The sequence below is a fragment of the Butyrivibrio sp. AC2005 genome (genome assembly GCF_000424145.1).
GTDB lineage: Bacteria > Bacillota > Clostridia > Lachnospirales > Lachnospiraceae > Butyrivibrio.
Genome location: NZ_KE384138.1, coordinates 26,464 through 84,134 on the forward strand (window position 1 = coordinate 26,464; position 57,671 = coordinate 84,134).

Below are 57,671 nucleotides of genomic sequence, written 5' to 3' on the forward strand. Positions count from 1 at the left end.
AATTCTTTATTTCTTTCTCTTAAGTTGAATTCTTTATTTCTTTCTCTTTTTTGAATCCTTCCCTTGCTGTCCGGGATTTCGCTCCTCATCGATATGATCAATTATGTTTTCGATAAGAAGCATCTTCATGAAAACATCATATGCGAGCAGAGAGACAAAATTCAGCATCTGAAGTTCATTCTTATCCTCGCCCTTTGCATCGGGAAAGGATTCCTGCGCGACCTTAAACTTTCTCTGAATGTCCTTTTTTAGTGTAGCTACGATCTCTTCCTGCTCATCGTAAATTGTGGTATAGATATCCCTTAAATTTATATCTGCATCATCTTTGCCAAATCTCTTATACAGAGGGTCAAAGAGAGTCTGTATATCACTGAAGGACAAAATATTCTTATAATAATAGATAAAAATCAAAAGAATAATATGGTCCTTTGAGTATTTTTTCTTTATGGGAGGCGGCAAAAGATCATTCTTTGCATAGTTGTTGATCATGGTCTTTGTAAGGATTTTGTCAACTCCTGGGTGTCTTGCAGACTTCCTGAGGCTCTCTTCCATGAAGGTAAGGAGCTGGTCCATGTAGAGGTCAATGTTGGGTATTTCGCTGACTTCTACCTGCTTGGTTCTGTCAAGGCTTGCCATTATGCTGTTAAGTAAGTCGTCGTAGTCTAGTGTCATTTTAAACCCTCATCCGCCCTTTGGGCACCTTCATATAGCACTTTTAACTGCATCGGCCTGATGCATCATTTCTCTTGCGTTCTCGAGTGTGGAATCTGTAATCTGAGCTCCACCGAGCATTCGTGCAAGTTCTGATACTCTGTCGTCATCAGAAAGTCTGTGAATCCGGGTCACAGTTCTCTCCTGGCCGTTTTCATCCTGAGTTCCCTTTGCGATCTCATAGTGATTGTCTGCCATTGCTGCAATCTGGGGAAGGTGAGTTATGCAGATTATCTGATGTCCTCTTGCAAGAAGGCCAAGTTTTTCGGAAACCTTCCACGCTGTCTGTCCGCTGATACCGGCATCAATTTCATCGAAAATAAGTGTATCAATGTCATCCTTCTCAGCAACAACAGTCTTTATTGCAAGCATTATTCTTGAAAGCTCACCGCCGCTTGCAACCTGATCAAGAGGTCTTATCTTCTCACCGGGATTGGTTGATATCATAAATTCGACATCATCAAAACCGCCCGTGGATATTTTTTTTTCATCAGGTCTTACTTCAATTTCAAATCTGACATCAATAAAATTAAGATCCTCAAGTGCCTTCTTTAAAAGCACTGAAAGTGCATCGGCATTCTTTTTTCGAAGCTCTGATATACTTCTGCATACAGAGAGAATCTCCTCATGCAGCTTTTTTTCATCTGAAAGGAGTTTTTCCCTGTAAGCACCAAGGTCTTCAAGTTTGTTTAGCTCTCTTTCCTTTTCATCCCTGTATTCAAGTACTGCTTCAATACTACCGCCGTACTTATCCTTAAGATGATTGATGATGTTAAGTCTGTCCTCTGTAAGCTGAAAATCCTCCGGATCGAACTCAAGCTCATCTATATAAGATGAAATAGCATGTCTAAAATCCGATAACAAATTATCGATATCAGAAAGCTGCTCCAGAAGCTCCTCCGCCTTATCATCATAGCTGCTTACAGAAGAAAGCTCTCTGACTGCTCTACCTATAGCATCGGCTGCACTATCATTTGATTCACCTGCACCGGTAACTTCAGCAGCTATGCCTGCTGCCTCCGCAATTTTCCTGGAGTTGACCATTCTCTTATACTTTGTCTCCAGTTCTTCATCCTCTCCCGGTCGGGGATCAGCCTCATTTATCTCATCAAACTCAAAGCTTGCAAGATCCTTTTGTCTCTCTCTTTCACGCTCATCAAGGTTTGTTTCCTCAAGGCTTTTTAGTACTTCCTTCCATTTTCTGTAGGAATCGGCACATTTTTCTTTTAGTTTTTCAAGTTCCTCGCCGGAATAATTATCAAGAATCTCAAGATGTTTCTTTTTGTGTAAAAGCTCCTGATTATCATTCTGACCATGAATATTTATCAGAATGTTGGAAAGATCCCGCAATTGTCTTGCACTAACGGTTTCCCCGTTTGCTTTACAGACACTTCTGCCCTCCATAATCTTTCTCTGGAGAATAAGGGTTCCATCCTCATCAACCGGAATATCAAGCTCCTTCAGGCTTTTAAGCTGTGCTTCATTTGTTATGCCAAAGGTCAGCTCAATAAGTGCATATTCTGCACCTGTACGTATCATCCCACTATCTGCTTTTGCACCAAGTGCCAGATTAACACTTCCGATTATTACTGATTTTCCGGCGCCGGTCTCACCACTCATAATGTTTAGACCATTTCTGAATTCAACCTCCTGCTCATTTATGAGCGCCAGGTTTTTCACATGTAGACTGTATAACATTTTTACCTCTTTCCTTTCGTGCTTCTTCGGGCATACTAAGGAAAACGCTTATCCTGTAAAATCAAGCGGATAAGCATAAAAATAAATCCTTCAAGCTTACTTGAACAGGTTCATTTTTATGTTTATCCATTTGATAATAGCTACACCTCGGAAATAATCCTATTCCGAGCTTTCTTTTACTGAATGATATCATTCAGTTCATTTATAACCTTCTGAACATCTGTAGTTGTACGTATTGCTGCCATGATGGTGTCATCACCTGCAATGCATCCGACAACATCTTCAAATTCAAGCGCGTCAATTGCTGCCGCAACAGCCATTGCCATTCCGGATACCGTGCGTATAACAAGAATATTCTGCGCACTATCCATACTGATAAATCCTGCTCTAAGAACATCCGCATATTTATCATTCATAGATGCATTATCCTGAAGATAAACATATTTATGTCTTCCATCAGGTGTTGCTCTCTTTGTAAGGCGAAGCTCTCTTATATCTCTTGAAACAGTCGCCTGTGTCACCTTAAACCCTGCAGCATTTAACATATCAGCTATCTGCTCCTGAGTCTCGATAACATTATTCTGGATAATTTCTATAAGCTTGCTCTGTCTTTTTTTCTTCATACGAGTTTTTTCCTTAAAATATTTAAAAAGCTCTCACTGCTTAGTTTCAGTATTCTGGTCACAGGCTCAGCACGGGATATTTCTATCCGGTCACCGCTCTCCATGATTATCCGTTTCCCGCCATCAAAGGATGCTTCAAGTTTCTGAATACAGCCTCCTCTGCCCTCACCAATCTCTATTGTAACTTTATCCTTTTCAGATAATAAGATGGTTCTACTGTTAGCATTATGAGAGCATATTGGCGTAAGAAGTAATATCTGAGCCTTAGGATCAACTATGGGTCCGCCTGCAGACATATTGTAAGCCGTAGAGCCTGTGGGTGATGAAAGGATTATTCCATCCGCCTGATAGCTTGTAAGCGGCATATCATTTACATAAACGTTAAAACTGAAAACCTGAATAGACGAGCATCTTGCGATAACGATGTCATTAAGAGCGTAATTTGTAACGCCCTTTTCTTCTCCCTGACACAGAACCCCCTGAAGCATCATACGGTCTTCTATTTCATATTCATCATTCAGGAGTTTATCCATTGCGCTCTCGGCTTCAGATAACTCCACCTCGGTCATATAGCCGAGCGTTCCTAGATTAACTCCGATAAGCGGTATGTTTTTTTCAAGAACATTTCTCGATGCCTGAAGCATGGTTCCATCACCGCCAAGAACTATGCAGCATTCCGATTCTTCAGGTACCGTACACAAATACTCTCTATTGCCACTGGCATCAACCGCTCTTTCCATCTCAGCGACTTCACAGATTGCTCCATGTGCCTCAAGATATGAACGAATTCTGGCAGTTTCCTTCATCTCTGGATCTTTACTCTTGTTCGTGAATATGAAAAACCGTTTCATAGTTTTTACAACTCCCCGTGCGCTCTTTTCACCGTCTCCTCAATCAACTTCTGCATCTCCGAATCTGAAGACTTACCGTTACCTGCATCAGTTACATCAGCGAGCATATGAAGGCCTGTTCCCTCATTTATCTCACTAACCTCTGTGTTTCTGCTTTCATCCTTATGTATATAAAGCAGATACTCAATATTTCCTTCCGGTCCCCTTACCGGTGAAAAATCAAGATTCAAAACCTTAAAACCGATTATATCAGCAAAATCGATTACTTTTCTGATAACCTCTTCATGGGTTTCCGGTTCTCTTACGACACCTTTTTTTCCTACCTTTTCCCTGCCTGCTTCAAACTGAGGTTTAATGAGACATACCATCTCACCACCATCTTTAAGTAGCTTTCTTGCGGGAATCAGTATTTTGGTAAGTGATATAAAGGAAACATCAACCGAAGCAAAATCAAGATCATCATCGATATCTTCTCTTGTCAGATATCTGAAATTTGTCTTTTCCATGCAGACAACTCTCTCATCTGACCTCAGCTTCCATGCGAGCTGCCCATGTCCCACATCGACGGAGTAGACCTTTGATGCTCCGTTCTGAAGCATACAGTCTGTGAAGCCTCCGGTGGAAGCTCCTATGTCCATACACACGAAGCCATCAAGGGTAAGCTCAAAACTCTTCATTGCTTTTTCAAGCTTAAGTCCCCCTCTGCTGACATAAGGGAGTTGATCCCCCTTAACTTCAAGTGATGTAATTTTTGATTCATCAAAGGATGTCCCGGGCTTATCCTCTCTCTGTCCGTTTACAAAGACATCCCCTGCCATTATGACAGCCTTAGCCTTCTCACGTGAAGGAGCAAGTCCTCTGGAAACCAGAATAACATCCAGTCTTTCCTTAGCCATTTACTGTTAATTCCTCGTATTTTCTAATAACCTTTTTTGCAACAGACTCAGCGTCAACTCCAAGCTCTTTATAGAGCTGGTCGCAGGAGCCATGAGTTACAAATTCATCGGGAAGAGCTATACAAAGCTGCACCAGGTCAATCTCTTCATCGCAGATAAAGCGTCTTACCTGATCACCAAAACCGCCTGGAGCAACATTCTCCTCCATTGTCACTATGAGCTTGTGCTTCTTGGCAGCCTCTCTGATATAGTCCTCATCAATAGGCTTAACAAATCTTGCATTCGTAAGTGAGCAGTTATAGTCCTTAGCTATAAGTATCTCTCTGACCTTTTCTGCTGTTTTTACCATACTGCCTACAGCAAAGAGTACTATGTCTCTCTCCTTGTAGATAGGTTCTGCCTTCCCCATCTCCACAGGTGCCCTGAATTCGCTTAATCCGTCATAGGCATTTCCTCTTGGATAACGGATAGCAGTAGGTCCGTCAAACTGAATTGCAAACTTAAGCATATCTGACAATTCCCACTTATTCTTGGGCGCCATGATATGCATATTAGGCATGCTTGAAAGGTATGACAGATCAAATATTCCCTGATGTGTCTCACCGTCACTTCCAACAAGTCCTGCTCTGTCGATAGCAAAAGTGACAGGCAAATTCTGAAGACACACGTCCTCAAGAACCTGATCGTATGCTCTCTGTAAAAATGAGCTGTAGACCGCAAATATAGGATGATAACCACCAACCGCAAGTCCGGCTGCAAAGGTTACCGCATGCTCCTCTGCTATTCCAGCATCAAAGAATCTCTTAGGATACATATTTCTGAATCTCTTAAGGCCTGTTCCATCGGACATAGCCGCTGTGATAGCAACAGCCTTGGGCTCTCTTTCACCGATTTTACACATTACTGTGCTGAAAATATCCTGATAATTTGCTGTGGTTCTTGGATTCCTCGGAATTCCGTTTTCAATAAGAAAAGGCTCCGTTCCATGGAATCGCGCGGGGTGTCTCTCAGCAGGCTCAAAACCTTTACCCTTTTTGGTAACCACGTGTATCATAACAGCCTTACGAACCTTCTTAGCCTCGCGAATGGCTGCCCTCAGCGCTGAAATATTGTGACCATCAATAGGTCCAAGATAAGTAATACCAAGGTTTTCAAATACCATTCCGGGAACAAAAAGCTGTTTAAAGCTGTTCTTAGCTCGTCTGATTCCCTTTACCATCTTAGGGCTTGAATTCTTAAGTGAGTTGTAAATATCATCTCTTAAATTCAGGTATCCCTCATTGGTTCTTACAACATTAAGATATTTTGCCATTCCACCTACATTCTCAGAAATGGACATTTCATTGTCATTAAGAACCATAATAAAGTTCGTATCCAGCTTAGCTGCATTGTTAAGTGCTTCATATGCAAGGCCGCCGGTAAGCGAACCATCACCGATAACGGAAACAACGGTGTACTTTTCATCGGACAGCTGTCTCGCCCTCACCATTCCAAGTCCTGCTGACAGGCTGGTTGAGCTGTGTCCCGTATCAAAGCAGTCACAGTCAGACTCAGATCTCTTAGGGAAGCCGCTCATTCCACCGAATTTTCTTAAGTTATCAAAACCAGCCTTACGGCCCGTAAGGAGCTTATGAGTGTAGGACTGATGGCCAACATCCCATATGATTTTGTCCTTTGGCATATCAAGCTCAAGATGAAGCGCCATGGTAAGTTCCACCGCACCTAAGTTTGATGCAAGATGTCCGCCTGTAACACTTATTTTTTCAATCAGAAAATCCCTTATCTCCTGAGCTAATTCCGGGAGCTTCGCTGTAGGTATTTTCTTTATATCATTTGGCTTATTGATATTATCAATTAACATGTCCGTCCTCATAATGTCAGATTATCTGATATATTCTTTTCCCTCTAAAAACATTACTTATTTCTCGAAATCATCCATGTTACAAGAGGAATCAAAAATGCATCCGCACCTTCAAACTTTGAAAGAATCTCTATAGCTTCATCTGAAAGCTTCTTTACCTCTGCCTTTGAATCCTCAAGTCCGTGAAGTGTTACATAGGTAGTCTTTTCATTCTTCTCATCAGAGCCTATCGGTTTACCAAGCGCTGCCTCATCTCCTGTTATGTCAAGGACATCATCCTGAATCTGAAAAGCAACGCCGATTTTTCTTGCTGCCTGCTCTATATTGTCCAAGGTATCCTTATCAGCTCCGGCCAGGATTGCTCCAATCATCATACTGCTTTCAAGCATGGCAGCTGTCTTATTTTCATGTATAAAAATAAGTTCCTCTTCGGTAGCTTCTGCCTTGCCCTCTGCCTCTATATCAGCGCATTGTCCGCCTACCATACCGTATATTCCGGCTTTTCTTGTAAGTATCTCAAGTGCCTTGGCCCTTCTGTCGCTTATATCTCCATCAAAAGGTGTCAGTTCATCTTTGCAATAGAACACCTTAAGCGCAGTCTCATAGGCATAGTTCAAAAGTCCGTCTCCGGCAAGAGTTGCCATTCCGGGCCCATAAACAACATGTGTGGTCTTCCTGCCTCGTCTGTACTCATCGTTATCCATCGCAGGAAGATCATCATGCACCAGTGAATAGGTGTGAATCATCTCGATAGCAGCCACGAAAGGCTCAACAAGCTGCAAATTTTTGCCGCCGGCAAGTCTGTACATCTCCATCATGAGAACAGGCCTGATTCTCTTTCCTCCGGCCATGACACTGTAATTCATGGCTTCAATTACTTTCTTTTGATATCCCTCTTCCGCAGGGAGATATTTTTTTATGACAGCCTCTGCTTCTGCTGCCTTATCATCAAGCAAACTCACAAATTCAGGCATTATTCGAAATCCTCCGTCTGTCCGTCTGACATAACCTTCTGAACCTTCTTCTCTACCTTATCTATTGAATCATTGCAGTACTTTAAGAGATCCATTCCCTCTTTAAAAAGTTTAAATGAATCCTCCAATGATACGTCGCTTTTTTCGAGTGCTTTTATTTTCTCATCTACTTCGCCAAAGGCTTCTTCGATGGTTAATTCTTTTTCGTCGTTTTTCTTTGTCATGTGACCCTCATCCGGCGCTTCGCGCCACCTTCCCCCTAGAAGGGGGAAGGCTTAAAAATATATGTTTTCTTCGCGCTATATAATATTATTGCCTAACTCTATTTAATATTATTCCCTAACTCTATTTAATATTATTCCCTGACAATATATAGTAAATACTTTAACTATAATGTCTCGCAGCCGTACTTATGACTTCTGCATCAATTACGCCGTCCCTGACATTTATTTCAAGCCTGTCGCCGGCGTTTACTCCTTCTATGCTTCTTACGTTTTTACCATTTTCATCAGATATATATGAAAAGCCTGACTGAAGCTTATCAAGAGGGCTAAGCGCCTTAAGTCTTTCTATATCTACAGCCAGTAGGTGTCTTTTTTCTCTTAATATGTCAGTCATCAGCCGCTCAAGCTTCTCTGTGCTCTGGGCAGCCCGCATCCTCTGATCTCTGATCTTCGCTTCCGGTGACAAATGCTCAAGGAGCCGCTTATCGCTGGCAGCCTTATCCCGCAGTCGCTCTATCTTTTCATTCATGCGCCTTACAAGAATATCCCTGTAGGCATCAATATCCTGAAGTAAAAGATCTATCTCATATACAGCAAGCTCTGCTGCCGCCGATGGAGTAGGTGCCCGGAGGTCTGCAACAAAGTCCGCTATAGTCCAGTCTGTCTCATGTCCAACCGCAGATATGATCGGAATAGGGCAATTGAAAATAGCCTCTGCCACCTCTTCCTCATTAAAAGCCCATAAATCCTCTATGGAGCCTCCGCCTCGCCCGACGATGATCACGTCCACATTCATCCGGGTAAGCGTTTCTATTCCCCGTACAATACTGTCCTTGGCCTGATCCCCCTGAACAATTGCAGGATACAGATAAATCTGTACGTATGGGTTTCTTCTTGTTGAAATATTTATTATGTCGCGAACCGCAGCGCCTGTAGGTGCAGTTACAACCCCCAGACTTTTTATATGTCTTGGAATCTCCTGTTTGTATTCCTGTGAAAACATTCCGCGTTCAGCGAGTTCTTTTTTTAATTTCTCAAAACGCTCAAATAAAGCACCTGCTCCGTCCAGTTCAACCTTTGCTGCATAGAGTTGGTACTTACCATCGCGTTCATAAACATCAATCGATCCGGTGACCTGAACCTGCTGTCCTTCCTGCATCCTGAATTTCAATCCGGAAGCAGCCTGGCCGCGAAACATCACACAAGAAATCGCTCCGGACGCATCTTTAAGCGTAAAGTAGATGTGACCGGAGGAATGATATTTGCAGTTACTGATTTCTCCCTTCACCGTAAGGGATGAAAGAAGGAAATCCTGCCTGAACATATTTTTAATATAAGAATTTATCTGCTCAACTGTATATACGTTACGCAAATTTAGCCAGCACTCCGTTCACAAAGGAGGATGCGCCGTCCTGACCAAATTTCTTAGACAGTTCAACCGCCTCGTTAATTGCTACTCCTGTAGGAATAGACTCATCAAATTTAATCTCATAGACCGCAAGTCTGAGGATTGCAAGCTCTACCTTACCGATACGTCCGGTATCCCAACCGGTGGTAACTTCATTAATAAGCTTATCAATCTCCGGAAGCTTGTCAGCAATGCTTTCATAACGAGACTTAACAAAATTAACGTCAGACTCGCTCATCTCTATATCGTTTGTTTCTATAAAAAGGTCTTCCTGTTCTCTCATCTCCTCTTTTGTGTTGAATTCAACACGGAAAAGTAACTGAAAAACCTGTTCTCTTAATTCTGATCTTTTCATAATATCCTCTATGTGTATTTATTCAGGCATTGTGATTCCTGCGATACGAACATTGACGTCTGTAACATCAAGTCCTGTCATGCTCTCAATTGAACTCTTTACTCTGTCCTGTACAAGCTTGCTTGTAGCAGGGATATTGTAGCTGTAGTTCATAAGAATTGACATATCCACACGAACCTTACCTTCGTTTACAAAAATCTTGGAGCTCTTCAAAATATTCTTAGGGCTGGCCTTCTCTATATTCTCGCTTGTATAATTGCCTGCCATTGCACTCACACCGTCAACCTCAAGTGCAGCAAGTGCGGCAATCTTGGATACCACATCATCAGCAATCTTAACTGATGCAATTCCCTTAGATTTAATAAGTGTATTATTCTGTACTTCCTTTTCCATAATAATCACGTTCCTTTCATACTGAAATCCTTATAATTATACAGGATATGAAAACGGAGGGCAACTTTTTATGTATGCCCTCCGCCTTAATCTCATATTTCTATTATTCAGTTAAAATCTTTATATTACTTATTCTTCTTGTTCTCATCGATGTACTTGTCAAACTTGTCAAGCTGCTTTGCTGCGAAAGCCTTTCCACCGATACCGAAAGAGATTGCAAATGCTACTGCAAGAGCTGCAATGATGATGATGAATGCAGAGTTTACGATTGTAGTAGCAATACCAAGCTGGTTAAGAACCATGATGATTCCAACTACGAAGATAACTACCTTTGAAACCATAGCATAGCCATCCATGCCGTTCTTCTTAAGTGCCTTCTCTGCAAGGATTGCAGCAAAGTAAGTAAGTGTAAGAACGATAACAGCAGCAAGAACCTTAGGCATGTAGCCGATAATAGCAGAGCCGATATCTGTAAGAACCTTAAGGTCAACTACAGCAAAGCCCTGTGCGATAAAGATGATGTTGATAACAACCTGTACAACTGTACCTGTAACCTTTGAAAGTACAAACTTCTCTGTCTTACCCTCTGTAGCATCTGTGAGCTTCTTATCAACACCTGTTGAAGCAAGGAGCTGTGTTACGATCTGACCGGCAAATCTGCCGATAAGATATCCGACAAATACTACAAGGCATGCGATAACAATACGAGGAATGTACTCGATAACTACTGAAAGCATGTTTACAGCAGGTGCTGTTATAGCATCAATCTTAAGGACATTGAGTGCTACGATGAATACAGGAATCATGATAAGTACATATACGATGTAAGCAAGTGTATATGAAAGCTTAGCATTGTCCTTTACTTCCATACCTGCCTTTGCCTGAAGCTCATCAAGCTTGAGCTGTGCAAAAAGAGGTGCAAGAAGTGCACGAACTGTTGTTGCAATGATGTTGCCGACAAAGATAACAATTACTGCGGCAAGGATGCTGGGAACGTATCCCCAAACTGTGTTTAAGAGTCCCATTATAGGACCAGAAATGCTATCAATTCCGAGTGCCCCAAAAATCTGCGGAATGAAAAGCATAAATACCAGGAAGTAAACGAGCTTACTGATGTAAGTGATTGTTACTCCGGGTCTCGGACCATCAGCTCTTGACACGATAAAGCCAAGCTTTGTGTGTGTAAGAAGCTTAATGATAAGCGACTTAGCAATTGATGCGGCGATATAGGCTACAAGCAAAACCAGCAGCGCTACTACCACCTTCCCAAATCCCCCTAATAATCCGGTCATAAAATTTGTAAAATTTAACATACCATTTCCTCCTTGTTTTTTACAAAACTACAATCATTTTATCACCGCAATCAATTATGTTCAATGAATATTGTTAACATTTTATCATTTTTTTGTTAATAGGACGTTCTAAGATTTCTGCGGTATAGTGTGCGAGATTTACGTTTACGTCTGCGTCGTGATTTTCTAAAATTATAAAAAAACGAGTGCCTCATCTCATGTTATTCGAAACAATCGGCACTCGTTTTTATTAAATTTTGAAAATCATCTCCTCGTCCGAGAACTGTAAATTTCGCACACTATACCACAGAAACCTTAGAACTGTCTCATCAAGCCGCTTATATATCAAAAAATATTCACTTAATTCAATATAGCCAGATTATAAGGATGTATTGCTCATCAAATGTGGTATATGAAACCGTGTTGTTGGAACCCTCCATATAACCGAAGACTTTCTGATTAGTTATCAGGTTGTTGATAAACTCATCATAAACCGCACGGGTACTGCATTTGATAGTGACGTTGTTACTGCCGTCAGCGTATCTTCTGGTAAAAAGTTCACCGAGGGCGTTGTAGTCATTTTCAGTAAAGTACTCGCCCTCACGTACGTAGTAGTTGTTTCTCATAGAGGTGCAGTCAGGAACCGGAAGTGTCTCAGAGATGGTGTGTGTCTTGCTTATATCCTGAGTTGTGCAGCAGAGGTAGGTATAGTTAATCAGAGGCATCTTCTGCGCGCTCTCTCCACCCGCCTCAAATTTCTGATAGGAAGAATCCCCCCAGGTAGTGTCTACATAGGTATATTCTCCATCAACAAGTACCAGGTTCCAGGCATGACCTACGCCTGCGACTTTTCCTGTGATAAGAGTCGTTGGAATTCCCAGCTTATTTAAAAGGTATTGTGTTGCCTTTGCATAGCCCTGACATACAGAGCTGCCGAATATGAATACAGAGCAGATATTCTGGTTATCTGGTGCCTGGGCATCATATTCTGTATTGGTAATGAGATAGTCGTAGATGTACTTAACCTTTGAATAGGTATCTGAATCATTAGGAACTCCGGCGAGGCAGGTATCAACATATGCATCTATCTTTTCCTGTCTTGCTGCGATTTCTTCTGCGCTGTAAATATAGTTACCTGTAAAGGAAATTTTCTTTAGGACTCCGGCTATCGTATACCTTGTATAGGTATAGCCATCCATATAGAAAAATTCAGGGTGATCTGCCAGCACAAACTGACATACCACATCAAGAGTGTCCTCATCAAGTGTTGAAACAACTATATCCTCTGCGCGGTTTTTTATAATCTGATAGATTTCAACATACAGCGTCTTACCATCATTTGTAAGGTGCTCGTATGCATAATTACCTTCCTGTGTTTTCTTTATTTCATCGATATCCACAGGTGATAATCCGATAGATTCGCGCTGAGTCTCCTGATAAGAATCACTAAAATAGGTTGTGGATTCTTTTCCTGTTTCTTCCTCAGTTTCTTCCACGTCCTTATGTCTTCCGGTACGGCCTGTCTCTATTTCAATCTGCTCAATGAGATCGTCTATCGCCTTGTTAACCTTATCGGGATCAAAGGCGGGACTACCGGAATTGTCTGATGCCTCACTGTCAGTTTCAGTACCATTTTCCGTAGAAGTCTTATCATCTGATGCGGATGTATCAGAATCTGCTTTTGCAGACTCTATAATATTATTTTCCTTATCACCGCTGTTATCAGAAGGCTGGGAAATAGCTGTTTCTGCACCATCCTTAACATTTTTTCCCTGACCGATTCTGTCCCCGTCATTCATCAGATTATTAGCCTGAAGGAATTCGGAAAGGGAATCATTAACCTTACTACAGCCGGCAAGTATCGTGCTCATGCATAAAAATGCAAAAAAGACAGATGCTTTCCCTATTAAGTTTTTAAAACATCTGTCTTTCATCATAACTTTAGTTCTTTCTGAATTCACTAAGAGAAAGTCCCTTGTTTCTGTCAAGAACCATCTGAGGGCTCCACTCATTTATGAAGATAAGGAGTGGTCTTCCGTTCATATCCTTAATCTTCTTCATATCCGAAGTTCCTACCAGTGAATTCATGTCTACATCTTCATTGTCAACCCAGCGTATATACTCATATGGTAACATATCCAGAATAATTTCGACATTATATTCATTTTCAAGTCTGAATTTCAAAACATCAAACTGGAGGACACCGACAACTCCGACGATGATTTCCTCCATACCCATATTAAATTCCTGGAAAATCTGAATTGCACCTTCCTGCGCAATCTGCTCAATACCTTTGACAAACTGCTTACGCTTCATGGTGTCAACCTGTCTTACTCTTGCAAAATGTTCAGGCGCGAAGGTCGGTATTCCCTCGTACTTCACAGTATCCTTGGGCATACATACCGTATCACCGATTGAGAAAATACCGGGATCGAATACACCCATTATATCACCTGCATAAGCTTCGCTTAATATCTTACGTTCATCTGCCATAAGCTGCTGAGGCTGTGAAAGTCTGAACACCTTTCCTGACTGAACATGCTTAACTTCCTTGTCTGCATCATAGCGTCCTGAGCAGATTCTCATGAAAGCAACTCTATCTCTGTGAGCCTTGTTCATGTTAGCCTGGATTTTGAAAACAAAGGCAGTAAACTCATGATCCTTAGGATCAATAATCTCACCCTCAGAATCTGTTCTGCCACTTGGAGGAGTAGCCATCTGAAGGAAGTTATGAAGGAAAAGCTCAACACCGAAATTCTGAAGTGCAGAACCAAAGAATACAGGAGTAAGCTTACCGGCTCTTACTTCATCAAGATTAAACTCAGCACCTGCTCCATCCATAAGCTCGATCTCACCCTCAAGATTCTCAAGCGCTTCCTCGCCGATTGTGGATACCAGCTGATCCCTGTCATCCATGGGGATTATGGTCTCTGTACCTTCCTTAGTACCCTTCATTGTATCCTGGAAGGTTACAACATGCTTCTCACTTCTGTCATAAATCCCCTTGAAGTTCTTACCTGAGCCAATAGGAAGATTCATGGGACATGTAGCTATTCCAAGGTGATCTTCAATATCATCAAGAAGTTCATAGGTATCCATCGCGTCTCTATCAAGCTTGTTAATGAAGGTAAAGATCGGTATATGTCTCATTGTGCAGACCTTGAAAAGCTTCTTGGTCTGAGGCTCAACACCCTTACTTGCATCTATAACCATGACCGCTGAATCTGCAGCCATAAGTGTTCTGTATGTATCCTCTGAGAAGTCCTGGTGTCCGGGTGTATCAAGAATATTGATACAGCAGTCCTCAAAATTAAACTGAAGAACTGATGATGTAACCGAAATACCACGCTGTTTCTCAATTTCCATCCAGTCAGAAACAGCATGTCTTGCTGTCGCTTTACCCTTAACCGACCCCGCGAGGTTGATAGCTCCACCATAAAGAAGGAACTTCTCAGTAAGTGTAGTCTTACCTGCATCGGGATGGGATATGATTGCAAAGGTACGTCTCTTATTTATCTCTTCTGTTGTATGGTTATTACTCATTACTTAACCTTTCTAAACTTAAAACAAAACAAATCTGCACGCACAAAAACGCACTCTTTCTATTTTATGAAAGAGTGCGCGTAAAGTCAACAAATTCTGTTAATGAAGCATTGATGTCCCGTCAAATTCAGGCTTTATGTTGAAGTAATCAAGAACGGTTGCCCCAATATCAGCAAAAGTACTTCTGGTTCCATGATTCTTGGGCTCCACATTTTTACCATACATCACAAAAGGAATATATTCTCTCGTGTGATCGGTTGTCTTCTGGTACGCAGGATCACAGCCATGGTCTGCTGTCATCATGATAATATCATCATCGCGGAGCTTTGCCACCATCTCAGGGAGCTTGGAATCAAAGTAGTTAAGTGCCTTGGCATAGCCATCGATATCTCTTCTGTGTCCGTAGAGCATATCAAAGTCAACAAGGTTCACAAAACAGAGTCCGTCAAAATCTCTGTCCATGTATGCAAGCGTCTTCTCGATTCCATCTGCATTGCTCTCTGAAAATACGAACTCAGTAAGTCCTTTTCCTTCGAAGATATCACGAATCTTACCAACGCCGAGAACATCCTTACCGGCTGCCTTGAGCTGATCAAGCATTGTAGTCTTAGGCGGTTCAAGGGAAAAATCGTGTCTGTGAGCTGTTCTGGTGTAGTTGCCACTGGTACCAACAAAAGGTCTGGCGATTACACGTCCAACCCCAAGATCCCCCTGGAGCATTTCTCTTGCGATTCTGCAGTATTCGTAGAGTTTTTCAGTAGGAACGAGGTCTTCATGTGCTGCAATCTGGAATACACTGTCTGCAGAGGTGTAAACGATAAGATCCCCGGTTTTCATGTGCTCGTCACCGTAATCATTGATTACCTGTGTGCCGGAATACGGCTTGTTGCAGATTACGCCGCGACCTACCCTCTTGCTGAATTCATCAAGAAATTCCTTAGGAAAACCGTCAGGGAATTTGGGCATGGGCTTTGGTGAAACAATGCCTGCAATCTCCCAGTGGCCTGTTGTCGTATCCTTATCCTTACTTGCCTCCTGGCATCTTGCGTACGCACCTGTCGGATTCTCAACTGCAGGTCTGCAATCAACTCCATCTATATTAAAAAGTCCCATAGCACCCATATTAGGCATATCAAAATACTTGCTGGTAGTGCAGGATCTTATGGTGTTTACGTCAAAGTCACCATACTCAGCTGCATCAGGCTCCTCGCCTACGCCAAAGCTGTCTAAAACTATCAGAAAAATTCTTCCCATAAAAATGGCCTCCTTAAATAAAATAGGGACCTGGATGATGCCCCTCATCCGTCAGCTTCGCTGACACCTTCCCCCATAGGGGGAAGGCATAGATTAGGAATCAACATTCCATGTCCCCTTAATTTTATCATATTCTGTAACAAAATAATTCAACTGTTGTCATTCAGATAGTTGTTATTATTCTGATGCTATTTAGATTCCAGAATAAATTATTTCTGAGCTACATCTTTCATGCTAAAGCTGATTCTGCCCATTCTGTCCTTACCAAGGCAAACAACCTTAACTTCATCACCAAGAGTGAGAACATCTTCAACATGATCGATACGCTCGTTAGCAATCTTGCTGATGTGAACCATTCCCTCTTTACCGGGAGCGAACTCAACAAATGCACCGAATTCCTTGATGCTTACAACTTTTCCTGTGAAGATCTGACCCTTCTCGAAGTCAGTTGTAATGATGTTGATCATGTCAATAGCCTGCTGCATCTTATCCTTATCTTCACCGCAGATGCTTACTGTACCGTCATCTGTAATGTCGATCTTAACACCTGTGCGGTCAATGATCTCGTTGATTGTCTTACCTCTCTGACCAACAACATCACCAATCTTATCAGGATCGATATCGATAGAGATAATCTTAGGTGCATACTGGCTAACTTCCTTACGAGGCTCTGCAATAGCCTTGCTCATGCACTCATCCATGATGAAGAGGCGAGCCTGGCGGCACTGTGAAATAGCCTGCTCAACAATAGCCTTAGTAAGACCGTGGATCTTGATATCCATCTGGATAGCTGTGATACCTTCCTTAGTACCTGTAACCTTGAAGTCCATATCTCCGAAGAAGTCCTCAAGACCCTGGATATCTGTAAGCACTACGAAATCATCATCTGTATCACCTGTTACAAGACCACAGCTGATACCTGCAACCATCTTCTTAATCGGAACACCTGCTGCCATAAGTGACATACATGATGCACATGTGGAAGCCATTGATGTAGAACCGTTACTCTCAAATGTCTCTGATACGCAGCGAATTGCGTAAGGGAACTCTTCCTCTGAAGGAAGTACAGGGAGAAGTGCTCTCTCTGCAAGAGCTCCGTGACCGATCTCACGACGTCCGGGACCTCTTGAAACCTTAGTCTCACCTACTGAATAAGCAGGGAAGTTGTACTGGTGAATGTATCTCTTACCTGTTACGTAAGGATCAAGTCCCTCAACCTTCTGCATCTCTGAAAGAGGAGCAAGTGTTGTAACATCACAGATCTGAGTCTGTCCACGAGTAAACATAGCACTTCCGTGTACACGGGGGATAAGATCAATCTCTGCTGAAAGAGGACGGATCTGATCAAGTGCTCTTCCGTCAGGACGCTTGTGATCCTTGAGGATCATCTTACGAACGGTCTTCTTTTCATACTGATAGATAGCTTCGCCAAGGATAGCAAGCCACTCTTCATTATCAGCAAACTTCTCTTCAAGACGAGCAGTGATATCAGCTATATTAGCCTCTCTCTTCTGCTTCTCATCTGTGAATACAGCATTCTCCATCTCTTCCTGAGGAACAACTTCCTTAATTGCATCGAAAAGTTCCTGAGGAACTGCACAGCTTGCATACTCGTGCTTCGGCTTACCAACCTCTGCTACGATACCCTTGATAAACTCAATGAGCTTAAGGTTAACATCATGTGCAAGGTAGATAGCTTCCTTCATCTTATCTTCAGGAATCTCGTTACATCCAGCCTCGATCATGATAACCTTCTGGCCTACTGAAGCAACTGTAAGACGCATGTCACCCTTATCCCACTGCTCTTGTGAAGGGTTAACAACAAACTCTCCATCGATGATACCGATCTGAGTCATTGCGCAAGGGCCATCGAAAGGAATGTCTGAAATGGAAACTGCAACTGATGCACCGATCATAGCTACAAGCTCAGGACGGCACTGTGTGTCCACAGACATTACCATTGTTTCGATAGTTACATCATTTCTGTAATCCTTAGGGAAAAGAGGACGCATAGGTCTGTCTATAACACGGCTTGTGAGAATAGCATTCTCAGAAGGCTTACCTTCACGCTTATTGAATCCTCCGGGGAATTTACCTACAGAATAGAACTTCTCACCATACTCAACGCTGAGCGGGAAGAAATCAATTCCATCTCTGGGCTTATCGGAAGCTGTTGCTGTACAAAGTACTGTTGTATCGCCGTACTTCATGAATGCACATCCGTTAGCCTGCTTACCTACTTTACCGATCTCAATTGTGAGAGTTCTTCCGGCAAGTTCTGTTGAAAATGTTTTCATGTTTTTCTCCTTCTCGCGCCATCCTCGGGCGCATATAATATGTAAAAAATTAGTTATTACCTGTAATTAGTAAAAGGATTATTGTCAGAAATAAAACAAGGCGGAATAAGCCGACTATTTCTAATCGGCATCCCCGCCTTATTCTCCCTTAGGAAATTACTTTCTGAGACCAAGATCAGCAATAAGCTTACGATACTTCTCAAGGTCATTCTTCTTGAGGTATGCAAGAAGAGCACGTCTTCTACCTACCATCTTAAGAAGGCCTCTTCTTGAGTGATGATCCTTCGGATGTGTGTTAAGGTGCTCGTTGAGCTCCTTGATTCTGGTTGTAAGAATAGCAACCTGAACCTCCGGTGAACCTGTGTCGCCAGCTTTTCTAGCGTACTGATTGATAACTTCTGTCTTCTTTTCCTTTGAAATCATGTTTCTTCTCCTTTTAATTACAATGTGCCGTATACCAGGAAGCGGCTGGAGTACCATCATCCGAGTATCGGTAATAACACTAATGTTTCTCACATGAGAAACCATTTGATTTTAACATAGGTATTCAGAAATGTAAAGAAGCGAAAAGCCCTATACATAGTCAAAGAAATTTCTGCCTGCTTCAAGATCCAGTTCCAGCTGTCTTTGCAAAGCATCCACTCCTGAGAATTTCTGCTCTTTTCTGTGGAAGGTCAAAAGAGCAATTTCCAGATATTTACCATATATATCTTCATCAAAATCATAAATAAAGGTCTCAACGCTCACTTGACCGTTATTTGAGACAGTAGGTCTGAGTCCTATATTTGTCATTCCGTGGTATTTTTGTCCATTCACTCTTACTTCAGAAAAATAAACACCAAAGGGAGGAAGACATTTTTCATCAGGAGGAAGGAGGTTTACCGTAGGAAATCCTATAGTTCTGCCAAGCTTCTTGCCATGCTCGACAATTCCGCCAACATAGTAGGTTTCACCAAGAAGTTCTGCTGCTCTTTCCATCTCAGCAGCCACAATTTCTTCCTTTATATAACTTGAACTCACATCACGTCCAAACATTTGGAGCTTTTTGATTGCATGCGTCCTGTATCCCAATTCCGGGGCAAGTTTATTTAAAAGTGCAAAATTCCCCTTTCCCTTGTAGCCATAGGAAAGGTCATCTCCTGCTGCGATATAGGCTGCATTCATCTGCTCATGTAGTATTTCCCTTACAAAGTCCTCCGGAGCAGTGTGCGCTGTCTCTGAATTCATCGGAAATTCTACGAGTATATCTATGCCAAGCTTCTCGAATTTACGTCGTTTTTCATCCTTTGTGAGTAACTGGGTAAGGATATTTTCTGCTCTGTCCGAATTGCTTTTAGGGGCATTTGCTGCCTCCTGATTATGACGGTCTTTGTTTTTTTCCTTAGCCATTTGCGCAAAGAATACAGCCGGCGGTGGGTCAAAAGTGAAGATAGTAGCCTTCATTCCCTTTTCCTTCTTATCAAGGATATGATTAAGAAGTTTCTGGTGTCCCATATGTACGCCATCAAATTTCCCGATTGCTACAGCGGTCTTGTCATCTATATGAAATTGTGTAGTGTCCGCTATAATCTGCATTGCTACTCCTATCCCCTCATCCGTCAGCTTCGCTGCCACCTTCCCCCCCAAGGGGAAGGCTTTAGTTATTATTTTCTTTACTGAGAAAAAGTTATGTCTGCCTTCCCCTTGGGGGAAGGCTTTAGTTATTATTTCCTTTACTGAGAAAAAGTTATGTCTGCCTTCCCCTTTGGGGGAAGGCTTTAGTTGTTATTTCCTTTACTGAGAAAAAGTTATGTCTGCCTTCCCCTTGGGGGGGAAGGTGCCCGAAGGGCGGATGAGGGGTATTTTAATTTGCTGTATAAAAGAACTTCTCAACTCTGAATTGTCCGGTTCTTTCGTCACATTTATATATTCCGAAAAATGTGCCATCCTCAGAATACACTCTTACTCTGGTGCCATCAGCATAGAGTTTTTCAGGCTCCACAAAATCCTGCTCATCATCAGGCGCTTCACTGACAAGATTCTCCACCTTGAAACTATTGCCGTTTTCAAGCATTTTTCGGAAATCATCCTTAACTATACAGTAGTCAAGATCTCTGAAAAGACTCTCTGTTGAAGCAACAATCTCATCAACTCTGCCCTCGTCACGGAGCTGCTCTATCTGATCAAGTGTATGCGCTGTCTCCAGATGAAAACTTCCTACCGCTGTCCTTGTGAGGTGCTCCATTGCTGCGCCGCAGCCGAGTGCCTCGCCGATATCGTTACACAGAGTCCTGATATAAGTGCCCTTTGAGCACTTTACTTCCATAGTAAAAATGTGCTCGTCCCGCAAGTGGGATTCATCCAGAATTGTGATAGCTTCAATTTTTATTCTTCTGGGTTTTCTCTCAACTTCTTTTCCCTGTCTTGCAAGCTCGTAGAGCTTTTTACCATTTATCTTTATAGCTGAATACATCGGAGGTATCTGGTCGTACTCACCAACAAATCGCTTTACAGCTTCATGAAGCTGCTTGCTCGTTACCTCTACCTCTTTCTCTGAAATGATACGTCCTGACATATCCTGAGTATCAGTTGTCACTCCGAGTCTGCACACAGCAATATATTCTTTGTCATGATCAGTCAGCATGTCGCAGAGCTTTGTGCCGTTTCCCACACAAACAACAAGGACTCCAACCGCATCCGGGTCCAGAGTCCCTGTGTGTCCGATCTTTTTCATTTTTAAAATGCCACGGAGGCGCGCTACAACATCGCTTGATGTATAGCCTGCCTCCTTGTATACATTGATAAGTCCGTTATACATATTTACGAATTAACACCTTTAAGATCTCTCTCGATATACTCAGTAAGACTGTTAATTATGTCATGCTGGGTTCCGTTCATTGTACAGCCCGCTGCTCTGGCATGACCACCGCCTCCGAACAGCTCCGCAATCTTAGCAACATTAACTTTACCCTTGGATCTGAGGCTTACCTTATATTCAAGACTTCCTATCTCATACATGAAAACTGCACATTCAGTTCCTGTAGTAAGAAGGAGCTGACTTACTATTCCATCAAGATCACTTGAGCTGACCATATAAAAATCCATGGTCTGTCTTGAAACCACACTTACGATACAAGCGCCGTCCATAATGAGCATACTTTCAAGTAGTGCTCTTCCAAGAATCTGGTTCTGAACGTAGCTCTTTTCATAAAAGACATGGTCAATAAGTTCTCCGAATTCAAATCCATATCCAATAAGATCAGCTGCAACCTTCATTGTGTCCGGAGATGTATTTGAGTATTTAAAAACACCTGTATCCGTAACAATACCCATGTATATTGCCTTCGCAATATCAGCATCAAGCTTGTCCTTATCAAGACAATTGTAAACCAGTTCCGAAGCAGAGCTTGCTGTCGAAACTATATAGTTTTCATCGCCTGTTCCTTCATTACTTATATGGTGATCAATGTTGACCTTTTTCTTCGCAGCATCAAAGAATTTCTCAGCATCGCCAAGTCTGTCTTTTCCGCAGTCAAGCGCAAAGAAAACATCATAGCTGTCTACATCAGTCTTATAATCATGATTCACTTCTTCTGTAGCAGCAATAATCTTATAGCTCTCAGGTATCTGTTCAAGAAAAACATCTACCCTAAGCTCAGGATAATTCTTTTTCAAATAGAGATATAATGCCATATTGGAGCCCACACAGTCACCATCGGGACGAATATGTCCACTGATTCCGACTGTTTTGGCACCGCTTACAAGTTCGTCTATTCTCATCTGGTACCTCTCTAATTACTCCCCTCATCCGGCACTTCTTGCCACCTGTCTTCGCTCCGCTTCGGTCCGCGCTGAACAATCGTCCCCTGGACGATTAGCGCCCCCAAAGGGGGAAGGCTTTTGTTCAAGCTCTTTCAAAAGATAAATTTAGAAGGATACTTACTCTTCTGTATCCTCGTCCACTTCTCCACGTGCTGCCTTGGCTGCTGCATCCTTGGCTGCAACTTCATCAATTTTCCTGGACATATTGATTGCATACTCGATGGAATCGTCCATGATGAATCTCAGCTCAGGAGTGTTACGCATATTAAGTTCCTTGGCAACAGTACTTCTGATGTAGCCTGCCGCTGATTTAAGTCCCTCTGCAGTACGCTGTCTGTCTTCATCATTTCCCATTACAGACACCCATACCTTGCAGGTCTTAAGATCAGGAGCAACCTCAACATCCATTACGGATGTCATGGGACTGATCCGGGGATCCTTGCTAAATCTGATAGCTTCAGATATAACCTTCATTACTTCGCCGTTAATGCGAATGTTTTTTATACTGTTTTTTCTCATATTATGCTCCAAAATGATAGCTATTATTATTTTTTAGCATCAAGCTTATCACGAGGAATTTCAACCATTATATATGCTTCTACAACATCGCCGACATTGATCTGGTCAAAGCCTTCGAATACAAGACCACACTCATATCCGTCCTTAACTTCCTTAACGTCATCCTTGAAGCGCTTAAGTGAAGCAAGGTCACCTTCGAAGATCTGCTCGCCATCTCTGCTGATACGAACCTTACAATCCTTCTGAATCATACCGTCAGTAACGATAGCACCAGCGATGTTACCAACCTTGGATGCCTTGAACAGCTGACGAATCTCAGCATGTCCGATAACCTTCTCCTCATAAACAGGAGCAAGCATACCCTTCATGGCATATTCAACATCCTCGATAGCCTGGTAGATAACCTTGTAAAGCTTGATTTCAACACCTTCGTGCTCAGCAGTGCTCTTAGCTACAGCATCGGGACGTACATCAAATCCGATGATAATAGCATTTGAAGCAGCTGCAAGTGATACGTCAGACTCTGTGATCGCACCAACACCACCATGGATAACCTTAACAACAACCTCATCGTTAGAGAGCTTAAGAAGACTTGCCTTAAGTGCTTCTACACTACCCTGAACGTCAGCTTTGATGATAAGATCAAGTTCTTTAAGCTTCCCTTCCTCAATCTTGGAATAAAGCTCGTCAAGTGACATCTTAGCCTTTGTCTCCTCGATAAGATCCTTCTTCTGCTGCTGGAGGTATGTGTTAGCATACTGCTTAGCTTCCTTATCACTCTGGTGACCAAGGAATACTTCACCGGCACCGGGTACATCTGAAAGACCAAGAATCTCAACAGGCTGTGAAGGCTTAGCTTCCTTAAGTCTCTTACCCTTATCATCTATCATCGCACGAACCTTACCGGAGCATGCACCTGCTGAAATGAAATCTCCCACATGAAGAGTTCCCTTCTGTACAAGTACATTTGCTACAGGTCCACGACCCTTATCAAGCTTAGCCTCAAGTACGAGACCTCTTGCCTCACGATTTGCATTAGCCTTGAGCTCAAGGATATCAGCAGTGATAAGAATGGTATCAAGAAGTACATCCATTCCCTCGCCGGTCTTAGCTGAAACAGGAACAAACTCTGTCTGTCCGCCCCAGTCAGTAGCGATAAGACCATACTCTGTCATTTCCTGCTTAACTCTGTCAACGTTAGCGCTGGGCTTATCAATCTTGTTTACAGCAACAATGATTTCAACGCCTGCTGCCTTTGCATGGTTAATAGCCTCGATTGTCTGAGGCATTACACCGTCATCAGCTGCGACAACGAGTACAGCGATATCTGTAGAATTAGCACCACGCATACGCATAGCTGTGAAAGCTTCGTGTCCGGGTGTATCAAGGAAGGTGATTTTTCTGTCCTGAACCTTGATCTGGTAAGCACCGATACGCTGTGTAATACCGCCTGCTTCCTTATCTGTAACGCTTGTATCACGAATAGCATCAAGAAGTGATGTCTTACCATGATCGACGTGACCCATTACGCAGACTACCGGAGGTCTGGGAGTAAGAAGGCTCTCATCCTCCTCTTCCTCCTTAAGAAGTTCTTCAATAACGTCTACCTGAACTTCCTTTTCACAGATTATGTCATAATCAATCGCGATATTTTCTGCATCCTCGTATGAAAGCTCAGAGTTAACTGTAACTATCTGACCTGCCATAAAGAGCTTCTTAATGATCGCTGAAGGCTGAAGCTTCATCTTATCGGCAAGTTCCTTGATGGTAAGCTTCTCAGGAATTGTGATAACCTTGATCTGCTCCTCAGGCTCCTCTACCTTCTTAACCTCAGGCTTAATGAAGCGACCAACCCTTTTACTTCTGGGCATCATCTCTTCATTCTCTTCATAAATATGATCCTTCTTGGATCTCTTATCCTTATCCTGCTGTGAAGAACGTCTCTTGCCTTCGCCCTTACCTTCGTTCATAGGAGCGGCTTCAAAACCGCCTCTGTCCTTGCTCTTTGAAAAGTCTTTGCCTTTTCCTGCAGGACGATCACCATTAGGTCTGCCCTGAGGCCCCTGTCCGGGCCTTGCATTTCCGGCACCCTGACGAACATTGCCCTGACCGGCTCTTGCTCTGTCATTCTGAGAGCCCTTTCTGAGCTGTCCGCCCTGCTCTCTGCCTTCATTTCTGCGGTTGTCCCCACCACGGTTCTCATTACCGCGGTTCTCATTACCGCGGTTCTCGTTGTTACGATTGTCGTTAACACGATTCTCGACAGGACGATTCTCTTTTACGGGTGCCTCTGTCTTAGGTGCAACAGGTGCACTTACAGGAGCTGCAGGCTTCTTAACAGCCTCTGTCTTAGGTGCTGTTTCAACCTTAGCAGGCTTCTGAGAAGCTTTCTGAGAAGGCTCCTGATACTTCGGGATCTCTGTGTTATATGACTCAAGCTGTGAAGGAGCTGTAAGAGGCTTTATGGGATGATATACGTTCTGTGAACGTGCAAAGGTTCCCTGTCTCTGTCCTCCACGATTGTCGCGGTTCTGATTCTGATTCTGGTTTTTATTCTGTCCGCCACGACCTGCGTTATTATTATTATTCTGTCCGCGGAAGTTGCCACTCTTGGAATTATTGGGATTAGTTACAAAGATAATATTCTTCTTCTTTTTAACTGCACCCTCACCCTCAGGTTTTTTCTTTAAAGGCTTCTTCTCACCCTTCTTATCATCGGACTCGGCTGCTGCCTTGGGCTTTTCCTCCCTGGCAGGAGCTTCAGGCTTGCTCTCAGTTTTGGTCTCAGCTTTGCTGCTTCCGAAGTGTTTTCTTACCCTCTCCGCATCCTCATCTTCGACAGAACTTGTTGATCTCTTTGCAGCTTCAACACCCTGATCATGCAGGAATGTTATAAGCTCCTTACTTTCAACACCAAGTTCCGAAGCGAGTTCGGATATTTTAATTTTCGACATTCACATTTCCTCCGTACTATTCATCTACACGTAAGTTCTTCTGAAAGCTTTTTGCAAACCCGTCGTCCGTGATCGCAATACTCGTTCGAACTTCTTTGCCAATCGCATGCCCAAGTTTTTCCTTATCCCCAAACATGTAAAACGGCACTTCATAATAATCACATTTATCCCGGAATTTTTTGCTCGTATTGTCCGAAGCATCTCTGCTTACAATAACCACACAAGCTTTTCCGCCTTTTATGGCATTTTCCACCGCAAACTCTCCGCTCACGAGTTTTCCTGCCTTTTGACATAAGCCGAGCAGAGAATAAATTTTATTTTCATCCATTTATCTCAAGCTCCTTTTTAAGCTGCTCCAGAGTTTCCTCCGGAACGGAAACCTTTAGTGATCTCTCAAGGCCTCTTTTCTTTATTGCTTTTTCAAGACATTTAATATCCCTGCATACATAAGCGCCTCTTCCATTGGCACGGCCTGTGGGATCCAGATGAATTCCCCCCTCTGTGTCACGGATCACACGGATCAGCAAAGCTTTTTCCTTACTTTCTCCGCACCCGACGCACTTTCGCATAGGTTTCTTTTTTTCCATAGCCATCCTTTTAACTGACCTTCATTTCAGAATAGGGATTACTCTTCGTCCTCAGCAGACTCAGCATCTTCCTCAGCTTCGTACTCCTCTTCGGTGTACTCTTCCTCAGAATACTCGCCCTCTTCAAACTCTTCACCCTCTTCGTACTCATCGCTATCGTACTCTTCCTCGTCATCCATGTAGTCCTCGATACGGAATCCGGGAGCATCCTTAGCCTGAGTCTCACTCTTAATATCAATCTTGTAGCCTGTAAGACGAGCTGCAAGTCTTGCGTTCTGTCCTTCCTTACCGATTGCAAGTGAAAGCTGGTAATCAGGAACTACAACCTTTGCACTCTTTTCATCCGGATCAGCAAATACTGCAACGATCTTTGCAGGTGAAAGTGCATTCTGAATAAGGTTACCGGGGTTCTCATCCCAGTTAACAATATCAATCTTCTCACCGTTAAGCTCATCAACGATAAGATTAACTCTGCTACCGTTAACACCTACGCAGGCACCAACCGCATCTACATTAGGATTGTTTGAGTAAACAGCAATCTTGGTACGGTTACCGGCCTCACGGGCAATGCTCTTAATTTCAACTGTGCCGTCCTGGATCTCTGCAACCTCCTGCTCAAAAAGTCTCTTTACAAGATCAGGATGTGTACGTGATACAAGAATTCTGGGACCCTTATTACCGTTTCTAACCTCAAGAATATAAACCTTGATACGCTCTGTAGGACGATAGCGCTCAGTCTTAACCTGCTCGTTCTCATTGAGCATAGCATCCGCCTTACCAAGATTTATGCTGATATTTTTACCGATAAATCTCTGAATCACGCCGGTTACGATATCATGCTCGTGCTCATAATATTCACTGTAGATTGCATCCTTCTCTTCCTCACGGATTTTCTGAAGGATTACGTTCTTGGCATTCTGAGTAGCAATACGTCCAAACTCACTGGACTTAACCTCTACCTGAATAACATCTCCGATTTCAGCAGTAGGAACAATCTTATGTGCATCATCAAGTCCAATCTCAAGAATAGGATCCATAACGTCATCTGCTAATTCAACAACTGTCTTATCTGCATAGCATTTGATGTCGCATGTATCGCGATCAATCTCAATACGAATATTGTCTGCACTCTTATAATGGTTTTTGCAGGCAGTGATAAGTGAAGTCTCAATTGCATCGAACAGCGAATCTCTGTTGATGTTCTTCTCCTTTTCAAGCAAATCGAGTGCATCCATCAATTCTTTACTCATAGTTTATTCTCCTTGATCTATGAAAGTTTATAAAAATAGTTTTTACCGTTCCAACAAAAGCGGAAGGCAGGTAATTTTCTTAAAAATCTAACGTAAGCTTAACGCTGGAAACTTCTTTTCTTATAAAAGAGCGATCTTCGCCTGCATTCTCTATAGTAATGCTGTCAGCGTCATAGCTCTTAAGCTTACCGGTAAATTCCTTGGTCCCATCTATGGCCTTGTAAAGCTTCACATCAACCTCCTGTCCAAGGCTGTTCTCAAAGTGTCTGTCCTTCTTCAGCGCTCTGCCGAGTCCCGGGCTGCTGACTTCAAGTGTGTAGGCTTCCTCAATGAAATCATGCTCATCGAGTGCATCAGAAAGCGCATGGCTGACATCCACACATTTATTGATGTCAACGCCGCCTTCTCTGTCAATATAAGCTCTTAAGTACCATTCGCCGGCTTCCTTAACAAACTCAACATCATAGATGCTGACTTCGTTCTGCTCTGCGATAGGTTTCAGAAGGGCTTCAGTTTTGTTTTCAATCTCTTCTCTTCTTGACATTGAATATACCTCTCAAACCGGAATATACATATATCATTTTTAATCATGAAAAAAGTGGACTCGCGAAAGTCCACTTCTAGTCTAAGAATTATTATTGTTACATTTGTAATATAGCACTATTACTTCATTACGTCAACACCTGCTGTTTTATAGTCAATAACAGTAAGGAACTCAGACGTTGAACATAGGCTTAATGGTTCTCTCTACTGCCTTTAGCATCACATAAGTGATAAAAGTATCCACCGGAAGCATGATTGCATTCGAAAGGATTCTTCCCGGCAAAAGAGCTATGATTGCCTGATCGTAAAGTATTTTAAGCCATAATGAGTTAAGACCTATATTCACAAATACTTTTACAATAAGCTGAGCTGAAAAAACTCTGATTACGGATATGTTCTTTTTATAAAATGCAAATCCGTAGATGATTCCGCCAAGTGCTGCGCTTATCGTAAATCCGGGGAAGAAATCACCTGAAGGCTGTAAAAACCACTTTATGATATCAAGTGCTGCTCCGAAAATCGCACCAACAGCAGGGCCAAAGAGAAAATCTACCACCTGGTTGGGAAGTCCTGAAAAACCGATGCGAATAAATTGTCCTATTCTGATTGTCGCAACATAGCCCAGAATAATCGCTACTGCTGCCATCATCCCACAGAACACGACATTTCTTAAGTTCCTGAACTCACCAAGGGATTTCAGCCATCTGTTTACACTAATCTCGCCGTTTCCATTAACAGTTACATCTTTCTGCATAAAAACACCTCCTATGCATTCCACAGTATGCATTAGGAGGTGTCTGAATTCATGGCACATTCTATATGCTACAGTGGGAACCGAATCCGACACCGCGGTTGCCCTTCGTCCTTCTGGCAGTCCCTGTCCAGATGGCACTTAACGCACCGGATTCTACTCTGTTGGTTTGTAAGTTACGAAATTATTATAGCAATAAATTGTGTCCAGTCAATAGTTTTTTACCCTCATCCGGCACTACGTGCCACCTGTCTTCGCTCCGCTTCGGTCCACGCAGAACAATCGTCCCCCGGACGATTTGCGCCCCCAAGGGGAAGGCTTTAGTTGAGATTATATTATCTTATCAAAAGTTTCAGCGAGTGCAGGATAGATTGTCTTAAACTGCTGATATCTTGCTTCATACTTCTCAACAAGCTCGGGATCGGGTTTCTCGGTCTTATCAACCTTAACGATTGCAGCTGCTGCCTCTTCAACGCTCTTAAATGCACCGCATGCTACCATTGCAAGCATAGCACCACCCATTCCGGGGCCTTCTTCACATGCAGGAACATCTACTTCTATATTAAGAATGTTCGCAATCATTTTTCTCCAGAGAGGGCTCTTAGCGCCGCCGCCACAGATCATTGTTCTCTCAGGCTTAACACCTATGCTCTTTGCAACCTCATACATATCTCTGGTTGCAAAAGCAACACCTTCAAGAACTGCCTGAGTCATGTCTTCTCTGGTTGTATCCATTGTGATACCAGTGAAGGTTGCACGTGCATTCGGATTATTCCAGGGAGATCTCTCACCCATGAGATAAGGAAGGAAGAATACATGATTCTCACCAAGCTTCTCTATTCCCTTCTGCTCTGCCGCATAATCCTTTGTCTTTAAGATTTCGTCATTCCACCACTTGTTGCAGCTTGCTGCGCTGAGCATGCATCCCATAAGATGGAAATGTCCGTCTGCATGATCAAAAGAATGAAGCGCATTGTTGCTGTCTACTGCAAAGTTATTTGAAGACATGAAAATTGTGCCGCTGGTACCAAGTGAAATGTTGCACTTGTTGTTGCCTACAGTTCCGGTTCCAACTGCAGCTGCTGCATTGTCTCCTGCACCGGCAGCAACCACTACTCCGCTGTTAAGGCCAAGCTCAGATGAAAGCTCTGCTGTAAGCTCACCAACCTTTTCATAACTCTCGTAAAGCTTAGGAAGCATATCTGTAGTGATATCGCAAAGCTTGCACATCTCCTCAGACCACTTGCGATTCTTAACATCCAGAAGAAGCATACCTGAAGCATCTGAATAATCTGTGCAGAAGGATCCTGTGAATTTATATGCAAGGTAATCCTTCGGAAGCATTATTTTTCTGATCTTACCAAAGTTCTCAGGCTCGTTTTCCTTAACCCAGAGGATCTTCGGTGCTGTAAAGCCTGCAAATGCAATATTTGCAGTGTACTCTGAAAGCTTGTCTTTTCCGATCTCATTATTGAGATAATCAACCTGCTTTTGAGTTCTACCATCATTCCAAAGAATTGCGGGACGAATGACATTATCATTTTCATCCAGAATTACAAGTCCGTGCATCTGTCCGCCAAAGCTGATGCCTGCAACCTGTGATTTATCTACATCCTTAAGGAGTTCCTTAAGTCCATCTACCGCCTGTGTATACCAGTCCTCCGGCTTCTGCTCGGACCATCCCGGATGAGGAAAATATAAAGGATACTCCCTTGTAGCTGTTCCATGAATCTTACCGGTCTCATCCATAAGGACAAGCTTAACTGATGATGTTCCTAAATCCACACCTATATAAAGCATATACAACCTCCCGTTTTACATTTTTGTTTTTGCTTTTATTCTTTATGTCACATGGCTATAGAGCTATCGTATCTCAAAGCCACTACTACATAGTGATAATTATAATTTGTTTTGTCTATCTTGGCATCACACTTTTTGCTTATTTATTATTAATTATTGCAGAAAAAATGCAGCCGCATATTTTTCCTTTGATTTCTTTGCCTTTTGCTGTATAAAATTTCGTTTAACTTATTATGCAAAAAAGTTTTTTAAATTTTTTTCAAAAAAGTACTTGCATTAATCTTCAACTTGTAATACTATAATCAAGTCGCCGAACGAAAGACGACAAACAAAAACAAAATGGCTCGTTGGTCAAGCGGCTAAGACGCTGCCCTCTCACGGCAGAATCAGCGGTTCGATTCCGCTACGAGCTACTGACTGTGTAAACAGCCCAACCCTATCGTCCAAACTACTGAGTAGTTTGGATTTTTTATTGCTTATTTTTTATATATGATAGTTCCGGAAGATCATCCTTAATCAACTAACAAAAAGCAAGCGCTCATCTTCATGAAATCATGATAAATGTTATTCAATTAACAGTTAATCTGGTTATTCCAACAACATCTGACACTCATATAAAATTCCGATCGAGTCAACGAGTGTCTGAAACTATTTATCCGTTTATGAATTGTTTTAGTTTTTCTATCATTTCTCTATCAATTAAAATCCATCATTCAAAACAATAGATACCCTAATATATAACTCTCACGTAGATAAAAAGCTATTATCTCATTCCTACTCATACCGGTCTGTCTTCATGGGCATATTTCTTTATATTCTTATAAGCATTGACATTCAGCACACACATTATTATTACAAGTACCAGCATACTTGATATAACAAATAATCCGTTTTCACTTTCACTCGCCAAAAACGCCACAGAATCGTAAATGCCATGTATCAGCATCGCTATAAGAAGACCTTTTCTTCTCATTCTGGCTGAGCCGCTAAGATCACCTTCCTGTTCAAGACTCTTTGCCTGCCCGTAATAATAGCCCATATATATTCCGAAAATGCAATGTCCCGGAAAGGCTGATCTTAAGTATGCGGTGCTGGCATCAGAGCTAATGAGATACAGAAGATTCTCAACAACCTCGAATCCTATAGCTACTGTAGTTGAATAGACCACTCCGTCAAAGCGAAAATTGAAGGCCGGGTGCTTCCAGGTAAGTAGTTTCAAAGCGAAATATTTGCACAATTCCTCTGAAAATGCAGCCACAACAAATGCAACCAGAATGCTGTTTAAAATGGTTCCAGGTGCTGCAACGATATCAACAACCTCATTTATCACAGTCTCTATCAGCACAACAATAATTGGCAACGGAATTGCTCCCACCAGAAACAACTTAACCAGCAGCGAAACCGGCTCAGGCTCGATTTTGTCTTGTTTATATATAAGAAAAATCAGAATAATCCCTTGTGCAAATGATAGAAGCATGGCAAAGGTCATGCTTCCTGCTCCCATGGTAAACGAAGTAAAAATAAGCCCCAGTGTCAAAAAAACAATCATAACCATCGGCAGCTTTCTAACGTAAAAAGTGTCTTTCTGCATAGTTACCGGATCCCATGCCCTTGTTCCGCAATTTCCGCAAAATTTCTGTCCCGGTTGTATTTCTTTTCCGCAATTTGTACAGTACAATCTCATTTCCTCCGCACATAGCAAAACTTTTTTAGATAATATTAACATCAAAAATAATCCCCCGCCATAAGTAATAGAACCAAATGACAGGGGATTTCTAGCGATATGTATTCTATTCAGCCCACAAAGTAATTCATTCCACCGCAGAGGGGACATTTACATTGTGAATCCAGAATGTTAACTACTATATTCTTATTACATTTCTGGCAGTTTACAGCCATGTGCTGAGTCTTCTTATGTTTTCTCATCTTTAGCGGCTGCCCTACTCCGCCAACAATTTTATCAAGCTCGTCATCAGCAAGCATTTGTGCATCCTTAACTTCTATCATTGATATCTCCTCCTACATGGTCATAAGTGAAATCGCTTACATCCACTTTCTTATGACAATCTAAAGTTTCCACAAGATTTCTTTATTGTTTTTCCTTACAAGAAGATGATATCAACCATTGTCCAACAAATGTCCAACTAAAAAATAGTCCCTATAAAAACTTTACGCTGCCAATTGGCAGCGCAAAGTTCATAAACTATATTAGCCCTTCATAAAGTCAAAGATACTTATCTGGTTCGATTCCGGGATATCTCCAAGAAGTCCCATATTTGCCATTTTATCAACAACAGCCTGAGGGCACTTGGTTCTCTGCTTGAAGTCGTCCTTTGAAATAAAGGCTCCATCCTTGCAGGCTTCAACTATCTGGTCGGCAGCTTTTTCACCAAGACCGTCTATACTTAGAAGGCTGGGCATGATCTTGTCACCAAATACCTGGAAGGATCTTGAAGCAGCCTTGAAGATGTCTATAGGCATTACTTCTATTCCGCGCTCATACATCTCCTCTGCAAGTCTCATGGCCGCAAGCTCATTCTGCTCAGCATTGGTCATATCATCGCCCTTGGCTCTGTACTCATTCATCCACATGTGAAGTGTACCCTCACCCTGGAACATGTGCTCATAGTTTAGCGCCTTAGCTCTTATCGAAAACCATGCCGCATAAAATGCCTGTGGTACATACACCTTGAAATAAGCTATACGCCAGGCCATCATAACGTATGCCGCAGCATGAGCCTTCGGGAACATGTACTTGATCTTTTCACAAGACCATATATACCAATCCGGAACATCATGCTCCTTCATGTCATTTTTCCACGCTTCCCAGCTGCTCTCCTTACCCTTGGCCACCTTTCCTTTACGAACTGCCTCCATGATTTTGAAGGATTCTGACTTATCGAGTCCCTTCTGAATCAGATAAATCATGATATCATCACGACAGCAGATACAGGTATCGATGGTTGCTTTTCCTTCCTGAATAAGTGTCTGCGCATTTCCCAGCCATACATCGGTTCCATGTGACAGACCTGAAATTCTGATAAGATGCGAGAGCGAAGTGGGCTGCGCATCGATAACCATCTGCATAGCAAAATCTGTTCCGAACTCAGGAAGTCCGAGACATCCAAGCTTGGTACCGCCAATCTGATCCGGAGATATTCTAAGTGACTTGGTGCTCATGAAAAGCTCCATAACATTATGATCATCAAGCGGAACTGTCTTAGGATCAAGTCCCGTACAATCCTGCAGAAATCTTATCATGGTAGGATCATCGTGTCCCAGAATATCAAGCTTTAGCAGGTTGTGGTCGATGGAGTGATAATCGTAATGCGTTGTAATTGTAGCGGTGGTCATATCGTTAGCAGGGTGCTGAACCGGTGTGAATGAGTTTATATCCTCACCGACAGGAAGAACTATGATACCACCGGGATGCTGACCGGTTCCTCGCCTGATACCGATACACCCCTGAGTAATTCTGTCTATCTCGCATCTTCTTTTCCCGACACCTAAGCCGTCATAATACTTTTTAACAAATCCATATGCAGTTTTATCCGCAAGACCGGCGATTGTTCCGGCACGGAAGGTCTGTCCGTAACCGAAGATAACTTCGGTATATTTGTGGGCTTTTGACTGATACTCACCCGAGAAGTTAAGGTCGATATCAGGCTCCTTATCACCCTTAAATCCAAGGAAGGTCTCGAAAGGAATATCAAAACCATCCTTATCCATCATATGTCCGCACTTGGGGCATCTCTTATCAGGCATGTCACAGCCCGAATTACCGCCGTATGCCAGAACCTCTTCGGAATCAAAATCGCTGTATTTACACTTCGGGCACACGTAATGAGGTGAAAGGGAATTAACCTCTGTAATACCTGAAGCGAAAGCCACAAAGGAAGATCCTACAGAACCACGGGAACCAACGAGGTAACCATCCTCAACAGATTTCCAAACCAGCTTCTGCGCTATGATGTACATAACGGCGAAACCATTTTTTATAATTGAGTTAAGCTCTCTCTCTAATCGCTCCTCTACTATCTCAGGAAGATTTTCTCCATAAATCTCGTGAGCCTTTTCGTAACAGATTCTGGTAAGAATTCCGTCAGAATCCTCGATGACGGGCGGACACTTGTCGGGACGAACAGGTGAAATGCTGTCACATCTCCTCAAAATGTCACGGGTATTTTCTATTACAACCTCGTTAGCCTTAGCTGCACCAAGGTAATCGAATTCAGCAAGCATTTCAGCAGTTGTGCGGACAAAAAGCGGTGCCGGTTCTTCATCGTTCATACCTTTTCCCGCCATGATAACAGTTCTGTATATCTCATCATCCGGATTAAGGAAATGCGCATCACAGGTGGCAACAACCGGCTTACCATACTGTTCGCCAAGCTTAACTATTCTCTTATTTATTTCCCTGATATCATCGTCTGAGTTAATGTCCTCGTAGCGCTCAGAATCCACCATGAAATGATTGTTGGCAATAGGCTGGATTTCCAGATAATCATAGAAATTAACAATCTTGGCAATCTCATCCTCTGCCCTGCCCTCAACCACAGCACCGTAAAGCTCTCCGGCACAGCACGCAGAACCGATAATAAGTCCCTCTCTGTACTTTATAAGCTCACTCTTGGGAATACGTGGGAATCTGCTGAAGTAATCAACATGTGACTTACTTATAAGTGTATACAGATTTACACGTCCAACTGTGTTCTTCGCAAGAAGAATTATATGATGTGTCCTTAAATGCTTTACAATCTCAGGATTGGAAGCGCCGAGTGCATTTACCTTATTGAGGTCATCTGCTCCTTCCTGTTCCATCATGGGAATAAACTTCTGAAAAATCTTGGCAGTACACTCAGCATCATCAACCGCACGATGGTGGTGTTCATTTACTACGCCAAGAGTTTTACAGAGAGCATCCAGATTATGTTTAGCCTGTCTTGGGAAAAATGCACGCGATAATCCCATGGTATCAACGGTTGTGTAATCAACATCTATACCAAGCTGCTTGCAGTTTTCATTTATAAAGCTGATATCAAAACCAACGTTATGACCAACAAGAATTGCGTCCCCGCAGAACTCAACAAATCTCGGTACTATCTCATCCCTTGTGGGGCATCCGATTACCATGTCATCTGTAATACTGGTAAGTCTTGTGATTCTAAAGGGTATTGGCTCCTTAGGATCAATAAACTCTGAAAAACGGTCAATGATTTCTCCGTCCTTCATTTTAACCGCACCAATCTCGATGATTTTATTGTTGACCGGTGAAAAGCCTGTGGTCTCTATATCAAATACGACAAAAGTAGAGCCAGCCACCTTTTGTCCCTTATTATTTATAACTATTTCTTTCAGGTCGTCTACAAGATAGCCCTCAACACCCTGGATTACCTTGAAGAAATCCTGTCTGTCAGGGTTCTTGTCTCCGGCTTCTTTTCTTTTTTTCTTCTCATCACCCCAGAGGTCCTCCCAGGCATGGTTAGCGTCAGTAAGAGCCTGAACTACACCGTGGTCTGTAATCGCAATACCGGGCATCCCCCATTTATACGCCTGCTTAACAATGTCCTTAACCTCTGAAACGCCGTCCATATCAGACATCTTTGTATGACAATGAAGCTCAACTCTCTTCAGTTCTGCCTCGTCTACACGCTTTGTGGTAAAATCAGGAATTTTTCTGATGCCGGCTACGCTCTGAATAGTTACTTCGTGATCGAATTTATCCACCATGGCTATTCCGCGTACCTTAAGAAAAGCTCCCGGCTTAATGTCCTTCTCAAGCTCAGGAACATTTTCCTGTTTCGCGAAAACCTTGACAGTTATGGTGTCAGTAAAGTCAGTCATAGAGAAAATGAGAATGGCTTTTTCATTTCTGATGTCACGTCTATCGTAGCTGATTACCTTACCTCTGACGGTGACTTCGCCCATTTCACCGACAATCTCTTCCAAATTGATTGTCTCATCTTCAAAATCTCTACCGTAGATGATATTAGGATCATCTGAGCGCTTAAAGCTGCTACTGCCGCCACCCTTCTTAAAGAACTTGCTTCCACCGTTCTGTCCAAACTTACTGCCGCCGCCAAACTTGCTCTCGCCTTTTCCACCGGCTGCTTTAGCTGCTGTCTTCTCAGTGGCTTTTGTCTCTGCACCGCTTTTACCTGCGCTATTCTCCGCAGCCTTAGCAGCTTCTTTTTCTCTGTGTTTCTGCTCTGATTTTTCCTCAGCTGCTTCAAGCTTCTTAGCGAGTCTTGCGGTTTCCTTGGAATAGTCAATTTCCTTTTTCTTTGGTGGCGCCTTTTTATAGGTAACATCCATTCTTACTGCAAAGCCACAGCGGTCATTCAGTATTTTTTCCAAAATACGCTGTATGTCACCGGATTTTTTTTCAGCAATAACAGACTCCTCAAGAACCAGTTCAACTCTGTCTGATTCAGGAAATGAGAAGTCTGCGGATTTTAAAATCGTATACTCGATTGGATCGTAATTTTTGAACTCCAAAAGAATACTGTCCTTGTACATCTCCAGAAGGTTCTGGGGGGTGTACTGGGCAGACAGGAAAAAGCGTTCGTAAATCTTGACCGTAAGGTTTGTCTCCTTAAAGAGCTGGTTCTTGATTTCCTTCTCCGCTTTTACGACATCCGCCTTGTCTATAAGACGGTTACTGGATAGATAGATGCGTACGAGATCCTTTTTCTCTGTTGTTGATATTTTCTCAACCTGCACATCCTGTAATTCTTCCTTAGTGTGTTGGTCTAGTTTTAAGGTCTGGAATACCTCAAGAAATGGTTTTCTCATACTGCTCGCTTTCTAAATCCCCTCATCCGGCTGCTTTGCAGCCACCTTCCCCCCAAGGGGAAGGCTTTTATTTATTACCTCTCAGGAGTAGGTTTTTATTTTGCCTTCCCCCTCTGGGGGAAGGTGGCGCAAAGCGCCGGATGAGGGGTTATTTCAATCGTTCCAGTGAATAAGCTCCTCGCGCAACGCGCTAATAAGCTCAGCCTCAGGAACCTTTTTTATAACTTCGCCGCGTCTGATGAGGAGACCCTCACCAATACCGCCTGCAACACCGATGTCAGCCTCTCTGGCTTCACCGGGACCATTAACTGCACAGCCCATAACAGCAACCTTGATATCAAGAGGGAACTCCTGAACCATCTTCTCAACATCATTGGCAAGTCCGATGAGATCTATCTTGGTTCTGCCACAGGTAGGGCATGATACAACTTCAATTCCGCCCTTTCTAAGGCCAAGGGTTTTAAGTATCATCTTGGCTGTTCTTATCTCTTCGGTAGGATCACCGGAAAGGGATACACGGATTGTATCACCTATTCCCTCGTTTAATATTATTCCAAGTCCAATGGAGGACTTAATATTGCCGCCATAAAGAGTACCTGCTTCAGTGATTCCCACATGAAGAGGATAATTGGTCTTCTCTGCGAGCTTTTTATGAGCATCAACGCAGAGCATGACATTTGATGATTTAATACTGATTACAAGATTATCGTATCCGAATTCCTCGATGATGTTTACTTTATCAAGTGCGCTCTCAACAAGTCCATCTGCTGTAACACCGCCGTACTTTTCAAGAAGATCCTTCTCAAGTGATCCGCTGTTAACACCGACTCTAATTGGGATATTTCTCTCCTTCGCAGTCTTAACAACAGCTTCAATTCTATCCTTGGAACCGATGTTGCCCGGATTTATTCTGATTTTGTCAGCACCGTTTTCCATGGCAGCGATAGCCATCTTATAATCAAAATGAATATCTGCAACCAGAGGAATATGAATTCTGCTCTTTATGCTTTTTATGGCGTCAGCTGCTTCCTGATTAGGCACCGTGCATCTTACGATATCACAACCGGCTGCCTCAAGAGCAAGTATCTGAGATACGGTTTTTTCTACATCCTCAGTGGGTGTGTTTGTCATTGACTGAATCATGATGGGGTTTCCGCCACCAATGACCTTGTTTCCGATATGTACGACTTTTGTGTTATCTCTGTATGCCATATTTGCCTCCTGCCTTTCCCCTCATCCGGCGCTTCGCGCCACCTGTCTTCGCTTCGCTTCGGTCCGCGCAGAACAATCGTCCCCCGGACGATTTGCGCCCCCAAGGTGAATGAACTAAATAATAAACTTACTTCATAAATTTAGAAATATCACTGATAACAACTACAACCATAAATGCCATCAGTACGACCATTCCCACAAGGTGGACCATTCCTTCCTTTTCTCTGGGAACCGGCTTGCCTCTTAATACTTCAATAAACTGGAATACAAGTCTGCCTCCATCCAGTGCAGGGAAAGGAAGAAGGTTCATAATTCCGAGATTCACTGATAAGAGAGTCATAAGTTCAAGCATTGTAAGTATTACAGATGAAATACCATATGGGCTGACTGCTTCGTAGGTATCATCAACAATTTTCACCATTCCGACAGGTCCTGACACATCTCCAAGAGAAAGTCTTCCCTGAATAAGAAGTGCCAGACTTCTGTAAGTAGTCTTGAAATAATAAAGCACATCGTAGAAAGCATAAGGAATAACCTTAAGGCCGGTTATTTTCTCATATTTTCCAAGATATATTCCCATAAAATAGCGTCCCTGCTCCTCATCGTAGTGAGGAGTGAGTTCTGTGTGCATAAGCTCGCCATTTCTCTCAAAATCTATATGCATCACATTGCCCTGACTAAACTGGGAAATGATAGTCACTTCAGAGGCAAGATGGATTTTCTCACCATCAACCTTCACAATGAGGTCGCCCTCCTGAAGTCCCGCCTCGGCAGCAGCCGAATTCCCGTCTGTCAATCCGGAAACCACAGGAAAATCCCAGGGTGAGTTGGCAACAACTATTATCGCAAGAATCATCGCAGTGATAAAGTTAAAAAATGGACCGCCAAAAAGGACCGCTATTCTCGCCCAGACATTAGCATTGGGAAAAGACCTTTCATCATAGCCATGATCTTCGCCGTCTATGTCATCCTCGCCTTCAAATCTGCAGGCACCACCGATAGGCAAAAGTCTTATGCTATAAAGAGTTTCGCCCTTTTGCTTTTTAAAAAGCACGGGCCCCATTCCTATAAAGAATTCCAAAACTCTTATATTGTTTGCCTTGGCAATAAGAAAATGACCGAGTTCATGAGTTGTTACAAGAACTCCGAATATTATAAAAAACAGTATTAAACTAACTAACATTTATATTCCTCACATCTGTGATTTATCTTTATTTCCCAAGATATTCGTAGGTCTCGGATTCTGCCATAAGAATCTCTTCAAGATTAGGATTTTCGATCTTTTTATGATGAGCCATGGCATTTGAAATCATATCGTATATCTCAAGGAATTTGATTTCTCTATTAATGAATTTCTTAACTGCCATCTCATTTGCAGCGTTGAATACAGTAGGCATACTACCACCTGCTCTTGCAGCATCGTATGCAAGCTTAAGCCCCTGGAAGGTATCTGTATCGGGCTTCTCAAATGTAATCTGAGCCAGTTCAAAGAAATCAAGTCTCTTTTCACTCATAGGCATTCTGTCAGGATAGAAAAGAGCATACTGTATAGGAAGCTTCATGTCAGGCACGCCAAGCTGAGCCATAACCGCTCCGTCTACAAACTGCACCGCAGAATGGATTATACTCTGAGGCTGAATTATTACCTGTATCTGATCGAGTGAAACATCAAAAAGCCATCTGGCTTCCATAACTTCAAGGCCCTTATTAACCAGAGATGCAGAATCGATTGTTACCTTCGGTCCCATATCCCAGTTGGGGTGCTTAAGTGCATCATCTACTGTCATCTCAGAAAGCTCTTCACGCTTCTTACCTCTGAAAGGGCCGCCGGATGCAGTGAGAAGAATCTTCTCAAGCTTGTTCTTAGGTTCTCCGTTCAATGACTGGAAAATAGCACTGTGTTCACTGTCCACGGGAAGAATGCTGACATTCATCTTAGCAGCCAGTGGCATAATAATGTGGCCTGCAGTAACAAGTGTCTCCTTGTTAGCAAGTGCTATGTCCTTACCGCTTTCAATTGCTGCCATTGTAGGTCTTATGCCGATCATGCCAACTACAGCAGTGAGTACTGTATCCGCATCGGGAACCTGTACAATTTCTATAAGTCCTTCCATGCCAGAAAAGACCTCAACAGGAAGGTCAGCGATTTTCACCTTAAGTTCTTTTGCTGCCTTCTCATCGAACATAGCAACATACTTAGGCATGAACTCTCTAACCTGCTGCTCCACCTTGCCGACACTCTTGTTAGCAGCAATACCTACAATTTTAATGCCATCAGGGTTAGCCCTTGCGACATCAAGTGTTTGTGTTCCTATGGATCCTGTTGAGCCAAGTAGAATTATTTTTCTCATTGAACAAACCTCTCATCTACTTCAAAAATATAAGTGCCAAAAAATATATTGCAGGTGTGATGAAAATCACACTGTCAAATCTATCCATTATTCCACCGTGTCCGGGGATAAGTTTTCCGTAATCTTTAATGTCGTGATCTCTCTTGATGCCGGAAGCAATCAGGTCTCCAATCTGAGATAAGATTCCGGAAACAAGGGTTATAACGGCAAAGCTGATAATTGCTGTCTGCAGCTTCATATTGGGATCAGCGTAGGTTGCATAAACATATCCGAAAAGTACTCCGAAAAGTACACTCCCCAATATACCGCCGATTGAACCTTCAATGGTCTTCTTCGGTGACAGGACGGGGCACAATTTATGCTTACCTAATGCAACACCCGAAAAGTATGCGAAGGTATCACAAATCCATGCTACAAACGGAAGCCATGCCAAAAACTGTCCCGTAGGAAATGATCTCAGAAGGTAGATGAATGAAAGCATCATCGGTGCATAGATAAATGAGAATACTGCACCTACCAGCTGATCTGATTTGAATTTGGGATACTTAAAAACAAATACTGCTGCCTCAGCCACAAACAGTCCCATAATAATGGCTACAAAAGCAGACATATTTGCCCCTGTTGTCATCAAAATAAAATAATGTATCACTACAGCAGCAAGTCCTATGAACTGAGGAAGTCCTAACTTTTTATTTTTTTCCTGAACTCCAAGTGCTACTGCAAGCTCATGATATCCTACAAGCGATACGCAAAGGAGAACTCCGGCAGTTACATATCCTCCAAGTCCAAGTGTCAATATAAGCAGAACCACCAGAACAGCTCCGCTTATTATTCTAGTCTTCATAGTTTACCCTCTCAAATAAGGATTTATTTATTGGGCATCGTCCTTTAATCCGCCGTATTTGCGGTTACGATTACCATAGGCATCCACAGCCTTCTGAAGCTCAGCTTCATCAAAATCGGGCCATGCAATATCCGTATAATAAAATTCTGTATAAGCGCACTGCCAAAGAAGGAAGTTACTGAGGCGCTGCTCACCACAGGTACGAATCATGAGATCGGGATCAGGAATATTACCCGTATCAAGGTTCTTAGAAATCATTTCCTCTGAAATCTCATCAGCACTGATTTCACCTGTTTTACATTCATCTGCAAGCTTCCTTACGGCGCGAACAATCTCATCACGGCTGCCATAATTGATAGCAATGGTAAAAGTAAGTCCTGTGTTACCTGCTGTAGCTCTCTCAAGCTCCTCAATTGCTGCCCTGATATCATCGGAGAGTCTGCTCCTCTCGCCAATTACCTGGCAACGAACATTATTCTTCATGGACTTCTTGATACTGCTCTTAAGATAGGTTTTAAGGATTGTCATAAGGGCAGCAACTTCAGTCTCCGGTCTGTTCCAGTTCTCAGTTGAAAAGGCATATACAGTAAGGTACTTAATTCCCATGTCCCTTGCTACTACAAGGATGTCCTCTACAGCCTTTGCACCCTGCTTATGACCATAGTTTCTGGGGAGACCTTTGGCCTTGGCCCAGCGTCCGTTTCCGTCAAGAATTATTGCTACGTGTTGCGGTATTTTTTTATTTTCTTCCATATTGACCTCAAAATGTAAGTAGAGCCTGTGCTATAACCCACAGGCTCTTTTGAATCTTATTTTCCACAGTGATTACATCATACTGTCATGATTTCTTTGCTCTTTTCCTCAACGGCTTCGTCAATCTTCTTGACAAACTTATCTGTCATCTTCTGAAGATCTTCTTCCATCTCAGCAATCTCATCCTCTGAAACATCGGTCCCCTTAAGCTTCTTAAAGGAATCATTTCCGTCTCTGCGGATATTTCTTACAGCAACCTTAGCCTCCTCGCCCTTCTTCTTAATATCCTTAGCGAGCTGCTTTCTGCGCTCCTCTGTAAGTTCAGGGAAGATAAGTCTTATAACACTACCATCGTTGCTGGGTGTGATACCGATATCGGAAGCAAGAATAGCCTTCTCGATATCCTTGATAAGAGTCTTATCCCAGGGAGCAATCTGAATCATACGTGCTTCAGGTATGGAAACATTACCAACCTGCTGAAGAGGTGTGGGTGTTCCATAATAATCAACCTTGAGTTTATCAAGTACATGCGGATTAGCGCGTCCTGCGCGAACTGCCGCAAGCTCAGAAGCAAGGAAATCAAAAGCTTTGGTCATTTTTTCTTCATAAGGCTTTACTTTTTCGTTCATACACTCATCCTCCGGATTATAGTTTAGGCTGTGACTGTGGTTCCGTTGAAGTCACCACTGGCTGCTTTTATTATACTATTTTCTTCCTGAAGTGCGAATACCCTCATAGGAATATGATTCTCTTTTACCATTATTGAAGCTGTCATATCCACAACCTGAAGGTTCTGAGCAACGACATCATCAATGCTTATTGTGTCATATCTCTTTGCATCAGGGTTCTTCATAGGATCGCTGTCATAAACTCCATCGATAGCTTTGGCAAGAAGCATTGTATCTGCTTCTATCTCAATAGCGCGAAGAGCAGCACCCGTATCAGTTGAGAAGTACGGATGGCCTGTGCCTCCCGCAAAGAAAACTACCATGCCTCTCTCAAAGTACTTGTTAGCTCTGTCCTTTGAGAAGAGCTTCGTAAATGAGCCGCACTCAAAAGGTGTAAGTATATTGGTCTTCATTCCCACGCTTCTGAAAATCTCAGAAACATAGATGCAGTTCATAATAGTCGCAAGCATACCGATCTGGTCTGCCTTGACACGGTCTATAGCCTCGCTGCTGCGCCCTCTCCAGAAATTACCGCCGCCTATAACGATACCAACTTCTGTTCCGTTATCAACAAGCTGCTTTACCTGAAGTGCAACACCACGAACCGTATCCTCGTGAAATCCTGTTTTGTTTGGGCCAGCAAGAGCTTCGCCACTTAATTTTAAAAGTATTCTCATTATTTTGTTCCCTTAAGACCATCAAAGAATGCAGAAGGATTAACCTCAGCATAAGACTGTGAGCAGTTACCTTCAATAACGGCACCATTGTTGATCTGTACTGACTGTGATTTGATGTTACCCATAACAATAGCTGTTGTATCAAGAACTACAGGACCGGGAACATCGATGTCACCCTTAACAGCACCTGCTATAACAGCGCTTGTAGCAAAAATGTTACCGATAACAACTGTGCTCTGTCCGATCTTAACACTTCCGTTACTTCTAACTTCACCTGTAATTCTTGCAGCCTCAGCATAAATCTCTGCTGCCTTTGAATCACCTTCGATCTCACCTGTTACATTGAGCTTACCAAGGCATGTAACATTACCGGTAATCTTACCAACAAGATCAAGAGAGCCTGTTGTCTCAAGATTACCAACAATTTTCATACCCTCTGTAATGCTGGCTGTCTCATCTGTAGGTGTCTGTTGCTGAATGTCCATTGTATCAAATCCCCCATTGTTCATATAATTAGTAGTAGTTCTCTCCTCATACACAGGTGCTTCCTCAGCCTTCTTGCTGGCGATAGATTCAATCGCACTAAGAGAAGCTGCAAGATCAGCTACTGTATCATCTGTATCCTCCTCCTCGAAGTTAATCTCATCAACTTCTTCAGGTTCTTCTACAAAAGTCTCCTCTTCAGGCTCGGAAACCTCAGGAATAACAGGCTCGGCAACAGGTCTTACTACTGCCTCTTCCTTCTCTTCAATTATCTCTTCCTCAACCTCTTCAATGACTTCTTCCGGCTCCTTAGCCTCAGTCTCTTCTGCCCCACCTTCGTCGATCTTGATGTCGTCAAGATGATCAAGCATTTCATTAAGATCCTTCTTTACCTCTGCCTCTGACTTAGGCTTAACCACGTTTTCCTTCTTCGTAGTGTCCCCAAGGATCTTAGCTGTATCACCTTCCTCAGGCATAATTGTCTTTGCAGCCTGAGAGAGATCACTTTTCAGCTCTGAAAAAAATCCCATTTTCTCTTCCTCCGTTTCAAAAATTACTGAGAATTACTGATATGTTGAACCGGTAACGTATCCTCCGTTATCGGAACTATCACTGTGTTATCCATGGCCTGTATCTGTTCTATGATCTCAGGCAATGCTTCTACCGTGGCCTGTTTATCCTGCGCATCATGAAGAAGTATTATCGCCTCGTGAAACTTCGGCACTCCTGTCATGACATTAGCCACTATTATGTCCTTATTTATCCCGGCTCTGTCATCACTGCTGGCTACATTCCAGTCAAAATATGTAATATTCTCGTGATTCAGATAATCTATAAGCTGTTCCATGGGAACTTTGCTTGCTGTGTTGGAGCTGCCTCCCGGGAATCTGTAAAACTTAGACCAGACGCCGGTTGTCTCATACAGATATGTCTGCAATTTATTAAAGTCCGCAGAAAAGCTTCCAAGCGACTCATACAGCTCACTGTACTTATGACTGTAGGAATGCATTCCGATAGTATGTCCACTCTCGGCAATGCGCCTGTAGATATCAGCGTATTCACTGCCTTCCTTACCTGTCACAAAAAAAGTAGCCTTCACACCGTAGCTGTCAAGTATATCAAGTATTGTATTTGTTGATGTGCTGGGCCCGTCATCAAAGGTTATGTATACTCTTCTTACCCCGTCCCATTCTTCCGGTTCTCCTGTGGCAGATTGACCTTCAGATGCTGCCTCGACCTTCTCGCCTGTTCCCCCTGTAACTTCTGCCTCCTCCACAGGTTTGACCTCTTCAGAATCCAAAGTCTCCCCCTGAATACTCTCCCAGACCACGCCGGTTCCTTTTTCCTCAGCCTCAATGGGGTTATCATTTTCCCCATCAGCCAAAAGCTCCTCACCATAGTGTTCTTCGTACCAGGACAACTCTTCCTTCGCCTTATTAAGGAGTCTCATAGTATGTCCGTTTCGAATAACCAGGAAAATACAGATGCACGTAGGAATTAGGCACGAAGCTGCAATAGAAAAGAGAATCAATCTCCTCAAAAAGCGGATTCGTCTGGAACGATCCACGCCTGATCGCTGACCCTCCGTGTTCGTTGCCATATAAATTACCACATTTCCAACTTGCTGTTGTGTCTGTAACCAGACACCTGACTATCCACATAGCCAAACTAGATTATAACACATATTAAGGAGTACAAAAAGCTAAAAATAGTTTTCGGAAGCAGGGACCTGCGTTTGCTGACGAAAACATTGTCAAGTTGGAAATTTTACCAAAATAATCACATAAATTTTGTAGGACAAAAAACGCTCAGTATATAGTTTTTTTATATTTACTTAACGATATATTTATTGTCGTTTGATATCCTAATAACACCAAAGAAACAGGAGGTGTCCGGTATGAGAAAAATCTACGGTCTAATCATTGCAATCGCTGTAATTATCAGCACTTTTTCCAATTCAACAATTATTTCATATGCAGCAAACAAAACCGCAGAGGGAATTAAAATTGAGGGAGAATACCTCATTTCGGATATCGATGGAATCCATACAAGATATGTGGTTGTAGCTAAAAATACTTCTGATAAGGATTTGGCTGTTGTTGCCAAGTTTTATGCACTTAAAGCAAACGGTAATCCCATTAAGTCAGTTACTGACGGTGCTTCCGCAGTTAAAAGCGGACAGTCCTTCATGCTCTATGGTCAGTTTAAAAAGAAGGATATTGAGGATGCTGCAAGCTTTTCATATGAGATCACTGTAACCGAAACCACCGGCTGCAGATATGACGAAGTGGGCTTTGACATCGAAGCCGGACTTGATAATGCCCTTGAAGTAACAGGAACTAACTACTCCTCAGAAGATGTTGGCTGCATTAACGTAAGAAGCGTCTTCTTTAAGGATGGCGAAGCAGTTGCATTTGATACGGTAAATATCGGCGATGCAGCTTATTCACTTAGAAGCGGAAGCACAAACACACAGGAAATCGGCGTTCTTTTGCCTGAGTATGATGACTATCTTGTGACATATTTTGTAGCGGATGAATTATAAATAAAACAGCCCGCCGACACATATATATGCAATTTCAAGCGATTATGGCTCTGACAACGAGCGCGAAATTGCATATATATGTGCCGGCGGGCGTCATTAATTCAATAATCAACCTTCATTAGGCAGAGGCCCTGCGGCGGTGCTGTGGGGCCTGCTTTTTGTCTGTCGCAGGCTTCTATTATGTCCTTCAGCTCTTCGGGTTTTATGTTGCCGTAGCCAACCTCAAGAAGAGTTCCGGTCATTATCCTGACCATATTCTGTAAAAAGCCGTTGCCGTGAAAATATAATCTGATCTGAGGTCCGCTCTCTTCAATTTTAATGTTATCAACACAGCGAACAGTGGACTTTTTCATCTTGGTATTGCCACAAAAGCTCTTGAAGTCGTGGGTACCGATTATATATTCAGCCGCTTTCTTCATAAGTTCAACGTCCGGCTTTTCTTCCAATACCGTCACATATTTCCTGTCAAAAACAGGTTTTGTATTCCCATAATAACAGGTATATCTGTATGTTTTGCCAAGAGCATTATACCTGCTGTGAAACCTGTCAGCACATGCTCTTACATCATTTATGCTGATATCCTCGGGGAGATACTTATTCATGTAGCTCTGTATCTCCTCCTCTGACAAATCAGTATCAAGCATGGCGTTGGCAGTCATGGCTCTGGCATGTACACCTGCATCAGTTCTCCCTGCTCCTATGACCTGAACCGACTCTCCCTCCGGAAGACCTACCATCTTTGTAAGTACAGCCTCAAGCTTTCCCTGAATGGTCATATCCTTATTTGGTTGTCTCTCCCAGCCGTAGAATCTGGTTCCGTCATAGCTTAGGGTAAATTTATAATTTCTTTTCATAACGTTTTTTACTTGGCAATCTCTTCCTTAATAGCGGAAAGCAGTTCATCATAGGTCTCAAATGCAGGGAACTGCGGGAAGTCCTTCTTAATCTGGTCTGTTGTTCTAAACAAAAAGCCTGCCTTACTTGCCTGGATCATTCCAAGGTCATTGAAGCTGTCTCCGCTGGCAATCGTTTCAAAGCCAACACTCTGGAGTGCCTTTACTGTCGAAAGCTTACTCTGCTCACAACGCATCTTAAAGCCTGTAATCTCTCCGTTCTCTGCTACCTCAAGGCTATTACAGAAAATTGTAGGCCAGCCGAGCTTCTTCATCAGAGGTGCTGCAAACTGTGTAAAGGTATCACTGATGATGATAACCTGTGTAATACTGCGAAGCTCATCAAGAAATTCCTTTGCACCGGGCATGGGATCTATTGTTGCGATTGTATCCTGAATTTCCTTAAGTCCAAGTCCATGCTCTTTAAGAATACCGATTCTGAATTTCATAAGCTTATCATAATCAGGCTCATCTCTTGTTGTTCTCTTAAGTTCAGGGATACCTGTAGCCTCTGCAAAAGCGATCCAAATCTCCGGAACAAGAACTCCTTCCAAATCCAAACAAGTAACGTACATTTTCTCATCCTCCTCGTCTATGTATTTCCGACTTCAAACATTTTGGTAGTAGTTTAACATATTTTCTGTGAAAGTGAAGTGAAAATAAGGTCATTCCTCAATCTTTTCCCAGGTCATTCCGCTGAAGGTCGTATATTTCCTGCTCTCTTCCATAGGCTGGGGTTTTCCGAAATGATATCCCTGAGCCTTGTCACAGCCGATTGTCTTTAGAAATTCAAAATGCTCTTCCGTCTCTACCCCTTCTGTCAACGTTACATGTCCCATGCTGTGAGCAGCCTGAATAATGAACCCCAGCACGGCTCCTGACCTCGGATTCTTATCATACTGACGAAGGAAGGCCAGATCCAGTTTTAAGGTGTCAAATTTATAGTTCAAAATATTTGTAAGAGATGAATATCCGCTTCCAAAGTCATCAATCCATACCTGATAGCCAAGTTCTCTGAACTGGTCTATTTCCTGCCTGATAAGAGTGTCATCATCTGTCAGCGCGCTTTCCGTAATTTCTATATCAAGCATGTTAACCGGCATATTGACTTTCTTTCTGCAATTTTCCACCTCGTCTATTACATTACAGAGATTAAAATCAAGTCTGGAAAGATTTATTGAAACCGGCACCAGCGGCTCGCCCTTGTCACGGAGCTTCGCGTAATCCTCACATACTTTTTTCACTACAAACATATCAAGCTTATGTATCTGTCTGTGTTCCTCAAGGATATCGATAAATCCTGCGGGAGAAATCAGCCCCTTCTCAGGATCCTTCCACCTGGCAAGAGCCTCATAACCACAGATTTCACCTGTTCTTGTGCGAACTACCGGCTGGTAATACACCCTGATATCTTCGTTTTCTACCGCATTATCTATATTATCAAGAACAAATTGCTGCATCTGCAGCTTGGAATGAATGTCTTCATTATAAAAAGCATAGGGAATATCATATCTTGTTTTTATGCTCTTACAGGCAAGCCTTGCATGATCACAGGCAAGACCTATGTCATTACAATTCTCTTCAACTCTGTAAATCCCCGCCTTTATCTCCAGCTTTGCACCCGGAATAAGCTTCGAAACATCCTCATGGATTTTTATTACAATCGGCTCTACCTCCTTAGACAAGGTACAAACCACGAAATGGTCCTCCGAAAATCTGGCAACCATGCGCTCCAAAAAAGAGTGCCACAGAAGCTTTGCAATATCATACAAAAGCTCATCACCCTTCTTGAATCCGTATTTTTCATTAAAAAGCTTGAAATGATTAAGATCGAAATAAATGACAGATATGCTCTGACTTCTGATATCGGGGTCTGTCATTATTCCCTGAACAACCTGATAGAAATGCGCCTGATTCCACATGCCTGTGAGTGAATCTGTCTCCTGATTCATCTCCAGCACCTGTGATTCGGCATAGCTGTTCTTATTTTTGTTGTAATACTCATTCTGATCTATGTCCACAATAAAGACATAGTAATAACTGACTCCGTCCTTGCCGTGAACAAGATGTCCAAAGTCCTCCACATAACGGATCCTGCCATTTTTTGTACGTATCCTGTATCGCACATAATCATGGCGCATTTCCCCAAATACTGTCTGCTTGCTGATGTCTCCCTGGGTCAGATCATAGTCCTCGGGATAAACCATTCCGCAGAAGCAATTGCCTGTAAATTCCCTGAAATCCTCAATGGAATCGCACTCATAAAGCTTTATTATGTTATCATCCGCAAAGACAATTTCGCCCGCGCCCTCAGCATAATAAATAAAAAAACCTCCGGGAACTCCGTCCGGAATAAAAACCGGCTCGGATTTAGATTTTTTACGGTTAACCTTTTTTACCTCACTTGCCATAGGCTCCCCCCTCATTTACGACAATCATCCACTATGCCATAATTTTAGCCCATGTTTTTATATAAAAATATTAACTTGCAATAAAAAAAAGATAATCATTTTCTGTACAGAAATTTCCTTGCAGCAGTGGTTATAAGCGGTATCGGGAAAGGCCTTAGCTCCTTGTCCGCCTTTTTGAGCTCTTCAATTATATGAATATGCTGAGGACAATGGCTCTCACATTTTCCGCAGGCCGCGCACTGGGTCGGAAGTCCGGAATCTTTTCTTAGTCCGACCGTCATGAAAAACTCAGCCCGTCCGCTGAACTTATTCTCCATGTACATAGTGTTATAGCTTCTGAAAACGCTCGGAATATCGACACCTCTTGGACAGGGCATACAGTAGCCACAGCCGGTACACCCAACCTTAAGTCTCTCATTTATGGCATTTTTGATACCTTCGATAAGTTCAAAATCTTTGTCTGAAAACTCACCCGCTTCTATTTCTGACGCAATGCGGCAGTTTTCTTCAACCATTTCAAGAGAATTCATTCCGGAAAGCACACAGGTTACCTGAGGCTGATCCCAAAGCCATCTGAAAGCAAGTTCTGCTGCCGTTCTGTGCTTTTCATCCTTTGCAATAAGTGCTTTAGCCTTCTCAGGAAGCTGGTTTACAAGCTTTCCTCCGCGAAGTGGCTCCATGATAATTACAGGAATCCCCCTCTCCGCAGCTGCTTCAAGTCCCTTTCGACCGGCCTGGGATACCTCATCCAGATAGTTGTACTGTATCTGACAGAAATCCCAGTCATAGGCGTTCAGGATTTCTATGAACATCCCGGTATTTCCATGAAAAGAGAACCCGATGTGCTTTATGGCACCGGATTCTTTCTTTTCCTTAATCCATTCCTCAATTCCCAACTTCTTAAGCTTGTTCCAGGCCTCAATATCGGTGAGCATATGCATCAGATAATAGTCGACATAGTCCGTTCGAAGTCTTGATAATTCTTCACTAAAATACTTTTCAATCGCATTTTTGTTAGAAATAAGATACTGTGGGAGCTTTGTAGCTATCTGAATTTTGTCACGGATATTATTTTTTTTAAAAATCTCCCCGATAGCTGCCTCACTACCGGGATAGATGTATGCCGTGTCGTAATAATTTACCCCAAGCTCGTAGGCTCTTAATATCTGTTCCTCGGTTTTTTTCATATCGATGCTGCCTGTTGCTGTCTTGGCAAAGCGCATGCAGCCGAATCCCAGAATTGAAATATCTCCGCCCACTCTGTTTTTTCTGTATTTCATAGCCATCTTCTCCTGCTGCTTTTTGATCTGATCTTATATAATTCTGCTTTCGTCTTAAATCAGCTTTTCAACGCATGCAGCAACATTCTCCATCTTCTCTGTAGGCTCGAATCTTGCAACAACCTCACCGTTTCTGTCTATAACAAACTTTGTGAAATTCCATTTGATATCGGGATTATTTTTGTAATCCTTATCAATCTTTTTAAGCATTACTCCCATAGCAAGTGCTGCAGGTCCCTTACCAAAGCCTTCAAAACCTTTCTGCTCTTTAAGATATTTATAAAGAGGAAGCTGATTATCTCCGTTGACATCAGACTTCTTCATCTGAAGGAATTTTGTATTATAGTGAAGTGTGCAAAACTCATGAATCTCCTCATCAGTTCCGGGTGTCTGCCCTGCAAACTGGTTACAGGGAATGTCCAAAACCTCGAATCCCTGATCATGAAACTTCTCATACATATCCTCTATATCCTTGTAATGAGGTGTAAAGCCACATTCTGTAGCAGTGTTGACAACAAGTACTACCTTGCCCTTGTAATTCTCCATTGAAAAATCTTCGCCCTTAGCGGTTGTTACTGAATAATCATAAAATCCCATAGTAGACCTCCAAAATAAAAAAATATGTGTTCCTACAAAAACTTTGTTTCTGTGCCATAAGAATCTCTTTGATTTATTGCTATTATATTGCACACAATTTATAATGTCAAGTATTTTGTTGTTTCACCCTCATCCGGCACTTCGTGCCACCTTCCCCCTCGTAGGGGGAAGGCTATATTATTTCTGCTTCGTACGGGTCTTAAGACTCCTTAGGTATTACATCTGTGTCGTAGGGAGCTTAAGACTCCTTAGGTATTACTTCTGTTTCGTAGGGAGCTTAAGACTCCTTAGGTATGTCTTCTGCTCCGTGGTGATTCTATAGCTTTCGACAGATTTTTGAATAGCTTTATTGTGTGTCCACCTGTCAAGGCATCTGTCTGTTATAAACGGAATTATCATCTCATACTGCTTTGCAAGAGCGGTGGCAAAATACCAGGCGATCATCATGTTGACATAGTACTCCTGTGACCTTACCTCTGCTACCATCTTCGGATAAGCAATGTCAAAATCCTCATCAAGAAAATGCTGCATCAGCATACCTATAGCAAATCTTACTGTGTATGTTTTATCTGAAGCTATCCATTCCTTAATATAATTTAAAAGCTCAGTTTTATGCTTTTTGAAAACCTTGGGAGACATCTGGTCACAGGTAGCCCAGTTATCAACATAGGGAAGAAACCTGTTTACTTCCGTTATGCAGTCATCAAAATCCTTTATCTCCGATATTATGAAGGCCTGAAGCTGATTTTCATCAAAATATTTATGTGGAAGATCATTTAGAAACTCGGATATACCCTCTGTCTTTGCAAGACTTTTGGCATACTTTCTTAGATCCGGAGTGCGGACGCCGATCATATCATCGACGTCCATTCCGGGTATCAGTTTTACCTGAAAATTACGATATTTTTTGTCCTGAAGCCTGAAGAGCTCTTCTCTGATTTCTTCAATAATTCCAGTCATTTTTTATCCCCTCAGATTTTGATCAGTTCATATTCTCTGGATCCCAGTCCTATCTTCTCGCCATGCTCAAGGGTTTCCTTCCACTTAACATTAGGATTGGAATCAAGGAAATGGTCATGGTGATGGTGCCAGTCTTCCTGAGCAAGGTGATCGCCCAGCTGGCTGTTACGAATAGGCTCAGCCTGCAGGCAGAGATCCGCACATGCCTGATCAAGCGCCACCGGATCAAAGGATGCCAGCATTCCTATATTAGGAAGAATAGGTGCATCGTTCTCACCGTGGCAGTCACAGTTGGGCGAAACATCCATAATAAGCGATATGTGGAAGCAAGGCTTTCCGTGGCAAATAGCTGCTGTGTATTCAGCCATTTTACAGCAAAGATCTTCCTTGGCTGTGCCGCTCTGATTTTCTATCGCATCAAAAGCACATGCTCCAATGCATCGTCCGCAGCCTTTACAAAGCTCCTGGTCTATTACAGCTTTTCCTGAGTCATAGGAAATAGCATCCGAGCCACATTCCTTTGCACACTGCTTACAGCTTCTGCAACGGTCGGGATGTACTATGGGCTTACCATCATTGTGCTGTACCATTTTTCCTGCACGGCTTCCACCACCCATTCCGATGTTCTTGATAGCTCCGCCAAAGCCTGTCATCTCGTGGCCCTTGAAATGAGAAAGTGAAATAATAACATCAGCATCATACAGAGCCTGTCCTATATAAGCTTCCTGGCAGTATTCACCATTGGGCACCGGGACTGTAGCTTCATCAGTTCCCTTAAGCCCGTCGGCAATAATAACATAGCAGCCCGTTGTCACACTGTTAAACCCGTTTACTTCTGCATTGTAAAGGTGATCCACCGCATTCTTTCTGCTGCCGGGATAGAGTGTGTTGCAGTCAGTAAGAAACGGCTTTCCACCCAGTTCCTTTATAACATCCGCAACTGCCTTAACATAGTTTGGTCTTATATATGAAAAGTTGCCCAGCTCACCGAAATGCATTTTGATAGCTACAAACTTTCCTTCAAAATTTATGTCGCCTATTCCTGCCCTGCGGATAAGCTTTTGCAGCTTTACTCCCTGGCTCTGGTCCAGTTTGGTCCTGAAATCAGTAAAAAATACTTTTGCCTTCTCCATGTATGTAACCTCCTACCGTTACAAATAATTAAATAAATTTTGCCCTGTTAAATATTATGCCAAAATTGTATCTTTTTATCATCCGGGAATTGGTTATTTTAGAAAAAGTTTATTTATCATCTCTTCTAACACTTTTCATTATGCTTTTTATACTCTTCACTTAGTTCATTCTGAAGCATAGTGAAAAATTCAAAATATCTCAAAGCTGTTCCGCCTTCATAACGTACAACCTTAACGTACAGTGAAAGAGGAATCTCTTTTCCCTCCCAGGATATTTGCTCTTCATTGTGACTAAGTTTTTGTTCATAATTAGTTTGTCACCTAACTTCTTTTTATTTTATCCTTGATTCTAAGGCTTGCCTCAACATGCATTATCCAGTGTCTCGAAAATGGCATCTGGATAAGTCCGCGTATATCCTTTCCGCACCAATAGTCAATCAGCCAGATTGCTTTATCATCGTCGCTCACAACATTTAATGCTTTTAACGTTTCTTTCCTTTCGTCTGATATTTTTGTTTTCATTTCACTATACGGCAAATTGCTCAGAATCATTTCCGTGCTTTCTTTTACCTCATGAATATATTTATACAACTCATCCAACTCAAGTTCTTTTGAAAAGTCAGCGATCTGCTGTTTAACCAGTTCGTTTCCTGTTGTTATGATTGGAGCACAGATTCTATTTTGATAATCCTTGGCAAAGAAAACCTGATCATCACCATTTATCAAAGTATGTGCAACAATATCTTCTATACGAAAAATATGCCACAAAGAGTAAGCAATAGTCTTACTGTGATAACCATCTACATTTATAAAAGGAATTGCGTTGAAATCATCTCTTTCAAGCTCATTCCTGAAAGAGTCTATGGTTTCCATTATCATTTTTCTGAACGTAAACAATGTATCAATACCAGTCTTATAGTTATTCTTATTTTTTATTTGGTTCTGCATTTCTTTGTTCAGCTGCGACCATTCCTTGTTCATTAGTGACCTCTCTCTGCTCTGATCTTTGCTTTGTGTAATTATACTTTTTCAATTCTGTAAAATTTGAATCCATTTTCTTCCATCAGGAATTTAAAGCCGATCTTTTCAAGAATGTGCTGACTTCGCTTGTTTTTTACTATAGTATCTGCATTAACAGCAGTCATTCCAAGGTCAGAAAAGGCGTACTCTACTGCAAGTTTCTCAGCATTTGTTGTTCAATTATTCTCTTTTCCACCAATTTCCTCTTTCCAGACCATTTTGTTGACATCAACAAAATGGTCTTAACCTACTATTTATCTGTATTTCTTCGCTTTACGTTTTGCTATATTACAATCATTTTTTTAGTAACATAATTTTGAACTTCCAAATTGGAATATCAAGTTTACATTTTTTCTAAATCATCAAGCTTTTTTAATGTCTTAAGATACATCTCAAGCCTTTTCTGCTGATCAGAAGACAACTTATGATATTCCAGAATGATTTCCTTATCATGAAAGCTAAAGTCTAATTCCCTACTGGAATGCTCATCAAAATTATCATCAATCCCCTTACCGGTAAGGAGCTGCTCAGGCGTTATATCTAGCGCATCGCAAATAGTCATTATCTTATCTGCCGAGGGATTGGTCTTCTTGGTCTTCCAATCGCTAATTGTACTACCGGAAAGCCCCACCATCTTTCCAAATGCACTCTGCGATATTCCTCTTTGCTCGAGTATCTTAAATATTCTTTCACTAATAATCATACTGTTCTCCGTATTTACGAATATTATTTTCTTTCGTCACTACGTTTATACTATCATTAACAGAACACATATTCAATTGAATACTCAAGAGATTTGCAGATTCTTTCGTTCACATGCTCCATATAGTATTTGTAGCTTTTCTCCATGTTTTTCCTTGCTATATATACATGTGGATCCGGTAAGTCATCTAGTCCGACTTCGTCTGAATATTTTGCAATGATATTACCTAAGAACTCCGCAAAAGCACTCCACTCATCTCTTTTTCAACAACTACATTAGCGTTTTTTCTCAATTTGTTTCCTCCAGCGCTTATATTTTTATTCATCAGCCCCAACCGTAGTCAGATTAGCTCCAGGTTTCCAATTAGAGTTATGTGGCGCAAGCAGATCATATACATAAATCCTGTTAGGCCTACAAAGTCCTCTATGCTTTCGCTGAATAAGATTATATTTCTCAAGTTCCCTCAAAAGCTCAAACTACAAGGAGTCTGAGCTTTGTCATCAAATATATAATTATTGAATCACCTAAATTTGGGTATAGCAAACACAAAAAAATACAGAATATGTGTTCTGTTATGTCAAGAGCTTTTATAATTTCATTTTTTAGCCCTCACCATAAACATAAGCTCAGTAATGTCTTCTCTTTGGCATTCCATATATCCATCCAACACGAAACCGCATTGTATAAGTCCTCCTAGATATTCTTCCATGGAATGGCCATATTCAATCCATTCTGAATCGTCATAGTCTTTTGAACACCAGGGCATTTTATGTACAGCTTTATAATAGCCATCATTTTCATCATCAATAAAGTCGCAAAGATAATTAACCGGACTTGGAGCCATAATAATAAACTGTCCGCCATCCTTAATAACTCTGTAGCACTCTTTATAAACCAATGACAAATCCTGGATATACATCAGAGACGGAGGATTGATAATTAAATCGAAAGAGCCATCTTCAAACATAGATAAATCGCACATATTTCCTTTTACTATTTCTATGTCCAGTTTCTCCCTGCCTGCAATCTCCCTGTCCTTATCAAGCATCTTATTAGAGATATCAATAACCGTAACTTTTGCTCCTGCACAGGCTAAGATCGGTGCCTGCAGTCCTCCTGCACCGGCAAGGCAGAGAACTCTTTTCCCCTTTATATCATTTAACCATTCCGCAGGAACTTCCTTATCATAAAAATGTAGAATAGGTCTTCCTGCTCTTGCTAAGTCTAGTTCCTCATTAGTCGCAGAGGATGTCCAATCTGCCTGACTCACAACTAAATTATCTATATTTTCTTCAACCTGCTCGTAAACATTTTTCATCATGTCATTCCTTTAACTGTTACTTGAATTTTGGTGCTACAAATTCAATCCCTTGTGCCAGGCACTCATCAAGAAACCTTTTATAATATCCAGACTCCATTTCTTCAGTTTCATCATGAGAATGAAAAAGCAAAATATGATAACTATCTGGTGCAAACAAAGCTGCTCCTGAAGAAGGATTCATATCCTGCATTTTCTTAAAAACATCATCCATCGTAAATCCGCTGTCTGGTCTGATATTGTATTCTGCAAAATCGTACGTCCAAAGTGTATCTATATCCTTATCAAGACCATTTTCTTTCCACCAATAATATGGGATATTCGTATCATCAACTTTATCAAAGCCATGCTCTGCCAAATATCTTTGAAATAGTTCTTTATTCTCTCCACCTTTATTTCCATAAGGGAAACGGAATGGCCTGTATTTTCTCGGAACTCCGGCT

Annotated in this window: 52 protein-coding genes, 1 tRNA gene, 1 pseudogene and 1 riboswitch (1 of these 55 running past the window's edge); of the genes and pseudogenes, 2 read left to right on the top strand and 52 right to left on the bottom strand. The window is 42.2% G+C overall.

The features are described 5' to 3' along the window. Positions 1-33: 33 nt before the first annotated feature. The 28 genes from G602_RS0120145 to xylB form a co-directional block, all read right to left on the bottom strand. Positions 34-672 carry a DUF1836 domain-containing protein gene (locus G602_RS0120145; protein WP_026660621.1) on the bottom strand — a complete coding sequence of 213 codons (639 nt, stop codon included), beginning with the start codon at positions 670-672 and terminating at the stop codon, positions 34-36. A gap of 30 nt (positions 673-702) precedes the next feature. After that, the gene (recN, locus tag G602_RS0120150; RefSeq protein WP_026660622.1) at positions 703-2,409 is read right to left on the bottom strand and encodes a DNA repair protein RecN; all 1,707 of its coding nucleotides are present in this window, start codon (positions 2,407-2,409) and stop codon (positions 703-705) included. A 176-nt stretch (positions 2,410-2,585) separates the two neighbouring features. Beyond that, positions 2,586-3,032 (bottom strand): arginine repressor, encoded by a 447-nt coding sequence (gene argR / locus G602_RS0120155; RefSeq protein WP_026660624.1) that lies wholly within the window; start codon positions 3,030-3,032, stop codon positions 2,586-2,588. After that, positions 3,029-3,883 (bottom strand): NAD(+)/NADH kinase, encoded by an 855-nt coding sequence (locus G602_RS0120160; protein WP_026660625.1) that lies wholly within the window; start codon positions 3,881-3,883, stop codon positions 3,029-3,031. The genes argR and G602_RS0120160 overlap by 4 nt, the downstream gene beginning before the upstream one ends. A 5-nt stretch (positions 3,884-3,888) precedes the next feature. Further along, positions 3,889-4,779: a TlyA family RNA methyltransferase gene (locus G602_RS0120165; protein WP_026660626.1), complete on the bottom strand. Its 891-nt coding sequence runs from the start codon at positions 4,777-4,779 to the stop codon at positions 3,889-3,891. Beyond that, positions 4,772-6,640, bottom strand: a complete 1,869-nt coding sequence (dxs, locus tag G602_RS0120170; protein WP_026660627.1) for a 1-deoxy-D-xylulose-5-phosphate synthase — start codon at positions 6,638-6,640, stop codon at positions 4,772-4,774. Before dxs ends, G602_RS0120165 begins: the two co-directional genes overlap by 8 nt. A gap of 53 nt (positions 6,641-6,693) precedes the next feature. Continuing rightward, the gene (locus tag G602_RS0120175) at positions 6,694-7,614 is read right to left on the bottom strand and encodes a polyprenyl synthetase family protein (RefSeq protein WP_026660628.1); all 921 of its coding nucleotides are present in this window, start codon (positions 7,612-7,614) and stop codon (positions 6,694-6,696) included. Then, the gene (xseB, locus tag G602_RS0120180) at positions 7,614-7,838 is read right to left on the bottom strand and encodes an exodeoxyribonuclease VII small subunit (RefSeq protein WP_026660630.1); all 225 of its coding nucleotides are present in this window, start codon (positions 7,836-7,838) and stop codon (positions 7,614-7,616) included. Before xseB ends, G602_RS0120175 begins: the two co-directional genes overlap by 1 nt. 160 nt (positions 7,839-7,998) lie before the next feature. Further along, positions 7,999-9,210, bottom strand: coding sequence for an exodeoxyribonuclease VII large subunit (gene xseA / locus G602_RS0120185; RefSeq protein WP_026660631.1), 1,212 nt, complete (start codon positions 9,208-9,210; stop codon positions 7,999-8,001). Further along, on the bottom strand, positions 9,203-9,601 hold the full coding sequence (nusB, locus tag G602_RS0120190) for a transcription antitermination factor NusB (RefSeq protein WP_026660632.1): 399 nt from the start codon (positions 9,599-9,601) through the stop codon (positions 9,203-9,205). The genes xseA and nusB overlap by 8 nt, the downstream gene beginning before the upstream one ends. An 18-nt stretch (positions 9,602-9,619) precedes the next feature. Further along, complete coding sequence (locus G602_RS0120195) at positions 9,620-9,994, bottom strand: Asp23/Gls24 family envelope stress response protein (protein ID WP_026660633.1); 375 nt, start codon at positions 9,992-9,994, stop codon at positions 9,620-9,622. A 125-nt stretch (positions 9,995-10,119) separates the two neighbouring features. Further along, on the bottom strand, positions 10,120-11,307 hold the full coding sequence (locus tag G602_RS0120200; protein WP_026660634.1) for a mechanosensitive ion channel: 1,188 nt from the start codon (positions 11,305-11,307) through the stop codon (positions 10,120-10,122). A 344-nt stretch (positions 11,308-11,651) separates the two neighbouring features. Next, positions 11,652-13,223, bottom strand: a complete 1,572-nt coding sequence (locus tag G602_RS29405; RefSeq protein ID WP_207638181.1) for a transglutaminase domain-containing protein — start codon at positions 13,221-13,223, stop codon at positions 11,652-11,654. A gap of 4 nt (positions 13,224-13,227) precedes the next feature. Further along, entirely contained in the window at positions 13,228-14,829 is a 1,602-nt protein-coding gene (locus tag G602_RS0120210) for a peptide chain release factor 3 (RefSeq protein WP_026660635.1), read from the bottom strand. Positions 14,830-14,928: 99 nt separating this feature from the next. Next, positions 14,929-16,083, bottom strand: a complete 1,155-nt coding sequence (locus G602_RS0120215; RefSeq protein WP_026660636.1) for a phosphopentomutase — start codon at positions 16,081-16,083, stop codon at positions 14,929-14,931. A 209-nt stretch (positions 16,084-16,292) separates the two neighbouring features. Next, complete coding sequence (locus G602_RS0120220; RefSeq protein ID WP_026660638.1) at positions 16,293-18,380, bottom strand: polyribonucleotide nucleotidyltransferase; 2,088 nt, start codon at positions 18,378-18,380, stop codon at positions 16,293-16,295. 156 nt (positions 18,381-18,536) lie between these two features. Continuing rightward, complete coding sequence (gene rpsO, locus G602_RS0120225; RefSeq protein WP_026660639.1) at positions 18,537-18,803, bottom strand: 30S ribosomal protein S15; 267 nt, start codon at positions 18,801-18,803, stop codon at positions 18,537-18,539. A gap of 150 nt (positions 18,804-18,953) precedes the next feature. Further along, the gene (ribF, locus tag G602_RS0120230) at positions 18,954-19,994 is read right to left on the bottom strand and encodes a bifunctional riboflavin kinase/FMN adenylyltransferase (protein ID WP_242835692.1); all 1,041 of its coding nucleotides are present in this window, start codon (positions 19,992-19,994) and stop codon (positions 18,954-18,956) included. A gap of 229 nt (positions 19,995-20,223) precedes the next feature. Then, positions 20,224-21,177, bottom strand: a complete 954-nt coding sequence (gene truB, locus G602_RS0120235) for a tRNA pseudouridine(55) synthase TruB (protein ID WP_026660641.1) — start codon at positions 21,175-21,177, stop codon at positions 20,224-20,226. A 2-nt stretch (positions 21,178-21,179) separates the two neighbouring features. Beyond that, positions 21,180-22,139, bottom strand: coding sequence for a DHH family phosphoesterase (locus G602_RS0120240; RefSeq protein ID WP_026660642.1), 960 nt, complete (start codon positions 22,137-22,139; stop codon positions 21,180-21,182). A gap of 159 nt (positions 22,140-22,298) precedes the next feature. Continuing rightward, positions 22,299-22,700: a 30S ribosome-binding factor RbfA gene (rbfA, locus tag G602_RS0120245; protein ID WP_026660643.1), complete on the bottom strand. Its 402-nt coding sequence runs from the start codon at positions 22,698-22,700 to the stop codon at positions 22,299-22,301. A gap of 26 nt (positions 22,701-22,726) precedes the next feature. Beyond that, complete coding sequence (infB, locus tag G602_RS0120250; protein WP_081676097.1) at positions 22,727-25,654, bottom strand: translation initiation factor IF-2; 2,928 nt, start codon at positions 25,652-25,654, stop codon at positions 22,727-22,729. Positions 25,655-25,670: 16 nt separating this feature from the next. Continuing rightward, positions 25,671-25,982, bottom strand: coding sequence for a L7Ae/L30e/S12e/Gadd45 family ribosomal protein (locus G602_RS0120255; protein WP_026660646.1), 312 nt, complete (start codon positions 25,980-25,982; stop codon positions 25,671-25,673). After that, entirely contained in the window at positions 25,975-26,241 is a 267-nt protein-coding gene (gene rnpM / locus G602_RS0120260; protein ID WP_026660647.1) for an RNase P modulator RnpM, read from the bottom strand. Before rnpM ends, G602_RS0120255 begins: the two co-directional genes overlap by 8 nt. A gap of 38 nt (positions 26,242-26,279) precedes the next feature. Beyond that, positions 26,280-27,491 carry a transcription termination factor NusA gene (gene nusA / locus G602_RS0120265; protein ID WP_026660648.1) on the bottom strand — a complete coding sequence of 404 codons (1,212 nt, stop codon included), beginning with the start codon at positions 27,489-27,491 and terminating at the stop codon, positions 26,280-26,282. A 79-nt stretch (positions 27,492-27,570) separates the two neighbouring features. Further along, on the bottom strand, positions 27,571-28,035 hold the full coding sequence (gene rimP, locus G602_RS0120270) for a ribosome maturation factor RimP (protein WP_026660649.1): 465 nt from the start codon (positions 28,033-28,035) through the stop codon (positions 27,571-27,573). 171 nt (positions 28,036-28,206) lie between these two features. Beyond that, a complete protein-coding gene (locus G602_RS0120275; RefSeq protein WP_026660650.1) occupies positions 28,207-28,788 on the bottom strand; it encodes a folate family ECF transporter S component in 582 nt (193 codons plus the stop codon). 69 nt (positions 28,789-28,857) lie between these two features. After that, a riboswitch (THF riboswitch) is annotated at positions 28,858-28,951 on the bottom strand. 164 nt (positions 28,952-29,115) lie between these two features. Then, complete coding sequence (gene xylB / locus G602_RS0120280; RefSeq protein WP_026660651.1) at positions 29,116-30,585, bottom strand: xylulokinase; 1,470 nt, start codon at positions 30,583-30,585, stop codon at positions 29,116-29,118. 341 nt (positions 30,586-30,926) lie between these two features. Here xylB and G602_RS0120285 point away from each other — a divergent pair. Next, a tRNA-Glu gene (locus G602_RS0120285) sits at positions 30,927-30,998 on the top strand. Positions 30,999-31,363: 365 nt separating this feature from the next. Here the strand turns inward: G602_RS0120285 and G602_RS29410 are convergent. From G602_RS29410 to G602_RS27720, 12 genes are all read right to left on the bottom strand, one after another. Then, the gene (locus tag G602_RS29410; RefSeq protein ID WP_049945367.1) at positions 31,364-32,263 is read right to left on the bottom strand and encodes a PrsW family glutamic-type intramembrane protease; all 900 of its coding nucleotides are present in this window, start codon (positions 32,261-32,263) and stop codon (positions 31,364-31,366) included. Between the two features lie 116 nt (positions 32,264-32,379). Then, positions 32,380-32,592, bottom strand: a complete 213-nt coding sequence (locus G602_RS0120295) for a hypothetical protein (RefSeq protein WP_026660652.1) — start codon at positions 32,590-32,592, stop codon at positions 32,380-32,382. A 201-nt stretch (positions 32,593-32,793) separates the two neighbouring features. Next, complete coding sequence (locus G602_RS0120300) at positions 32,794-37,380, bottom strand: PolC-type DNA polymerase III (protein WP_026660654.1); 4,587 nt, start codon at positions 37,378-37,380, stop codon at positions 32,794-32,796. A gap of 153 nt (positions 37,381-37,533) precedes the next feature. Further along, positions 37,534-38,592: a flavodoxin-dependent (E)-4-hydroxy-3-methylbut-2-enyl-diphosphate synthase gene (ispG, locus tag G602_RS0120305; RefSeq protein WP_026660655.1), complete on the bottom strand. Its 1,059-nt coding sequence runs from the start codon at positions 38,590-38,592 to the stop codon at positions 37,534-37,536. Positions 38,593-38,719: 127 nt separating this feature from the next. Continuing rightward, entirely contained in the window at positions 38,720-39,775 is a 1,056-nt protein-coding gene (gene rseP / locus G602_RS0120310) for an RIP metalloprotease RseP (protein WP_026660656.1), read from the bottom strand. 28 nt (positions 39,776-39,803) lie between these two features. After that, positions 39,804-40,943, bottom strand: coding sequence for a 1-deoxy-D-xylulose-5-phosphate reductoisomerase (gene dxr / locus G602_RS0120315; protein ID WP_026660657.1), 1,140 nt, complete (start codon positions 40,941-40,943; stop codon positions 39,804-39,806). 16 nt (positions 40,944-40,959) lie between these two features. Next, positions 40,960-41,787 (bottom strand): phosphatidate cytidylyltransferase, encoded by an 828-nt coding sequence (locus tag G602_RS0120320; RefSeq protein ID WP_026660658.1) that lies wholly within the window; start codon positions 41,785-41,787, stop codon positions 40,960-40,962. Positions 41,788-41,814: 27 nt separating this feature from the next. Further along, positions 41,815-42,540, bottom strand: coding sequence for an isoprenyl transferase (locus tag G602_RS0120325; protein WP_026660659.1), 726 nt, complete (start codon positions 42,538-42,540; stop codon positions 41,815-41,817). A gap of 77 nt (positions 42,541-42,617) precedes the next feature. Continuing rightward, the gene (frr, locus tag G602_RS0120330; protein WP_026660661.1) at positions 42,618-43,169 is read right to left on the bottom strand and encodes a ribosome recycling factor; all 552 of its coding nucleotides are present in this window, start codon (positions 43,167-43,169) and stop codon (positions 42,618-42,620) included. A 23-nt stretch (positions 43,170-43,192) separates the two neighbouring features. After that, positions 43,193-43,885 (bottom strand): UMP kinase, encoded by a 693-nt coding sequence (gene pyrH / locus G602_RS0120335; protein ID WP_026660662.1) that lies wholly within the window; start codon positions 43,883-43,885, stop codon positions 43,193-43,195. Beyond that, a complete protein-coding gene (locus G602_RS31605) occupies positions 43,885-44,898 on the bottom strand; it encodes a polymer-forming cytoskeletal protein (RefSeq protein ID WP_026660663.1) in 1,014 nt (337 codons plus the stop codon). The genes pyrH and G602_RS31605 overlap by 1 nt, the downstream gene beginning before the upstream one ends. Positions 44,899-44,921: 23 nt before the next feature. Continuing rightward, the gene (locus G602_RS27720; RefSeq protein ID WP_081676099.1) at positions 44,922-45,968 is read right to left on the bottom strand and encodes a polysaccharide deacetylase family protein; all 1,047 of its coding nucleotides are present in this window, start codon (positions 45,966-45,968) and stop codon (positions 44,922-44,924) included. A 297-nt stretch (positions 45,969-46,265) separates the two neighbouring features. On the opposite strand from G602_RS27720, the gene G602_RS0120350 reads away from it, so the two are divergent. Next, complete coding sequence (locus G602_RS0120350) at positions 46,266-46,913, top strand: hypothetical protein (RefSeq protein ID WP_026660664.1); 648 nt, start codon at positions 46,266-46,268, stop codon at positions 46,911-46,913. A 101-nt stretch (positions 46,914-47,014) separates the two neighbouring features. Here G602_RS0120350 and truA read toward each other — a convergent pair whose 3' ends face one another. The 12 genes and pseudogenes from truA to G602_RS0120410 form a co-directional block, all read right to left on the bottom strand. Beyond that, on the bottom strand, positions 47,015-47,767 hold the full coding sequence (gene truA, locus G602_RS0120355) for a tRNA pseudouridine(38-40) synthase TruA (RefSeq protein ID WP_026660665.1): 753 nt from the start codon (positions 47,765-47,767) through the stop codon (positions 47,015-47,017). Positions 47,768-47,775: 8 nt separating this feature from the next. Continuing rightward, the gene (thrH, locus tag G602_RS0120360; RefSeq protein WP_026660666.1) at positions 47,776-48,381 is read right to left on the bottom strand and encodes a bifunctional phosphoserine phosphatase/homoserine phosphotransferase ThrH; all 606 of its coding nucleotides are present in this window, start codon (positions 48,379-48,381) and stop codon (positions 47,776-47,778) included. 90 nt (positions 48,382-48,471) lie between these two features. Next, on the bottom strand, positions 48,472-50,217 hold the full coding sequence (locus tag G602_RS27725; RefSeq protein ID WP_049945369.1) for a bifunctional diguanylate cyclase/phosphodiesterase: 1,746 nt from the start codon (positions 50,215-50,217) through the stop codon (positions 48,472-48,474). 95 nt (positions 50,218-50,312) lie between these two features. After that, positions 50,313-51,497, bottom strand: a complete 1,185-nt coding sequence (locus tag G602_RS0120370) for an aldo/keto reductase (RefSeq protein WP_026660667.1) — start codon at positions 51,495-51,497, stop codon at positions 50,313-50,315. A 54-nt stretch (positions 51,498-51,551) separates the two neighbouring features. Beyond that, positions 51,552-52,094 (bottom strand): glutathione peroxidase, encoded by a 543-nt coding sequence (locus G602_RS0120375; protein ID WP_026660669.1) that lies wholly within the window; start codon positions 52,092-52,094, stop codon positions 51,552-51,554. A gap of 255 nt (positions 52,095-52,349) precedes the next feature. Then, the gene (locus G602_RS0120380) at positions 52,350-53,054 is read right to left on the bottom strand and encodes a DNA alkylation repair protein (protein WP_026660670.1); all 705 of its coding nucleotides are present in this window, start codon (positions 53,052-53,054) and stop codon (positions 52,350-52,352) included. Positions 53,055-53,065: 11 nt separating this feature from the next. Then, entirely contained in the window at positions 53,066-54,187 is a 1,122-nt protein-coding gene (locus G602_RS0120385; protein ID WP_026660671.1) for a DUF362 domain-containing protein, read from the bottom strand. A gap of 321 nt (positions 54,188-54,508) precedes the next feature. After that, a complete protein-coding gene (locus G602_RS0120390) occupies positions 54,509-55,168 on the bottom strand; it encodes a hypothetical protein (RefSeq protein ID WP_026660672.1) in 660 nt (219 codons plus the stop codon). Positions 55,169-55,206: 38 nt separating this feature from the next. After that, positions 55,207-55,368 (bottom strand): annotated as a pseudogene (locus G602_RS32270) (GNAT family N-acetyltransferase); the annotation flags it as partial. Between the two features lie 182 nt (positions 55,369-55,550). Continuing rightward, on the bottom strand, positions 55,551-55,910 hold the full coding sequence (locus G602_RS0120400; protein WP_026660673.1) for a helix-turn-helix domain-containing protein: 360 nt from the start codon (positions 55,908-55,910) through the stop codon (positions 55,551-55,553). A gap of 595 nt (positions 55,911-56,505) precedes the next feature. Beyond that, entirely contained in the window at positions 56,506-57,231 is a 726-nt protein-coding gene (locus G602_RS27730) for a class I SAM-dependent methyltransferase (RefSeq protein WP_081676101.1), read from the bottom strand. A 16-nt stretch (positions 57,232-57,247) separates the two neighbouring features. Further along, a protein-coding gene (locus tag G602_RS0120410) for a polysaccharide deacetylase family protein (RefSeq protein ID WP_026660674.1) crosses the window boundary here: on the bottom strand, positions 57,248-57,671 show its 3' portion. It continues 272 nt past the right edge of the window; the window shows 424 of its 696 coding nt (coding positions 273-696); the start codon falls outside the window, past its right edge — the gene reads right to left on this strand; its stop codon occupies positions 57,248-57,250.

Bases quoted from the DNA above. Each gene is read 5' to 3' on its own strand.
- rseP (WP_026660656.1), bottom strand. From the start codon at position 39,775: ATGTTAGTTAGTTTAATACTGTTTTTTATAATATTCGGAGTTCTTGTA.
- G602_RS0120220 (WP_026660638.1), bottom strand. From the start codon at position 18,380: ATGAAAACATTTTCAACAGAACTTGCCGGAAGAACTCTCACAATTGAG.
- G602_RS0120255 (WP_026660646.1), bottom strand. From the start codon at position 25,982: ATGGATGAAAATAAAATTTATTCTCTGCTCGGCTTATGTCAAAAGGCA.
- G602_RS0120375 (WP_026660669.1), bottom strand. From the start codon at position 52,094: ATGGGATTTTATGATTATTCAGTAACAACCGCTAAGGGCGAAGATTTT.
- G602_RS0120275 (WP_026660650.1), bottom strand. From the start codon at position 28,788: ATGCAGAAAGATGTAACTGTTAATGGAAACGGCGAGATTAGTGTAAAC.
- G602_RS0120390 (WP_026660672.1), bottom strand. From the start codon at position 55,168: ATGAACAAGGAATGGTCGCAGCTGAACAAAGAAATGCAGAACCAAATA.
- G602_RS0120215 (WP_026660636.1), bottom strand. From the start codon at position 16,083: ATGGGAAGAATTTTTCTGATAGTTTTAGACAGCTTTGGCGTAGGCGAG.
- G602_RS0120325 (WP_026660659.1), bottom strand. From the start codon at position 42,540: ATGGAAGAAAATAAAAAAATACCGCAACACGTAGCAATAATTCTTGAC.
- G602_RS0120300 (WP_026660654.1), bottom strand. From the start codon at position 37,380: ATGAGAAAACCATTTCTTGAGGTATTCCAGACCTTAAAACTAGACCAA.
- nusB (WP_026660632.1), bottom strand. From the start codon at position 9,601: ATGAAAAGATCAGAATTAAGAGAACAGGTTTTTCAGTTACTTTTCCGT.
- truB (WP_026660641.1), bottom strand. From the start codon at position 21,177: ATGTATAACGGACTTATCAATGTATACAAGGAGGCAGGCTATACATCA.
- ispG (WP_026660655.1), bottom strand. From the start codon at position 38,592: ATGGCATACAGAGATAACACAAAAGTCGTACATATCGGAAACAAGGTC.
- rimP (WP_026660649.1), bottom strand. From the start codon at position 28,035: ATGTCAAGAAGAGAAGAGATTGAAAACAAAACTGAAGCCCTTCTGAAA.
- argR (WP_026660624.1), bottom strand. From the start codon at position 3,032: ATGAAGAAAAAAAGACAGAGCAAGCTTATAGAAATTATCCAGAATAAT.
- G602_RS27725 (WP_049945369.1), bottom strand. From the start codon at position 50,217: ATGGCAAGTGAGGTAAAAAAGGTTAACCGTAAAAAATCTAAATCCGAG.
- G602_RS0120175 (WP_026660628.1), bottom strand. From the start codon at position 7,614: ATGCCTGAATTTGTGAGTTTGCTTGATGATAAGGCAGCAGAAGCAGAG.
- G602_RS27720 (WP_081676099.1), bottom strand. From the start codon at position 45,968: ATGGCAACGAACACGGAGGGTCAGCGATCAGGCGTGGATCGTTCCAGA.
- pyrH (WP_026660662.1), bottom strand. From the start codon at position 43,885: ATGAGAATACTTTTAAAATTAAGTGGCGAAGCTCTTGCTGGCCCAAAC.
- recN (WP_026660622.1), bottom strand. From the start codon at position 2,409: ATGTTATACAGTCTACATGTGAAAAACCTGGCGCTCATAAATGAGCAG.
- G602_RS0120200 (WP_026660634.1), bottom strand. From the start codon at position 11,307: ATGTTAAATTTTACAAATTTTATGACCGGATTATTAGGGGGATTTGGG.
- G602_RS0120240 (WP_026660642.1), bottom strand. From the start codon at position 22,139: ATGAGAATAGACGAACTTGTAAGCGGTGCCAAAACAGTCGGAATCAGT.
- G602_RS0120385 (WP_026660671.1), bottom strand. From the start codon at position 54,187: ATGGAGAAGGCAAAAGTATTTTTTACTGATTTCAGGACCAAACTGGAC.
- xylB (WP_026660651.1), bottom strand. From the start codon at position 30,585: ATGCTTTATATAGGTGTGGATTTAGGAACATCATCAGTTAAGCTTGTC.
- dxr (WP_026660657.1), bottom strand. From the start codon at position 40,943: ATGAGAAAAATAATTCTACTTGGCTCAACAGGATCCATAGGAACACAA.
- rpsO (WP_026660639.1), bottom strand. From the start codon at position 18,803: ATGATTTCAAAGGAAAAGAAGACAGAAGTTATCAATCAGTACGCTAGA.
- G602_RS27730 (WP_081676101.1), bottom strand. From the start codon at position 57,231: ATGATGAAAAATGTTTACGAGCAGGTTGAAGAAAATATAGATAATTTA.
- G602_RS0120400 (WP_026660673.1), bottom strand. From the start codon at position 55,910: ATGATTATTAGTGAAAGAATATTTAAGATACTCGAGCAAAGAGGAATA.
- G602_RS0120145 (WP_026660621.1), bottom strand. From the start codon at position 672: ATGACACTAGACTACGACGACTTACTTAACAGCATAATGGCAAGCCTT.
- truA (WP_026660665.1), bottom strand. From the start codon at position 47,767: ATGAAAAGAAATTATAAATTTACCCTAAGCTATGACGGAACCAGATTC.
- rnpM (WP_026660647.1), bottom strand. From the start codon at position 26,241: ATGGAAAAAAAGAAACCTATGCGAAAGTGCGTCGGGTGCGGAGAAAGT.
- frr (WP_026660661.1), bottom strand. From the start codon at position 43,169: ATGAACGAAAAAGTAAAGCCTTATGAAGAAAAAATGACCAAAGCTTTT.
- G602_RS31605 (WP_026660663.1), bottom strand. From the start codon at position 44,898: ATGGGATTTTTTTCAGAGCTGAAAAGTGATCTCTCTCAGGCTGCAAAG.
- rbfA (WP_026660643.1), bottom strand. From the start codon at position 22,700: ATGAGAAAAAACAGTATAAAAAACATTCGCATTAACGGCGAAGTAATG.
- dxs (WP_026660627.1), bottom strand. From the start codon at position 6,640: ATGTTAATTGATAATATCAATAAGCCAAATGATATAAAGAAAATACCT.
- G602_RS0120160 (WP_026660625.1), bottom strand. From the start codon at position 3,883: ATGAAACGGTTTTTCATATTCACGAACAAGAGTAAAGATCCAGAGATG.
- G602_RS0120165 (WP_026660626.1), bottom strand. From the start codon at position 4,779: ATGGCTAAGGAAAGACTGGATGTTATTCTGGTTTCCAGAGGACTTGCT.
- xseB (WP_026660630.1), bottom strand. From the start codon at position 7,838: ATGACAAAGAAAAACGACGAAAAAGAATTAACCATCGAAGAAGCCTTT.
- nusA (WP_026660648.1), bottom strand. From the start codon at position 27,491: ATGAGTAAAGAATTGATGGATGCACTCGATTTGCTTGAAAAGGAGAAG.
- G602_RS0120370 (WP_026660667.1), bottom strand. From the start codon at position 51,497: ATGAAATACAGAAAAAACAGAGTGGGCGGAGATATTTCAATTCTGGGA.
- G602_RS0120195 (WP_026660633.1), bottom strand. From the start codon at position 9,994: ATGGAAAAGGAAGTACAGAATAATACACTTATTAAATCTAAGGGAATT.
- G602_RS0120210 (WP_026660635.1), bottom strand. From the start codon at position 14,829: ATGAGTAATAACCATACAACAGAAGAGATAAATAAGAGACGTACCTTT.
- G602_RS0120350 (WP_026660664.1), top strand. From the start codon at position 46,266: ATGAGAAAAATCTACGGTCTAATCATTGCAATCGCTGTAATTATCAGC.
- thrH (WP_026660666.1), bottom strand. From the start codon at position 48,381: ATGTACGTTACTTGTTTGGATTTGGAAGGAGTTCTTGTTCCGGAGATT.
- infB (WP_081676097.1), bottom strand. From the start codon at position 25,654: ATGTCGAAAATTAAAATATCCGAACTCGCTTCGGAACTTGGTGTTGAA.
- G602_RS29405 (WP_207638181.1), bottom strand. From the start codon at position 13,223: ATGATGAAAGACAGATGTTTTAAAAACTTAATAGGGAAAGCATCTGTC.
- G602_RS0120295 (WP_026660652.1), bottom strand. From the start codon at position 32,592: ATGATAGAAGTTAAGGATGCACAAATGCTTGCTGATGACGAGCTTGAT.
- G602_RS0120380 (WP_026660670.1), bottom strand. From the start codon at position 53,054: ATGACTGGAATTATTGAAGAAATCAGAGAAGAGCTCTTCAGGCTTCAG.
- G602_RS0120320 (WP_026660658.1), bottom strand. From the start codon at position 41,787: ATGAAGACTAGAATAATAAGCGGAGCTGTTCTGGTGGTTCTGCTTATA.